Raw genomic sequence first — 55,223 nt, forward strand, 5'->3', positions numbered from 1 at the left:
ACCATGATCAGCGGGCCGGGCGTGGTCTCGCCCAGCGCCAGGCCGTCGATCATCTGCGTCGGCGTCAGCCAGCCGTAGTGGCCGACCGCGCCCTGGTAGACGTAGGGCAGCACCGCGTAGGCGCCGCCGAAGGTGAGCAGGGCGGCCTTGGTGAAGAACCAGCCCATCTGCGTCAGGTGGCCGTGCCAGCCGAACAGCGCGGTGAGCAGGGCCATCGGCAGCAGCCAGAGCAGCGCGCCGACCAGCGCGGTGCGCAGCAGGCGCGAGCCGTGAAAGCGCGCATGGGCGGGCGTCGGCGTGTGATCGTCGATCAGCGCCGGGCCGTAGGCATGTTTCGCCGCAGCGTGGCCGCCGCCGGCCTGGAAGCGCTGCGGCGCCAGCCGCCCGCCGAGGTAGCCGAGCAGCGCGGCGCCCAGCACGATCAGCGGAAAAGGCACCTGCAGGGCGAAGATCGCCACGAATGCCGCGGCGGCGATGCCCCACAGCCAGGCGTTCTTCAGGGTGCGCGCGCCGATGCGGTGGGCGGCGTGCACGACGATGGCGGTGACCGCCGGCTTGATGCCGTAGAACAGTCCGGCGACCAGCGGCACATCGCCGAAGGCCAGGTAGATCCACGACAGGGCGATCAGGATGAACAGCGAGGGCAGCACGAACAGCGCCCCGGCGATCACCCCGCCGCGTGCGCCGTGCAGCAGCCAGCCCAGGTAGGTGGCCAGCTGCTGGGCCTCCGGGCCGGGCAGCAGCATGCAGAAGTTCAGCGCGTGCAGGAAGCGCTTCTCGGAGATCCAGCGGCGGCGCTCGACCAGCTCCTGGTGCATGATCGCGATCTGCCCGGCCGGGCCGCCGAAGCTGATGAAGCCGAGTCTGAGCCAGAACCGCAGGGCTTCGCGCAGGGCAGGCGCGGCGGGGGGCGTGTCCGCTGCGGACGGGGTACGGGGTTCGGTCATGGGGCGGTGTCCCTGGTGGCGGTCGCCCCCTCCCGGGCGACGGTGGCGAATGGCGAGGACTGATCCGTGGCGGGGGTACAGACTCGGCGATGGCCCGGCAGTTTACTCCGCGGCGTGTTGCAGGACAGCGTGCGCGTCCAGCCATTCGCCGATGCGGGCGGCCACCCAGGCGCCGTCGTCCAGCGGCAGGTCGTGGCCGGCGCCGGGATGCTCGGCGTAGGCCAGCTGCCAGTGCGCGGCCAGTGCCCGCGAGCAGTGCGGATCGACCAGTGCGTCGCGGCGGCCGCCGAGCACCAGCATGGGCAGCGGCGGGCGCCGCGCCGGCAGGCGGAAGCGCGCGGCGGCGGCCAGCTGGCGCAGGGCGTTGGCGGTGCTGACCGGATGGCGGCGGCGCAGGGCGATCCAGGCCTCCAGCACCGCCGGATCGGCGCGCGCGCTGGTCAGGCGCAGGATAGCCGCCTCGCGCTCGCGCGCATCGCGGCTGGTCAGCACGCCGAGCAGGGCCGGGTAGCCGGCCGGGCGCAGGCGGCGGTGGAACGGGCTGAGGCCGGCGAAGCTGGTGTTGATCAGCACCGCGCCGGCCACCTCGGCCGGATGCGCCGCGGCCCAGGCCACCGCCACCATCGCCCCCAGCGACATCGCCAGGATATGCAGCGGGCCGCGGATGCCCTGCGCCTGCAGCTGTGCGCGGCAGGCCGCGACCATAGCGTCGACCGTCGGCGGGCTGGCCTCGTGGTGCCGCGCGCCGTTGCCGGGCAGGTCGAGGGCGAGGATGCGCGCGCCCGGCAGGCGCGCCGCCAGCACGGCGGGGAACTCGCCCCAGTGACCGCTCTCGCGGGTCAGGCCGCGCAGCAGGAGCCAGGTCGCCATGCTAGTGCCACGGATACCAGCGGCGCAGGGCCTGCTGGCGATGCTGCTCGCGCGCCTCGCCGACCGGGCACCAGCCGCGCCAGCCGCAGGCGGCGCGGCCGACGAAGTCCAGCCACTCCACCTGGCGGCGCAGCACGCGCGCCTCGCGGTGGCCGAGCAACGGGTTGAACAGGCCCTGCAGCGACAGCAGCTGGCGCGGATTCTTCTTCACCCACAGCCAGGAGCCCATCTCCAGGGTCAGCGGCAGGTGCACCCGCGCCGGGTCGCGGCAGGCGCGCCGGTACAGGTGGTCCCACAGGTCGCCGTGGGTCAGGTACTGGCAGCTCTGCGGCTCGAACACGTAGGGGTGGTAGTGGTGGGTCTGGTCGAGCACCTCACTGAGCGCGTGCATCTCCGCCAGGTGCGGGATCGGCTTGCGGGTGCCGGCGTAGGGGAACCAGATGCGGTCGCGCAGGCCGAAGCCGGAGTGGCAGTCGACGGCGATGCTGAAGTGGTGGCTGAGCAGCTCCGCCTCCACCAGGTCGCACAGCGCCTGGCTCTCGGCCTGCATCGGGGCGCTGCGCGGGCCGCGATACCAGGGCAGGCGCGAACTCAGGCGCTGGCCGCCGACCAGGAAGGCGGCGCGCTGCTCGGCCTCCAGCGGCGCGTTGCGCATCAGGTCGACGCCCTGCGGGTTGGCGCGGGTGCCGCGCCACAGGCCGCCGGGGTTGACCACCGGCATGAACACCATGCGCATGCGCTCGAGCTGTTGCTGCAGCAGGCTGTCCCAGGCCAGGCGCGCCGCCACGCTGCGCAGGAACGACAGCACCACGCTGGCGCCGATGCGCTCCAGGCCGTGCACGCCGCCGAAGTAGCCCACCGCCGGCGCCTCCGCGGCCGGGTTGCCCAGGCTGATGGCGTACACCGGCAGGTCGTGCTCGCCCACCGCCACCCGGCACAGCACGCGCGCGTCCAGCAGGTGGCCGAGCCGGTCGAGCAGATGCTCCAGTTCGACGAGTTCGCTGGGCGCGCTGGCGGACATGGGATCTCCTTGGCGGAACAGAGCGGTGGCAGTCGCAAATTCGGCGCGGGCTGATACGCTTTCACTTGCCGGCCATGATGGGCCGGTGGCCGGGCCATCACCTGGGTCGGCGGTCGTGCCGCGTGTCGGTCGTACCCCGGATGCACCCCTTCGCTAGCCAGTTTAGGCGCCCGTGTGGCGCCCGCTTGGCAAAGCGGTGGCCGGAATCCAGCGATTTTTCATTCAGGGGACGAAGAAAACGCGATGGATACCCTCAGCAGTTTCAGCGAGTTCGAAGCCTCGGCGCGGGCGGTGATCGACTTCCTGCGCCGGCGGCTGGGTTTCGACCTGTGGATGGTCACCCGCCTGGAAGGGGAAGAGGGCCTGGTGCTCCTCTGCGAGGACCACGGTTACGGCGTCGCGCCCGGCACCCAGTTCCGCTGGGCCGACTCCTGCTGCGCGCAGATGGTGCAGGGCAACGGCCCGCACATCGCCCCGGACACCGCGCAGGTGCCGGCCTATGCCGCGGCGCCCCTGGGGCGCAGCCTGCCGATCGGCGCCTACATCGGCATGCCGCTGCTGCGCGCCGACGGCAGCCTGTTCGGCAGCCTGTGCGCCATCGACCCGCGGGCGCAACCGGCGGCGATCGTCGGCGAACTGCCGCTGCTCGAGCAGCTGGCGGACATGCTCAGCACCACCCTGCAGCTGGAGCTGCGCATCGCCGAGGAGGCGCGCCGCGCCGAGCGCTTCCAGGCCGAGGCGCTGACCGACGCCATGACCCACCTGTACAACCGCGGCGGCTGGGAGCAGCTGCTCGACGCCGAGGAGGCGCGCTGTCGGCGTTACGGGCATTCGGCGGTGGTGCTGATGATCGACCTCGACGAACTGAAGCGGGTCAACGACAGCCAGGGACATGCCGCCGGCGACGCGCTGATCGTGCGCACCGCCCATGCGCTGCGCCGCGCGGTGCGCGAGATCGACATAGTCGCGCGCCTGGGCGGCGACGAGTTCGGCGTGATCGGTGTCGGCTGCGGCGTCGCCGGCGGCGACGTCCTGCGCGCGCGGGTGGAGGCCGAGCTGGCGAGCGACGGCATCCGCGCCTCCATCGGCCTGGCCCTGCGCGAGGCGCGCGACGGTCTGCGCGAAGCCTGGGTGCGTGCCGACCAGCGCATGTATCAGCGCAAGCACGTGCGTTTCGACCGGGCGCACTGACTTCGCCCGTCGCCTGCCATACTTCGAACCATGGTCAGCGCGACTTTCCGCTTCTACGAGGAGCTCAACGACTTCCTGCCCGCCGAGCGCCGCCGCCAGGCGTTCACCTGCGAGTGCGCGCGGGCGGCCACGGTCAAGCACATGATCGAGGCGCTCGGCGTGCCGCACACCGAAGTCGAACTGGTGCTGGTCAACGGCGAGTCGGCGGGCTTCGAACGGGCCATCCTCGATGGCGACCGCATCGCCGTCTACCCGCGCTTCGAGGCGCTGGACATCAGCCCGCTGCTCAAGGTGCGCAGCCGGCCGCTGCGCGCGCTGCGCTTCATCGCCGACGCCCACCTCGGCGGGCTGGCGCGCCTGCTGCGCATGAGCGGCTTCGATACCCTCTACGACAACCGCTTCGAGGACGCCCAGATCGCCGAGATCGCGGCCCACGAGGGGCGCATCGTGCTGACCCGCGACCGCGAACTGCTCAAGCGGCGCATCGTCAGCCACGGCTGCTACGTGCATGCGCTCAAGCCCGCGCTGCAACTGCGCGAGCTGTTCGAGCGCCTCGACCTGGCGCGCAGCGCGCGGCCGTTCAGCCTGTGCGTGCACTGCAACCTGCCGCTGCACGAGGTCGCTACCGAGCTGGCCCGCGCCCGCGTGCCGCCGCGCGCGGCCCTGCTCTACTCGCGCTTTCTCGGCTGCGACGCCTGCCAGCGCCTGTACTGGGAGGGCTCGCACTGGCGCAACATGTGTGCGCTGCTCGGCCCGCTGCTGGCGCCGCCGGGCGACGATTAGGGCCTGTACGAAAAGCCAGCCGAGCGAAGGTCAGGCAAGGCGAAAAGTGGCGAGGAAGCGGGGTTTACTCGTCGTAAATGAACATTCCGCGCTGCTTTTCAACGCAGCCTGACCGAGCGCAGGCACTTTTCGTACAGAGCCTAGTCGATCTCGCCGCAGAACAGGTCGTAGCCGCCGTCCGCCGGGCTGGCGCGCACCACCAGGCTGTAGCCGCCGCTGCGCAGCTGCGCCAGCGGCACCTCCAGCCACTTGTTCAGCCGCCAGCCGGCCTGGGCGAAGCCGACGCGGCTGGCCAGCACGATCCGGTTCAGCTCCCAGGCCGGTGCCGGGCCGAGCCGCTCGCAGCGGCCGGGGTAGAGGTAGGTGTACAGGTGCACCGGACGACTGGTGCCGTCCGGCACGCCGCCGACGAAGATGACGATGCCGGTGCGGCCGTCCTCGCCGGTCAGGCTGGCGCGGGCGATCTCGCCGGCGTTGTGCTGCGTCGCCCGCAGCGGCACGTCGAGGATCTGCCGCGGCTCGCCGCCGCGGCCGGCGCAGCCCGGCAGCGCCACGGCGGTGGCGACGAGCAGCAGGCAGGTCTGGGGGATCTTCATCGCGTGCCTCCTCGGCCGGGTCGCCCCTGCAGCCTAGCCCAGCTTCACAGCGCCCGGCGCAGCGGCCGCATCGGCGAGGGCGCGAAGCCGTGGCGCCGGTAGAAGCGCTGCGCCGCCTGGTTGTCGCCGTCGGTGAGCAGGGTGATCCGCCGGCAGCCCTCTGCCTGGGCATGGGCGATGGCCGCCTGCAGCAGTGTCGAGCCGATGCCCGCGCCGCGTGCGCCGGCGTCGACCACCATGTCCTCGAGCAGCGCCACCCGCGCGCCGAGCGCGGTGGACACCGTGTAGAGCAGACTGACCATGGCCCGCACGCGGTCGTCCTCGACCGCCACGAGGATGGCGCCGAGCGCCGGATCGGCGAGGATCGCCGCCAGGCCGCGCTGCTGCGCCGCATGGTCGGGGGTGAATTCGGCTTCCTGGGCGAACAGCTGGGCGAGCAGCTGGCACAGTGCCGGCAGGTCGGCGGCGGTGGCGAGGCGGACGGACACGGCGAGGCTCCATGAGCAGGGAGAGGTGGCGCAGCGATGCAGAAAGCGCGCCAGCAGCGCTCAGACCGCCTGACGAGCCTCGGCGCCGGGCCGATACACGCTGCATTGCCAGTAGCCGCTGAACGGTCGCTTCGGTCCCTGCCAGCCGAGGGCCAGCAGCTCGCGGGCGATCAGCATGGTCATCAGGCCGTGGCCGACCAGCAGCACCGAGTCGTTCTCGCGGGCCAGCTCGATCAGGCGCAGCGCCGCCTGGCGGGCCCGCCAGCGGCTCTGCGGCAGGGGCGCGGCATGCAGGGACACGCCGTAGAACCAGGCCAGGCGGAACATCGCGCTCCACGCCAGCGGCGGCAGCTTCGCGCAGGACCAGTGCGGGCAGGGCAGCTCGGCCTCGCAGAACAGCGCGTCGCACAGCACCTCGCGCCCCGCCGCCAGCCGCTGCGCCGACTGCAGGCTGCGCGGCAGGGGGCTGCTGGCCAGCAGCCGGGCGGCGGCGGCCTGGGCGCGGATGGCCGCCGGCACCGCGGCGGGCGCGATGCCGGCGCGGTCGTAGTGGCGCAGCCAGTCGCTCATCGCCATCGGCGCGACCCAGGAGTCGAGCTGCAGGTCCGGTTTGCCATGGCGGGCGAGGGTGATGTGCATGGGTTGTTCCGAGCGGAGTCGCCTTAGCCACTATAGGCCGTGCGCGCGAGCGGCATGGCGCCGGGGTTCACTGTTCTGCGCTGGGCGGCGGGGGCGATCGATGGCTGGCCTTCAGGTTCCCGTCAGCCAGTCGATAACAAGGCGACGAGAGTCGCTGCCGCCGCGGTTGCCGAGGCTCCTGTGGCGATGACGGTCGCCGGCCACTGTGGCTCAGGTTGCCAGGCGGTCGAATGGCGCTCCTCGTCAGCCAACAACAACAAGATATGGGCGGGGTGACGATATGCCGAGATACGGTGCAGGCTTGCGGGCTCGATTGGCGCCAGGGCGCCGCGCGTTTTGGCGCGCACTGGCAGGGCTGTGCGGCGGTCTGGCGTGCAGCCTGCCGGCCGTCGCCCTGGATCTGGACGCCGGCGAATACGTGCCGGCTCCGGCCGGTACGACCCTCGGCCTGCTCTACCTGCAACAGGCCGAGCGCGACCACCTGTACCGCGACGGCCACCGCCTGGCCGGCTCGCCGGGCCTGGATTCGCAGATCGGTATCCTGCGCGTGGCGCACTACGCCGACCTTGGCGGCTATCGGATCGCGCCGCAGATCATCCTGCCCTTCGGCCGTGTCGATGGGCGCCACGATGCGCATCTGCTCGGCGACAGCAGCGGCGTGGCTGATCCGAGCCTGGCCATGCCGGTATGGTTGCTGAACCAGCCGGAGCAGCAGCGCTTCTTCGCCATCAGTCCCAACCTGTCCATTCCGGTCGGCAGCTACGACAACGAGCGGCGCCTGAATCTCGGCGAGAACCGCTGGAAGCTCAACCTGCAGGCCGCCTACGTCACCGCTATCGGTGCGCGGCTGGCGCTGGATCTGGCGGCGGATGTGACCTTCTACGGTCGCAACGACAGCTACGGGCCGCTGCAGTGGAGCCATCGGCAGAAACCCAGCTACCAGTACCAGGGCTTCCTGCGCTACCCGCTGAGCCACACCCTGGACCTGCGCGGGGGGCTGTCCTGGCAGTCCGGTGGCGAGAATTGCGTGGAAGATTCCTGGCAAAACGACAGTCAACGCACCGGCAAGTGGTCAGCGGGGTTTGCCTGGTTCTTCCTCGCGGATACCCAGCTGGTGGCCACCGTGGGCCGCGATCTGGTGGTGGATAACGGCTTCTTCGAGGAGCGGCGGCTCAATATCCGCCTGCTGCACGTCTTCTGACGGCGCCTGGCGCGCCGCTCAGCCGCCCAGCTCGGCGGAAATCCGCACCGCCGTCTGCAGCAGCGCCTCGCGAAAGCGCGCCTGGGATTCCGCGCTGTCCATCACCGCGTCCGGGCCGGACAGGTTGATGGCGGCAACCACCTCGCCGAGGTGGTTGCGGATGCCGGTGGCGATGGCGGTGGAGTAGTCGGAGCGGTGCAGCACCCAGCCGCGCGCGCGGTCGCCGGCGATCAGCTCCTGCAGCTCGGGCAGGGTCCTGGGCGCCGGCGGCGCGTAGCCGTCGAGACGCACATGGGAGTAGAGCGCGTCGAGCACCGGCGGGGTCAGGCCGCTGAGCAGGATGCGGCCCATGGCGGTGCAGTGGCAGGGGATGCGCGTGCCGATCGGGATGTTCACCGACAGGCGCTGGGCGGCGAAGGCGCGGCACAGGTACAGGCTGTCGGTCTGCTCGCGGATGCTCAGGTGGCAGGACAGCGAGGTGCGGTCGCGCAGGGCGTTGAGGTGCGGCAGGGCGAGGTCGACCAGGTCGCGGCTGGCCAGGTAGCTGAAGCCGTCGGAGACCACCTGCGGGCCGAGTTCCCAGGTGTTCTTGGCCAGCTTGCGCAGGTAGCCCATCTCCTCGAGGGTATAGAGGATGCGGTAGAGCGCCGAGACGCTGACGCCCAGGCGCTCGGCGATCTCGTTGCTGGCCAGGCTGCGCTGGCGGGCGTTGAACATCTGCAGGATGGACAGGCCGCGCTGCAGGGCGGGGACCCTGTAGTCGGTGTCGCGGCCGTTGTCGAGGTCTTCGTCGAGGGACATGGAAAACTCCGCAGGTGAGTGAGGCGTAGGGTGGGTTAGGCCGCAGGCCGTAACCCACCGACCGGCCGCAAGGCCGGCCATGGCGATGCCTGGCGGCATCGATGGTGGGTTACGCCGCTGCGCGGCTAACCCACCCTACGATTGGCGGCGCCTCACAGCAGCGCATCGATCCCCGCCGGTGCGCCGCCGAACTCGGCCATGGCATCCAGCAGCGCGCCCCAGAAGTAGTCCGCCGAGGCGCGGTCGCAGAGGATGTGGAAACACGGCAGCTCGCCTTCCGGCAGGTTGACCACGATGACGTTGATCCGCGCCGCCGAGGTCTGCGCCACAGCGCCGACCGGGAAGGCCTCGGGTCGCAGGTCGACGCCGCACAGCTTGGCCATCACTTCGCTGATGTGCTCGCCGGTGAGCAGCAGCCAGGCGTGGCTGTCCTGGCGCGGCAGCAGGTAGTTGCCGCCGGCGCCGAGCTGCCAGTCCCGTTCCTCGCCGGCCAAGCGCGAACCGGCGTCGCGCAGGCTGCCGAGCAGCAGGTACTCGGTCTGCGACAGGCGCGCCACGTGGCCGCCGTCGGCCTGGGTCAGCGCCCGGTTGGGCGCCTCGGGCAGCGCGTAGCCGCGCCCGCTCAGGTAGTCGGCGGCCTGCGCGCCGCGAAAGCCGACGCGCGCCAGGTTGCTCAGGTCGATGAGCGCGCAGCGTTGCAGCTGCGGGCTTTCGTCGTGCTCGCCGTAGTGGGCGACCACCACGCTGTCGCCCAGTTGGCCGAGGGTGGCGCCGGCGTGGCGGCGGTACAGCGGGCTGCGTTCGGTGAATTGCTGGGCTTGCAGAGCGGCCATGATCACAGCTCCTGACGTTGGGTTTCGGGATCGAAGAACGGCAGCTTGACCACCGTCGCCTGCACCACCTGGCCGCCTTCGACGCGGATCGGGATCTGGCTGCCCGGCGCGCTCTGTTCGAACGCGCAGTAGGCCAGGCCGATGATCTGGCCGAGGGTGGCGCTGTACTCGCAGGAGGTGACGTTGCCGCTGATGTCCGGGCCGTTGAGTACCAGGTGGCCTTCCAGCGGCTTGGCCGAGGTGGCCGGCAGGGTGAAGCCGACCAGCTTGCGCTTGAGCGGCTGCGCCTCGAGGATCTCCACCGAGCGCTTGCCGACGAAGAACGGCTTGCTGCGCGCGATCGCCCAGCCCATGTCGATCTCCGCCGGATGGGTCATGCCGTCGGTGTCCTGGCTGATGATCACGTGGCCCTTCTCCAGGCGCAGCAGGCGCTGGGTCTCGACGCCGAACGGACGGATCTCGTCCTTGGCGCCGGCCTGCATCAGCGCGTCCCACAGGTACTCGCCGTAGCGTGCCGGCACGTGGATCTCGTAGCCCAGCTCGCCGACGAAGCCGACCCGCAAGAGGCGCGCCGGGATGCCGGCCACCGTGCCCAGGCGCACGCCCAGGTAGGGGAAGGCCTCGGCGCTGAGGTCGACGTCCTGGCACAGCTTGCGCAGCACGTTGCGCGCGCGCGGCCCGGCGACGTTGACCGCGGCCAGCGCGGCGGTGACGTTGGTGATGTCGACGTCCAGGCGCCACTGCGCGTTCCACTTGAGCATCTGCTGGTAGATGCGGTCGACGCCGCTGGTGGTGGCGGTGACGTAGAAGTGGTTTTCCGCGAAGCGCGCGCAGACGCCGTCGTCGATCACCACGCCGTGCTCGTTGGTCATCAGCGCGTAGCGCGAACGGCCGACCGGCTGCTTGGCGAAGGCGAAGGTGTACAGGCGGTTGAGCAGCTCGGCGGCGTCCGGGCCGCGCACGTCGAGGCCGCCGAGGGTGGAGACGTCGATGATGCCGACCTTCTCGCGCACGTGGCGGGCCTCGGCCTGCATGCACGTCTCGCGCTCCTCGGGCTTGCCGTAGTAGGCCGGGCGCTGCCAGACGCCGGCCGGCATCATCTTCGCGCCCAGCTCGACGTGGCGCTGGTGCATGGCGGTCTGCCGGTACGGGTCGAAGCCGCGGCCGGCGACGTGGGCCAGTTTCTCGGCGACGAACGGCGGGCGCGCGGTGGTCACCCCGGTCTCGCTGACGCTGCGGTTGGTGGCCTGGGCCACCAGCCGCGCGGTGGGTAGCGCCGAGTGGCGGCCCTGCGAGGGGCCCATGCCGACGGTGGAGAAGCGCTTGACCAGCTGCACGTCGCGGTAGCCGTGGCGGGTGGCGTTGACGATGTCGCGCACCTGCAGGTCCTCGTCGAAGTCGACGAAGTCCTTGCCGTCCGGGTGCGGGAAGATCGGCCAGTCGAAGTTGACCCGCGGCTCGGCGGCGAACGCCTTGCCTGCGATCGGCGCACTCAGGCCGAGCCGGTCGGCGGCGGCGCCACCGGCCAGGCCGCCGTCGAGCAGCACGTTGTCCAGCGCGTGGCGGCCGTTGACCGAGCCGGCCACGCTGAGGTGCTTGGGCAGGCCGCTGAGGGTGAAGGCGGCCTGGGCGTCGTCGTAGCTCAGCTTGCCGCCGGCCTGGCAGAGCAGCTGGTAGACCGGCATGTAGCCGGCGGACATGCACAGCAGGTCGCAGGCGATGGTTTCGCCGGCGCCGGCCACCTGGCCCTTGCCGGTGATGCGGCGCACGTCGACGCCGGTGACGTGGCGCATGCCCTTGGCGTGCAGCGCCTCGTACACGGTGCTGCCGCTGCGCACGGCGATGCCGTGTTGCTTCAGCGCCTCGGCCAGCCGCGCGTCGGCCGGTGCGTTACGCATGTCGATCACGGCGGCGACCGTCACCCCGGCATCCAGCAGGTCGAGGGCGGCGAGATAACCGTCGTCGTTGCCGGTCAGCACCACCGCGCGCTGGCCGGGCTTGACCGCGTAGAGCTTGATCAGGCGCTGGGCGGCGCTGGTCAGCATCACCCCCGGCAGGTCGTTGTTGCGGAACACCACCGGCTGGTCGAAGGCGCCGGCGGCGACGATGCACTGCCTGGCGCGCACCTTGTACAGGCGGTTGGCGTGGATCACCGGCAGGAAGTTGTCGGCGAACCAGGCGTTGCAGGTGGCGTCCTTGAGGATGCGGATGTTCGGGTGGTTCTCCACCGCGCCGACCAGTTGCGCACGCAGCTCGCCGGCGCGCTTGCCCTCGATGTCGAAGCGCGCCCAGGCCAGGGCGCCGCCGAGGTAGGACTGCTGCTCGATCAGCAGCACCTTGGCCCCGGCGTTGGCGGCCTGCAGCGCGGCGTTGAGGCCGGCGGGGCCGGCGCCGACCACGGCGACGTCGACGAACAGGAAGGCCTTGTCGTGGTACTCGGGCTGGAACTTGAGGTCCAGCACGCCGAGGCCGGCCTTCTTGCGGATGATCGGCTCCCAGACCTTCCAGATGCCCTTGGGCTTGTAGAAGGAGCGGTAGTAGAAGCCGACCGGCATGAACCTGGAGAACTTGCCGAGGAAGGCGTCGCGGTCGCCGTCCAGGGAGCCGGCGAAGTTCTGCCCGGTGACGGTCAGGCCCTCGGCCAGCGGCTGCAGGTCGGCCAGCACGTTGGGCTCGCTGGGCAGCTGCACCAGGGTGTTGGCGTCCTGGCCAGCCATGGTCAGCGGGCCGCGCGGGCGGTGGTACTTGAACGAGCGCGACAGCAGCCAGCGGCCGTTGGCGGCCAGGGCGCTGGCGATGCTGTCGCCGGCGTAGCCCTGATAGCTGCTGCCGTCGAAGGTGAAGCTGAGCGGCCGGCTGCGGTCGATCAGCAGGCCCATGGGCGCGGGCAGGCGGCTGAAGGCGGTCATACGGTGGCCTCCCGGGCAGGCGCCTTGGCGACGAAGTCGACGCGGCGGGTGAAGACTTCCTTCGCATCGAAGGTGCGGATGATCTCGTCGGTGACGGTGTGGCGCTCGGCGAGGAACCAGTAGCTGGAGGCGTTGTGCATCCACCACTCGGTGACCACGCCGGCGTGGTTGTCGCTGTTGAACACGTAGTCGGCCCACTCGGCGTCGCTGCAGCTGGCCGGGTCGGGCATCGGCTTGAACTCGCCGCCGTAGGTGAATTCGCTGATGTTGCGCGGACCGTTCAGGGGGCAGGGCATGATCTTCATCGCGGGTTCCTCAGTGGCTGGCGGCGGTGGCGCCCATTTCGTTGACCTGCTGGAAGGTCGAGAAGCGCTCCAGGGCGAAGGGCTTGATCAGCTCCGGCGTCCGGCCGCCGCTGGCCACCAGTTCGGCCATGGTCTGGCCGCAGATCGGCGTCGACTTGAAGCCCCAGGTGCCCCAGCCGGCGTCGAGGTAGTAGTTGTCGATGGGCGAGCGGCCCATGATCGGGCTGTAGTCCGGAGTCATGTCGGTGATCCCCGCCCACTGGCGCATCAGCCTGGCGTTGGCCAGGAACGGGAACATCTCGATGGCGTGGGCCAGCAGGCCTTCCTTGAGGTCCAGGGTCGAGCGGGTGTTGTACAGCGGGTAGGGGTCGGAGCCGCCGCCGATCACCACCTCGCCGCGGCCGGTCTGCTGCACGTAGCAGTGCAGCGCCGAGGAGCTGACCAGCGGGTCGAGGAACGGCTTGAACGGCTGGGTGACCATCGCCTGCAGCGGGTAGCTGTGGATCGGCGCGCGGATGCCCAGCTTGTTCAGCAGCAGCGAGCTGTGCCCGGCGATGGCCTGCACCGCGCAGCCGCACTTCACCGTGCCGCGGTTGGTCTTCACCGCCACCACCCGGTTGCCCTCGACCACGAAGTCCTGCACCTCGGTGAGCTGGTGGATCTCCACGCCGCGCTTGGCCGCCTGCTTGGCGTAGCCCCAGGCCACCGCATCGTGGCGCGCGGTGGCGCCGTCGATGTGCCAGAGGCCGGCGAGCACCGGCAGGTGGCCGGGGTCGAGGTTGAGGGTCGGCACCAGCTCGCGGATCTGCTGGCGGTCGATCATCTCGGTACGCCCGCCGAAGTGCTTGTTGACCTCGGCGCGCTGGCGGAAGGCGCGCACCGTGGCGTCGGTGTGCGCCAGGGTCAGCTGGCCGCGCTCGGAATACATGATGTTGAAGTCGAACTCGTTGGAGAGTCCCTGGAACAGCTTCACCGACTCGGCGTAGAACTTCACGCCCTCGCTGGTCAGGTAGTTGGAGCGGATCACCGCGGTGTTGCGCGCGGTGTTGCCGCCGCCCAGGTAACCCTTGTCCAGCACCGCGACGTTGGTCACGCCGTGGTACCTGGCCAGGTAGTAGGCGGTGGCCAGGCCGTGGCCGCCACCGCCGATGATCACCACGTCGTAGGCCGGCTTGAGTTCCTTGGGCGCCGGCAGATCGACCTCCGCCGGGTACTCGGAGCTCAGGCCGTATTTAAGAAGACTGAAAGGCATGCTGCCTCCTCGTTGGGCCGTGCCGGCCGTTGAACGACTACTGCGCGACCGCCTGCTGGGGCGAGTTGGGCGCGGACTGCCGGGCATGCTGCTGGCGCGCGGCGGTCACGGTGTTTTGCATCAGGAGGGCGATGGTCATCGGCCCGACGCCGCCCGGCACCGGAGTGATGGCGCGGGTCAGCGGCTGCACGTCGGCGAAGTCGACGTCGCCGACCAGCCGCGAACGGCCGTCCTCCTCGATGCGGTTGATGCCGACGTCGATGACCACCGCGCCGGGCTTGATCCACTCGGCCTTGATCATCCGCGGCCGACCGACCGCGGCGACCACGATGTCGGCCTTGCTGCACAGCGCCTGCGGGTTCCTGCTGCGCGAGTGCAGCACGGTCACCGTGCAGTCGGCGGCCAGCAGCAGGGCGGCCATCGGCTTGCCGACGATGTTCGAGCGACCGATCACCACCGCGTGCTTGCCGGCGAGATCGCCGAGGGTGTCGCGCAGCAGACGCATGCAGCCGGCCGGGGTGCAGGGCACCAGCACGTCGCGGCCCTGGCTGAGGCCGCCGACGTTCTCGCTGTGGAAGCCGTCGACGTCCTTGGCAGGGTCGATGGCCTGCAGCACCGCGGTCTCGTCGATGTGCCTGGGCAGCGGCAGCTGCACCAGGATGCCGTGCACCGAAGCGTCGGCATTCAGCGCGGCGACCAGCGCCAGCACCTGTTCGGCGGATGCGTCGGCCGGCAGGCGATGCTCCAGCGAGCGGATGCCCACCTCGCCGGCGCGCAGCACCTTGTTGCGCACGTAGACGTGGCTGGCCGGGTCGTCGCCGACCAGCACCACGGCCAGTGCCGGCTCGATGCCTTCGGCCTTCAGGGCGATGACCTCGGCGGTCACCTCGGCGAGGACCCGCGCGGAGGCGGCCTTGCCGTCGATCAGTTGGCCGGGCGCGCTCATCGGAAGATCACCGTCTTGTCGTGGTTGAGGAACACGCGGTGCTCCAGGTGGTACTTGACCGCCTTGGACAGGGCCACGGTCTCGGTGTCGCGGCCGACGGCGACCAGGTCGTCCGGTGCGTAGTTGTGGTCCACGCGCTGGACTTCCTGCTCGATGATCGGGCCTTCGTCGAGGTCGGCGGTGACGTAGTGGGCGGTGGCGCCGATCAGCTTCACGCCGCGCTCGTAGGCCTGGTGGTAGGGCTTGGCGCCCTTGAAGCCGGGCAGGAACGAGTGGTGGATGTTGATGGCGCGGCCCGAAAGTTGCTTGCACAGATCGTCGGAGAGGATCTGCATGTAGCGCGCCAGCACCACCAGTTCGGTCCTGGTCTCGTCGACGATCTTCATCAGCTCGGCTTCCTGCTGGGCCTTGGTCTCCTTGGTCACCGGCAGGTAGATGAAGCGGATGCCCTCGCGCTCGGCCATCGGCCGCAGATCGAGGTGGTTGGAGACGATGGCGGTGATCTGCATGTGCAGCTCGCCCTTCTGGTGGCGGTAGAGCAGGTCGGCCAGGCAATGGTCGAACTTGCTGACCATCAGCAGCACGCGCATCGGCTTGCTGGCGTCGTGCAGCTCCCAGTCCATGTCGAACTTGCCGGCGACATCGACGAAGCCCTGCTCGATCGCTGCAATGTCACCGGCGAAACCGGTGTTGAAGCGGAACACCGCGCGCATGAAGAAGGTGCCGCTGACCTCGTCGTCGAACTGCGCCATCTCGCTGATGTAGCAGCCATGGTCGGCGAGGAAGGAAGTCACCGCGGCGACGATGCCCGAGGTTGCCGGGCAGCTGATCTTGATCACGTACTGGTTCGGAGCGTGTTGCATGTCGAGTCCTCTGGAGGTGGAGGCAGCGGTTGCAAGGCGAAAAATTCGTCGGTGAAGCCCGATTTCATCCCTGAATAATTTTGACTGATGGGAATATATTTTTCGTGCTGGTGTTTTTATAAGCGAAGGAAAGCGGTGTGTCTATGCCTGTTGTGAATTTTTTTATCGTGTGGAGAATTTTTTGAGGCGCGGGCGCGGGCGCGGGCGCGGCAGCCGGGGGCAGACGCTGGGCGGGCAGGAGGGCGAGGACGGCGACGCAGCTGGGGAAGCAGAAAGGAGCGGCACGGCCGGCCGCTGGGTCTGGAGTGAAGGGGTAGGGTGGAAGCCTCCTGCGTAGATCGTCGAAGTGCGGCTACGAAAGAGGGAGGCTTGCGCCGGAGCGTGCCGGCGCGCGGAATGAAACAGTCAGTCTTCGCTGATGCAGTGTTCGTACTGCTCGGCGTACTGCTTGTCGAAGATTAGGGGGTGGGGCTCGTCCAGCTCCGCGGAAGTGTTGAGCAGTTCGTGGCTCTGGATGTCGTATTTCACCCAGCCGATGGTACCCGAGCCGTCGGTGTCAAAAACCACTTGGGCGGAGACGGTCTCGCCCTGGTTGTCGTCGATCAGCAGGTTGGCTTTGTCCTTCTTCACGTAGGTGAAGGGGAAGTTGCTGCTGCGCACCAGTTCGGTGAGGTAGCCGTAGCACTGGCTGCGATCACTCTTGAGGTCCCCAGCGCTGGCTTGGGCAGCGCCCAGCAGCAGGGCGGCGAGGGCGAGTGGAGCGAGGGTGTAGCGTGCGATCACGTTAGTTTTCTTCGAACTCGTTGACGAGCCGGGCACGGATCTGATCTAGGTGGGTACGGTACACAGTCTGCACGTTGAGGGCGGTAGAGTGCCACCGCTCATTCGGGCGATGGCGCGCTGACTCATGCCGCGCAGCAGACAGACCTGGATGTTGGAGAGTTCTTCGACGCTGAGTGCGTGATATGACATGGCAACACCGTACCGGAAAGCTCATGTGTTGCACTCAATTTTTGTGGTCGCCCATTCTCGAAACGACTCGATGCGGAGTTTTGGATTGCTTTTGGGCTGCGACCATTCTTTCATAGTACTGGTTATAGGCTTTCTGAGCCTGTTCTCGCTTGCCCAGTGCCCAGTACGCATCCGCAAGGTTCAGGTAGGCAACGACTCTGTCTGGGTGTTTCAGGGTAATGTGTTTCAGGAGTTCAGCGGCCTCAGGATAATAGCCCGCCTGCTCGAATAGAAAGCCGAGGTCGTTAGACCAGCCGACCTTTTGCGGGAAGTAGTATTTTTCGACGATGTATTTCTCAGGATCGCATGCGCCATCGTCATCTCCTGCAATGAAGTAGCTGACGAAGGTCTTCAGTTCTTCATCGTTACCAGCCTTGTAGGCCTTCAGGGCGGCGTTGAAATTGCTGGATGCCGTCTCCGGCATCAGTTTTTCCGCTGCGGCTCCTGATGTCTGATGCGCAAGGCGCCAGTCCCTCAGCGCGCCGAAGGCGCGGGTGCCGTCGAAGTCGGCGATCGACTTGAAGGCGAGGGCTTTCCTGTCGGTTGCGTAGGTGCTCAGCAGGGACTGGTCACATTCGGTGTTGTTTTCATTCAACAGAACCTGGGTCAGGTCGAAAGACTTCGCGGCGACGTCATATTTGAATTTCAGGTTGAAGTTGTAGGAGCTATTCCCTTCTTCTCGGGTGATGAGAACCAGGTAATCCCCCGCCTGGGCCGCGGGCGAAAGCAGGGTGTAGCGTTCACCTTGCAGATCGGTCACCGATACTTTTCCCTGACCTTCGGCGATCAGGTCTGCCATGTAGCCATCGTAGCTATGGGGCGAGTAATCGTTCTCGATGCGAGGTAGGGCCTTGTCTGTATCGACCACCGTCGCGCCCGTACGGTCGGTGATCAGCAGGCGCTGCGCGCGCGTGTCGTTACTGTCCGTAAGGCGCATCTCCTGGATTGAGGACATGTCTTCAAGTCTTATCGTTTCTGTGTTCGCAATAGCGTTGGTTAGTGCGAGAGTCGAGGCGACTGCAAAATATCGCATGCTGATTTTGCTTGTGTGAAATATCAGCATCTGTGTCCCCAGTGCGTTATTCACGGCCTGTTTGTGTTGTAACAAAAAACAGAGTCTGCGATTTCCATGGGGTGGTGGTGTTCATATTTCAGGGGCGATGCTATTCAAATATATCGCCCTATCTTCGCTTATCCTTGATACGCAATTATTGATCGTGGTCTGATATGCCTCTGTGGTTTCTTCTATTTCAAAGGCTTCGAGCTTGCAGTCGGCGTCTCGCAGCTTGATCCACTCCCGTTGCGCCTCTCTCAAAAGGGAGATATATTGATCCGCCAACGATGGCGTGTTCTTGTACTGGTTTTTTATTCGAGCCAGAGTTGCCTTGTATGATGAATTTAGAAGACTATCTGAGTGATGTCTTCTGTATTCTGCGCATTGAGCTACCTGTTGAGATGATTCAATTCTTTCGCACGGATTTTTAGCGATATCACCGAGTGTGGGATGGGCAATAATTAATAGTGAAAGTGAATATATTTTTTTCATATCGAGAGCTCTAGTTATTCCTGATGTAGCGGGCTCTATTGCGGCCGGGCTCGTATTGCCTGATGGTTGGCGTATTCTCTATGTAGCGTATTAATTCTTTCTTGTCATTTTTCATGCCTGCTTTCATTGGGTTTGGCCCCTTGGTGAAACCTTGGTACACAAAGTCCACCAGTACATCCCTGATGACCTGATCAAGGGCTCTCCATTCGGTTCTACCAAGCTCGCTTGCAGTCCAGTGATTGTAGTTTTTAACGGTGCGCTCTACGTAGTCTGGATAGATTATATTAAAGAGAATTATTTCCTGCTCGGTGGTGATTTCCCCAATGCTTGTTTTGTAGTCTTTTACAAATTTCTGCGCAACAGTGCCTTTCTTTCCATGCGCCTGAGCAATCTTGGCTGCCTGGTCGTGCTTGAGTCCAGCACTTTTCATATGATTGTAAATTTCTGAATCACTCCGGAAGCCCATATCGTAACCGCGGCCGAGCGTAACCCCTGATAGTTCGTTTCCTGGCCAGTGAATGACCCGGCTGAAGAACGGGGATGAGGGTATGTTATTTCCTTCGGCGTCAAATGTTATTTGACCTTCCTTAATGATGGGAGCAACCTTAGTCGCTGTACTGAAGGCACCGATAAGAGCGAGTGGTTGCAGTTGCCATGCTTTTCCATCCGCGCTAATTCCATACTTTACAGCCACATCGTTCCACCAGCTCAGGGTCTTGATGCGGTTTTTCTCTTCGATCCAATCCTGATTGGGATCATCGGGACTGTGGCCCATCAGATCATCGAGTTCGTCCCAGCGCGACGCATCCCAGAACCACTCGCTTTCATGCCGCGTGACGAGCTGCGAGATGGATTGGGCATGCCATGGCTTTTCCAGCGCTGCTCGAATCTCTTCCGAGGTCATCTTGCCGTTGCGGTTGGTGTCGATGATGTCGTAGAGACGGCTGCGCACAGGGCCTTTGTCGGACTGGTCGATCGCGCCCTGGTAGCTGACCTTCTCATCGTCGGACAATCGGCGAGTCGCGTTGAGATAGTAGGCCAGCCCCGAACTAGGGGTATCGGTATCCTCGAGAAAATCGAAGCCTTCCCATTCCCACGGACTGTGGCGGGTGGTGATAAGCTCCTGCTCCGATAGCCAGCCGTTGATGGGCTGGCCGTCCTTGTCGGCCAGCAGCTCATCGAGTCGCCACCAGTTGGTCTCGGGCGAACAGCCGGTTGCCGTGTTATTGGCCGGGACCTTGATCTTGGCCTCGGCGGGCAGCGCATCCAGCAGGTTCTGCGGCAGGATCAGGTCGACGCCGATCTCGGCTCCTTCGTCACTCAGCTTCGGTGGGTTTTCGCTCTTGATGTCATCCCGGTGAGGGATCAGCTTGCTGGCCCCAGCATGGATCTTCAGCAGAGTTTTTTCCCCGGCCGGCAGGTTCTGCGCCCAGGTACGGCTTCTGCTGATGAACGCTGGTACATCTTCACAACTGAAGACTTCCAGATGCAGCAGCTCCTGAGGTGAACCGTCGCTCTGATTCTGGTACTTGCCTACATGGCCGATCAGGTCGCCCGCCTTGATCGGCACGGGTGGATCAAGGAGCACCACGGAGCCCATGGCCTTGGGTTGCGATTGAGCCGTCAGGAAGGAAGAAGAAACATAGCCAGGCAGGGTGCCGTCTTCCCCAGGCGTCAGTGCCGGCTCGTTGTTGCCACTGATCACCTGCTCGAGCTTGAGGAACGCACCTTCACCCGAAGCGCGGATCTGGGCGCCTTTGCTGAGCTTACCTACAACTGGTGCATTCCCTCGGGCTTCAGCTCTTACATTGAGTTCGCCGCTGTGGGTGTTAACGGTATACACGCCAGATCGCCAGAAGACCGGTCGCTCCAGCTTCTCGTCCTGGCGATAGTCTTTCCAGCACCTGAGGTGCATGTACAGGCTGTAAATGGTCAGCGCCGGCGGCTTGGGTTTCGACTCATCATTGGTGGAGGGTGCCTTGGCCTGAAGCGTATGTTTGACCAGAACGAAGCCGGTGGAGAACGGGGCTCTTATCTGAAGCGGCGGTCTACCGGCGTAGGTGCTGACGGGGTATTCCTCATCAATACGATAAGCGACCACTTCGCCATGGGTCATGCAGTTGATGCGGCTCTGGTCGAAGGCTTCGGACGTGCCCATGTCCAGGTGAATGCCGCCATGCCACAGACCGTTTCCACCGATGGGGTAGAACCCTGCCCTGGCCTTGCTAAATGCGGTCAGGTGTTGAAGCGAATGCCCTGCAGACGGCGTGCAGGGGTAGCACCAGTCACCCTTGGCACTGCTTTCATTGCCATTGGCAACTTCTGGCTTTTCCTCGTCCGGGTTCAGAGTGCCGCTGATCATGTCCGCGATGTAGCGTTTGAAATCACCTTCCTCAAGCTCGGCATGAACGTGGATGGCGTAGCTCTGTGCCCCCGCCCTGTCCGTTCCGGCCTGGAGGCCAATGTGCTGGCCGTAGGTGATGGCGTCGCCATCGTTAACCTTGAAAGTGGGGTGAAGGTGCAGGATCTGCCCGATCAGTTGACCGTTGGTGGGGGCGTCATAAATCTTCAGCGTGCCGTAAGCACGACTGGTCTTGGCATAGCCGGCCAGCGGGCTGGGAACGGGGATGGATCGGTTGCTGCCATCAACGAGCAGCACGAAATCCTTCTTGATAAGCGTGCGGCCACCGACGTGGCGCACCTCTTCGAGCTGACCGTTGATGGTCTCGTAGTTCCGGTTTGGCTCACGCCCTGCGGAGGGGTGGTGTTTGGCGAGATCTTCGTAGCGGTTTACGTCCTCGATGCGGCTTCCAACACTTTCAACGATTTTGTAGCGACGCCTTGTCATGTCTTGTCCTGGGTTTTAATCGTGTTGAACGGTCAGAGGCCGCAGGCCGCTCCGAAGGTCTTGTAGCTCTCTGTCTTGCCGCCCGATTCAAAGTCAAGGTCAACGTGCCGGTCATCCGATTCGCCGTACTCCGACTGATTGAACTGCCTGACCGTAGTGAGCGTGGCACTCATATCGGCGTAGGCGTAGGCCGTACGGGTCTTGGTGATATCGGTCTGTTGCAGCTCCTGGACGGTGCCGGCAATTTTGACGAATAGCACTTCATCTATTTCGACGGCGATCGGCTGGGCGTCACGCAGGGCCCGATACTGCTCATCGGCCGGAACCAACGCGCAGCGGTAATTCTCGATACCGCCTCCTTCCTGGTATCGGGAGACGGCTTCCTGGTAGGTGATGGGCTCGAGTTCGAGGGCGGTACAGCCAGCCAGATACCCGCAGGACAGGATGAACAGCAGCATCTGGCCTGCAGGGTGTTGAAGGGGGCGTTTCTTGATCCTGGTATTCATCGTTTGGTTCAGCCGGAAAAATTCATGGTTCTTTTTACTTTCTTTTTAGGTTTGAGCAGACCAGCAGGTGCCTGCTCCAACAAGCTCCCTGCCTTGTCCCCATCCGCCGCCCCCGGCCGCACCGGCGCCTTGATGCCAATCCCCGACCCCGTCCCTGGCGAGCCCCCCGCATTGACCCTGATCTGCGGCCCCACCACGGTGACCCCGCTCGGGTCGAGCTTGATGAAGCTCCCTCCCGCCTTGAGGGTGAGCTCCATACCAGCCTCGATGACCATCTTCTGCCCAGCCTTGAGGTGGATTTCCTGGCCGGCTTCGATCAGTTGGGCGACGCCGAGTTTGATGTGCTGGCTCTGACCGACGGTGAGGTGGTCGTCGGGCTTGACTTCCACCTTGCGGTCGCCGTGTACGGTCAGGTGTTCCTCGGCCTTGAACTCGCTGTAGCTGTTGGCCTCCACGGTGTCGTGGCGCTCGTGGCCGACGCGGATCTTCTGGTCGTGCTCGATGTTCTGGTCCCAGTCGCGCTGGGCGTGGAGATAGATCTGCTCGGCGCCCTGGCGGTCCTCGATGCGCAGTTCGTTGTAGCCGCCCCCGCCGGGGGAGCTGAGGGTCTTGAATACCGTGCGGGTCTTGTAGGCCGGCAGCTCGTAGGGCACCACGTGCTCCTTGTGGTACAGGCAGCCGGTGACCAGCGGCTGATCGGGGTCGCCCTCCAGAAAGCCGACCAGCACCTCCATGCCCACCCGCGGGATGGCGATGCCGCCGTAGCGGTCGCCGGCCCAGCTGCTGGAGACGCGCAGCCAGCAGCTGGTGATGTCGTCGTCCTGGCCCTCGCGGTCCCAGTGGAACTGCACCTTGACCCGGCCGTACGCGTCGCAGTGGATCTCCTCGCCGGCAGGGCCGGTGACCACGGCGCTCTGGCTGCCCAGCACCCGGGGCTTGGGATGCTTCAGCGACGGGCGGTGCAGGGTGTCCCAGGGCGTGGCGACGAAGCGGTTGCGGTAGCCCTGCTGGAAACCATCGCTGGTGGTCGTATCGCTGGTCACCGCCTCTTCGAGCACCTGCGGCTGGCGGCCCTCATGGTGCACGGCGCGGATCAGCCACAGATCGTTCCACTCGCGGCGCGGATGCTCGGTGAGCTCCAGGAAGTGGCCGCTGCGCAGGTTCGGCTGGTCGCCGTCGCCCTCGGCCAGCCGGTAGTCGCTGCGATGACGCTCCAAGGCACGACGGGCCAGCTGCTTGCCGCGCGTGCGCTCGGTGAAGCGGCCGGGGTAGTCGTAGTCCTCCAGATCCGGTTCGAACGCGCTGGTGGCGGCGCTTTCCAGCTGCAGGCGCGGCTGCTCGAAGTCGTAGTCGCGGCGGCTCACCCGGCTGGTGCGGGTTTCCAGGCGTACGGCGAAGTGCTTGATCACCGGATCAATGGCGACCAGGCCGCTGTCGGGCAGATAGGCGGTGGGACGGCCCAGCTTGGGGAATGCGGTCTGGTCGTCGCCCAACACCAGCAGATGGCCGTCCGGGCCGTGGCGGAAGTGGTAGTGGATGCCTTCCTCCTCGCACAGGCGCTGCACGAAGTGCAGGTCGGACTCGTCGTACTGCACGCAGTAGTCGCGCGCGGGGTAGTCGGCGCCGAGCTGGAAGCGGTGGCCGTCGCCTTCGAGGATGCCGTGCTCCTCCAGTACCCGGCCGACGATCTGCGGCACGGTGAGGTGCTGGAAGATGCGCTGGTTGACCCGGTGGGCGAGGTAGGCCAGGCGCGGCACCAGGCTCAGGCGGTAGCGGGTCAGGCGCTGGCCGGAGTCGCCCTGGGCGATGCGGTAGACCAGACCGTGCACGCCGCTGCCGTCCGCGGCGAAGGCGAGGAAGGCCGGGCGGTTGAGCAGGGTTTCGAGGTCGAGGTCGGGTCGCTCGCCGACCAGTTCGAGCTCGAAGTGATAGGGGGTGTCGAGGGCTTCGTGGCCGTCGAAGGCGAGCACCTGCAGGTCGGTGTCGACGCCGTCGATGGCCAGCACAATATGCGCCTGATTGGCATCCAGCATGCCTTGGCCTCCATCCATGGATTGGCGAAAGCGGCAAGGTGCCGGAGCGCGCGGCAGCGTTCAATGCTGGCATTTTAATAATCCTGCGCCGGGTCAACAAACCGCAGGAGGAGGATTTCCGGGCTGTGACCTGGGCCAAAAAACGCTGGCGCCGCTGCCGACGACGCGCGGCGTTCGGCGCTACAGCCGTTCGAAGCGAAACGGCCGCGGATCGACCAGCGGCTTTTCCCCCGTGATCAGATCGGCCAGCAGATGCCCCGCCCCCGGGGCGATGCCGAAGCCGTGCCCGGAGTAGCCGGTGGAGAGGTACAGCCCCGGCAGTTGCGCCACCGGGCCGATCACCGGGATGGCGTCGGGGGTGACGTCCATCGCTCCGGCCCAGCTCTGCGCGACGCGCAGGTCGCGAAAGAACGGGAACACCTCGGCCAGCGCGGTGCGCGCTTCGGCGAGGATCGCCGGCGAGGGCTGTGGATCGAGCACCCGGCAGCGCTCGAACGGGCTGAGGCCATCCAGATCCCAGCGGCTCGGCAGCCGCCATTCGTCGAGGAACTCGCGGCCGAGGCGCACGCGCACTTCGCGGTACTGCCTGCCGAGCGCCGGCAGGAAGTCGCCCAGGTAGCGGAAGCTGTCCGGGGTGATCGGCGCGAGATTGGCGCTGCGCTGGGCGATGGTGTAGCCGCCGTCGGCGCGCTTGCGGAAGGCGTAGCGGCTGGCGCCCAGGGCCTGCTCCGGGCCGCCGGGCATCGGCGGGGTGCGTAGCACCGAGGCGAGCACCTTGAGTTGCGGCAGGCGGATGCCGAGGCTCTTGCACAGCAACGACGACCAGGCGCCGCCGGCGAGCACCACGCTGGAGCAGGCAGCTCGCCGCGCTCGGTGACCAGCGCGGCCACCCGCCCGCCGGCAGTGGTTACCCCGCGCACCGCGCAGCGGGTGAAGATGCGCGCGCCGAGCCGGCGCGCGGCGCGGGCGATGGCGGCGCTGGCCAGCTGCGGTTCGGCGCGGCCGTCGTGCGCGGCGAACAGCGCGCCGCTCCAGCCGGCGCGCGCCCCCTCGGGCTGCAGACGGCGCAGCTCGGCGCCCTCGACCAGCCGCGCCGTGGCGCCAAAGGCGCTCGCGCCGCGTAGCCAGGCGGCCTGCTCGGCCTGCTGGCGCGGGTTCTCGCAGGCGTACCAGATGCCGGTGCGCGTGAAGCCGGTGTCCTCGCCCAGCGTCGTCCGCCAGTCGTCCCACAGGCGCAGGCTGGCCAGCGCCAGCGGAATCTCCGCCAGGTCGCGGCCCATGCTGCGCACCCAGCCCCAGTTGCGCGACGACTGTTCGGCGGCGATCTCGCCCTTCTCCAGCAGGGTCACCGCGACGCCGCGAGCGGCGAGCCAGTACGCGGTGCACACGCCGATGATGCCGCCACCGATGACCGCCACCTCGGTGCGGGCGGGGAGCTGGGCGTCGCTGGGAAGGCTGGGGATCTGCGGATACATGGCGCACCTCGATGAGTCGGGAATGGCCCGATCCTGCCGGACGAGGCGCGGCGCGCAACTTGCATCGCTTTCCAGCGAGCGACTTTCTCAGCATGTGGGAATCAGCCAACGGAGGTTCGCCGCCATGCCTACCGCCAGTCTCGCCAGCCCGGCCCGGGTGCCGGGCACCCAGACCCTCGAACGCTCCTTCGCCCTGTTGCGTGCCATCGCCGCGGCGGGGGAGGAGGGCGCCAGCCTCGACGAACTCTGCGCCCTGCTCGGCGGCACGCCGAGCACCACCTACCGCCTGCTGCAGGCCCTGCGCCAGCAGGGCTTCGTCCGCTCCGGCGAAGCGCGCGGCCGGTACGTGCTGGGTTACGAGCTGTTCGCCCTCGGCGCCCGCGCCGGCAATCCCGGCGGCCTGCGCGACCATGCCCGCCCGGCGCTGCTGCGCCTGGCCGAACGCTTCGGCGACAGCTTCTTCCTGCTGGTGCCGGATGGCCACGCGGTGCTCTGCCTGGAGCGCCAGGATGGCCGCCAGCCGGTACGCAGCTACAGCGAGGCGGTGGGCGGGCGCATTCCCATGGGCGTCGGCCAGGGCTCGCAGGTGCTGCTGGCGCACATGAGCCGCCGCGACTGCCGCGACATTCTGCGCCACAACGCCGCCAGCCTGCGCCTCGACTACGGGCTGGACAGCGAGGTGATCGCCGCCAGCCTGCCCAGCGTGCGTCGCCTCGGCTATGCTTGCGGCCTGCCCGACCGCCGTCTGCCCGGCTACACCGGCCTCGCGGTGCCCATCGTCGACGGCGCCGGCCAGGTTGCAGGCGCGCTCAGTTGCGCGCTGTCGCGGCCGCAGATGACCGCCGCGCGCCGCCAGGCGCTGGCCGAGGCGATGATGGGCGAGGTGGCGCGGATCGTCGGCGCCATGCCGGCCGCCGGGCAGCGGCAGCCCGCCTGAGCGACGTCAGCCGCGCCCGCGCGACTCCCGTTGCCCCGCCACCTGCTGGATCTGCTGGCGCGGCTGCGGCAGCAGGGTCTGCTCGATGAAGGCGGTGGTGCAGAGGTGGATGCGCTCGGCGCGGGCGAGGAAGTCGCGGCCCTCGCCGTGGTCGTAGAACGCCTCCAGCTCGCCGACCAGGCGCTGCACCGCCGGCGCCACCTCAATACACCACGGTCCGCATGAAGTGGAGGACATCGCTGCCGATGTTCTCGTAGGCGTAGGGCTGGGACGTGTCGATGACGAGGAAGTCGCCTTTGCGCAGCGTGTGCGGCGTTGCGCTCAGGGTGATCCGCAGGGTGCCGTCGACCACGTAGATCATCTCGCGCCAGTCCTTGGGGTCCGGCTCGGCCACGTACTTCTCGCCGACATCCATGACCCAGTCCCAGAGTTCGGCCTCGTGCCTGGCCGGGGCCGAACCGAGCAGGATCGACCGGCTGATCTGCGACTGGCCTTTCCAGGTCAGCGCGTGGATGGGCTGGGTCGGATCCGCGCCGTGCTCGCGCACGATCTCGGAGAAGCTGACGCCAAGCGCCGTGGCGATCCGGTGCAGTCCGGTCAGGCTGACGTTGGCATCGCCGGCCTCGACGCCGATCAGGGTCCGTCTGCTGACGCCTGCGGCCTCGGCCAGGGCGACCTGGCTCAGGCCGCGCTGCAGCCGCAGCCGGCGCACGTTCGCGCCGACATGGGCCAACACTTCCTCTTCGGGTTGACTGTGCAATATTCTGCACCTCATGATGTGCAACATTCTGCACATTGATACACGTGGCGTCATGGGAATCAAGCATCTGGGTTTCGCGCCCAGCCGTCAGGAAGCCGCGCTGATCCTGGTCACCATGGTCTGGGGGGTACCTTTCTGGCGGTGCAGCATGCCCTGACCGTGAGCGGCCCGCTGTTCTTCGTGGGGCTGCGATTCGCCGTGGCGGCGCTGTGCACGCTGCTGCTGGCGCTGAAGACCTGCAGCGGCCTGACGCTCCGTGAACTGCTCGCAGGGACGACCATCGGTACGGCGATCTTCCTCGGTTACGAGCTGCAGACGATGGGGCTGCAAACCATCTCCAGCAGCAAGTCCGCCTTCATCACCGCCCTGTACGTGCCCATGGTGCCCCTGCTGCAGTGGGCCATCCTCCGGCAGCCTCCCCGGCTGATGGCCTGGGTCGGCATCGCCCTGGCCTTCAGCGGACTGGTTCTGCTGGCAGGCCCGGAGGCGGGCGGCATCGGCGTGGGCACGGGTGAGCTGCTGACGCTGGTGAGCGCCCTGGCGATTGCCGGCGAGATCATCCTCATCGGGCGCTTCGCCGGCAGCGTGGACATCCGCAGGGTGACCGTCATCCAGCTGCTGGTGGCTTCCGTGCTGGCATTCGCCTGCATGCCGCTGGCCGGTGAGCCGATCCCGCCGTTCAGCTGGACGCTGATCGCGCTGGCCGGCGGGCTGGGGCTGGCCAGCGCCCTGATCCAGCTCACCATGAACTGGGCGCAGAAATCCGTCTCGCCGACCAAGGCCACGCTGATCTACGCCGGCGAGCCGGTCTGGGCGGGCATCGTGGGGCGACTGGCGGGCGAGCGGTTGCCCATCCTCGCCGTTGCCGGTGGGGGCCTGATCGTGGCGGGGGTGATCGTCAGCGAATTGAAGCTGGCCCGCAGGCGCACGGCCGGGAAGGCGGGCAGCGAGCTGCGCGAGGGCAAGTCGAGCGGGGCGGACAGGCCGTGGTCGGCCCCGTTGTGAGACGCCGGGCGCTTTCCTCAAAATGTATAGCAGTTGGTCCCAAGAGCCCCTTTGTAGCAGGTGGTATGCTTAGTGAATCCACCTGACTCTCTTGAGTTTCTGTCGTACTCATCCCGCCACCCTGCAAATCGGGTAGCCAGCTGATTGCAGTCTGCCGCACTGACCGGTGAGGTCTCCATCCCGACCAGGCTTCTCTGCAGCAGGTTAGGAGAGTAGGTATAGCCTGCAAGGTCTTGTTGAATACGGGTGTTACCGTAGGCCAACAGCGAGGGATCTATCGCCCCGCGTTGTTCACATACCTGGGCTCGATGCAGCATCTGGGCATACTGAAAGTATTCCGGCATGGGCATCTGAGGAGGTGGGGTACTGGCACATCCGGCCAGCAAACCAAGGACAACAAGCATACTCCGGCGCATGAAAACGACCTCTCTGGGCTAGGGCCCCGAGTATAAAAGCAGGCTTCCTTGCCCGCCTAGAGATCACACCCAGCCGTTGCGCTGCAGCCGGTAGTTCTGCGCGACCTCCGTCCTGGTTCTCCAGCAGCAGGTATGCCTGCTCGAACAGCTGCAGGTTGTTGTTCCCCTCGTGGTAGGCCGTGGCCCACTTCAGGCCCATGGGCTGAACAGGCGACTGGGCACGAAGTAGACCAGAGCTTCCTCATGACTGAGCGGCAACTCGATGTCCACGGCAGCCGGATCGAAAGCCCCCTCCACCATGACCAGGCGCAGATGATCTGCCCGGTACACCACGGTCAGGTACAGCACAGACAGCAGGGCCGTCAGCCCCGCTCGATCTTAAGCCGTTCAATGATGAAGGGATCGGCCGGCTAAACCAGCAGGCACTGGCTGACGCCCTCGCGCATGATCAGGACCACCCGCACCTCCCGCTGTGAGAAGCGCTTGTGTCGCTCGGTCAGCTCCGGCTCACCGCGGTCAACACTCGGTTCTAGGTGTTCTCATTGATAACGGCATCAACGGAGCCGCCCAGGCTGAGTGGCGGCAGTCCGCCCTGTCGTGCGCGTAGCTGAGCGGCACGCGCGTCTCGGTCGCGTGGCTGGTAGAGCGCAGGCAGGGCCGGCAGCAGGTCGAGGTGCCGGCTGGCGGTATCAATAACGTGAATACCTGAAATAAGAGCTTTCGAATTATCGAAGCGCAGCGGGCGGCCTAAGATGTCTGGCACACCGATTTAGCGGCCACACGGCCCGCACTGGAGACCTCGATGAAGATCCTGATGGTGCTCACCTCCCACGACCAACTGGGCGACACCGGCCACAAGACCGGCTTCTGGCTGGAGGAGTTCGCCGCGCCCTACTACGTGTTCAAGGACGCCGGCGCCGAAATCACCCTGGCCTCGCCCAAGGGCGGCCAGCCGCCGCTCGACCCGAAGAGCAGCGACCCCGGCGCACAGACCGCCGCCACCCGCCGCTTCGAGGCCGATGCCGAGGCGCGCGCCGCGCTGGCCAGCACCCTGACGCTGGATGAAGTGCGTGCCGAGGACTTCGACGCGCTGTTCTATCCCGGCGGCCATGGCCCGCTGTGGGATCTTGCCGAGGACGCCCGTTCGGTGGCGCTGATCGAGCGCTTCCAGGCCCTCGGCAAGCCGGTCGGCGCGGTCTGCCACGCCCCGGCGGTGCTGCGCCACGCCAGGGGCGCCGACGGCCAGCCGCTGGTCAGGGGCCGCCAGGTCACCGGCTTCAGCAACAGCGAGGAAGACGCCGTGCAGCTGACCGACGTGGTGCCCTTCCTGGTCGAGGACATGCTCAAGGCCAACGGCGGCCATTACAGCAAGGCCGCCGACTGGCAGAGCCACGTCGCCGTCGACGGCCTCCTGGTCACCGGGCAGAACCCGGCCTCCTCCGACGCCAGCGCCGAGGCGCTGCTCAAGCTGCTCGGCCACTGACGCTCTCGCGCCGGCCCCGCCCCGGGGCCGGCGCTTCGCTCCCCCTTGAATCCCGAATTCCGAGACGACTCCGCATGTCCGCACTGTTTTCCCCGTTCCAGCTCAAAGACGTCGCCCTGCGCAACCGCATCGCCGTGCCGCCGATGTGCCAGTACAGCGCCACCGACGGCCTGATCAACGACTGGCACCTGCACCACTACGCCAGCATCGCCCGCGGCGGCGCCGGCCTGGTGATCGTCGAGGCCACCGCCGTCGCTCCGGAAGGGCGCATCACCCCGGCCTGTGCCGGCCTGTGGAGCGACGAGCAGGCGGCAGCCTTCGCTCCGGTCGCCCGCGCCATCAAGGCCGCCGGCGCGGTGCCGGGCATCCAGATCGCCCACGCCGGGCGCAAGGCCAGTGCCAACCGCCCGTGGGAGGGCGACGACCACATCGCCGCAGGTGACGAACGCGGCTGGCAGACCATCGCCCCCTCGGCGATCCCCTTCGGTGCCCACCTGTCCAACGCGCCCAAGGCGATGACCCTCGACGACATCGCCCGCGTGCAGGCCGACTTCGTCGCCGCCGCGCGCCGCGCCCTGGCGGCCGGCTTCGAGTGGCTGGAGCTGCACTTCGCCCACGGCTACCTGGCGCAGAGCTTCTTCTCGCCGCACTCCAACCAGCGCGACGACCAGTACGGCGGCAGCCTGGCCAACCGCAGCCGCTTCCTGCTGGAAACCCTCGCCGCGGTGCGCGAGGTGTGGCCGGAGCACCTGCCGCTGACCGCGCGCTTCGGCGTGATCGAGTACGATGGCCGCGACGAAGAAACCCTCGAGGAGTCCATCGAACTGGCCAAGGGTTTCCGTCGCGGCGGGCTGGACCTGCTCAGCGTCAGCGTCGGCTTCACCATCCCCGACACCAATATCCCGTGGGGCCCGGCCTTCCTCGCGCCGATCGCCGAGCGCGTGCGCCGCGAGGCCGAGCTGCCGGTGGCCTCGTCCTGGGGCATCGACAGCCCGGCCAACGCCGAGCGGGTGGTCGCCGACGGGCAGATGGACCTGGTGATGGTCGGCCGCGCCCACCTGGCCAACCCGCACTGGCCGCTCAAGGCCGCCCAGCAGCTCGGCGTCGAGCGGCCGACCTGGGTGCTGCCGGCGCCCTACGCGCACTGGCTGGAGCGCTACCGGGTGGCCGAGTGAGGGGAGGGCAAGCGATGACCGTCTACGTGATCGCCCGTGTGCAGGCCAGGGCCGAGCACCGTGCCGAGGTGGAAGCAGAACTGCGCCGCATGGTGGCGGCGAGCCGCGCCGAGCCGGGCTGTCTGCGCTACGACCTGTTCGCCGACCAGGACGGCGGCGCCGGTTTCTCGCTGGTCGAGGCCTACCACGATGCCGCCGCGCTGGAAGCCCACCGTGCCAGCGCCCACTATCAGGCCTACCGCAGTCGCACCGGCGGCTGGCTGGCGGCGCCGACCACGGTGCAGGTGCTGGACGGGCTCGACGTCGCGCCGTTCTGAACCCCGCGTGCCGGCGGCGGAGCAATTCCGCGCGCCGGCCTGCGTCTCAGAACACCAGCGCGCTGTGGATCGGGTGCTCCTCCGCGTACTTCACCTGCAGCCAGTCGAGCAGGCCGTGGGTGAAGGTCTTGCTGCTCTCGCGCAGCGCCATGTACAGCTCCGAAGCCTCGCGGCGGTCCTCGCCCACGGCGGCCAGCTCGTGGCGGTTGGCCGGTTCGGCGAGCTGGCGCAAGAAGCCCTCGTAGAGGGCGAACAGCTCCCGCGTGCGGCGCTCCACCTCCACGCACGACTGCTGCTGCGGCCCGCTGGCGCCGGCGACGCGGTGCAGCCGCTCCAGGGCGGGCAGCTCCAGCAGGGCGAGCATGCGCTCGATGCGTGCCTCGCGGGCCTGCTCGCGCGCGGTGTCGGCGATGGCGATGATCGCCGCGAAGTACAGCAGCTTGCGCGAGAACTTCAGCTTGATGCTGCGCAGCCCCCAGGATTTGCGGTCGACGCAGGCCTTGTGCTGCACGTCGATGGTGATGGTCCGGTAGTAGCGGATCACGTCGTTGAGCAGGAAGCGCGAGATCGACTTGTCCGGGCTGCCCTTGCCGATGTAGGCCTCCAGCAGGCGCCGGCGCAGGCGGGCGAACTGCGTGGCGCCGAACAGGCAGCGCCCCTCCAGCAACAGCAGCATGCGTCGGGTCAGCGACTGGTTGCTGTCCTGGCTGCCGCCGATGTGTTCGATCAACTGGGCGAAATCCTGGGTCGCCTCGCCGCCGAAGATCCCCGAGTCGCCGGTCGGCCGGGCGACGTGGCGGGCGATCACCGCGCCGATGGCGGCCTTCTCCGCGGCGACCTGCGCGGCATCGCAGCCATCGAGCAGGATGAACCAGTCGAGGTCGGACTCCGCACAGGCCTCGTCGCGCCCGTAGGAGCCGCTGACCACCACGCACAGATGCTCGCGCTGCGGGCTGTCGCGCAGCGCCTCCAGCAGGTCGCTGCGCAGCGCCTGCAGCACGCCCCGGCTGTGCCGCCGCGCCTGGGCGATGTGCGGATAGTCGCGCAGGAAGGCGCGGTATTCGGCGTCGCCGGTCAGGTGCAGCGGCGCGTCCGGCGCGAGGCGGGCGAGCAGCGCGCTGGCCTGCGTCTGCTGGCTGCCGCGCACCAGCCGGTAGCGTTCGGCGAAGTCGCGCTCGCGGTCGACGAAATAGCCGCGGAACTCCACCTCGAATGGCGCGTCGTCCAGCCACGCCGGCAGATAGTGGCGCTTCAGCTCGGCGAAGGCGGCGAACAGCTCGGGGTACTTGCGTCGCCACAGGCTTTCCCCGGCGAGGAAGTCCTCCTCGTCCGGCGGCGCCACGCCCGCCGCGCCATCGAGGAAGCGCCGGCACGCCAGGTCGGCGAGCTGGCCCAGCGGCTGGCCGATGAACTGGGTGTACAGCAGGTTCTTGCGCTCCCAGAAGCTGTCGAGGATCGCCAGGGTGGCCGCGTCGCGGCGCGTGTCGAGCAGCGAGGCGCGCGCGCTGGCCAGCCGGCACAGCGGCGGCAGCTCCGGCGCCAGGCAGGCGAGGGCACGGGCGATGCCGTCGAGGGTGTCGATGTTCATCGCGCTGGCGAACAGATCGCCGCCCGAGGCGCTGCCCACCTTGCCGTCGAGCAGGTCGAGGATGAAGCCCACGTCGGCCACCCGGCGCAGCAGCGCGTGCAGCTCCGCGCCGATGGCCAGCTCGCCGCGGATGATCCGCGCCCCCACCTCGTGGTGGTCGTGGCCGCTACGCGCGCGCGGCGCCGCGTCGACGCTGTGCGACAGCGGCGGGTGGCCGATGTCGTGCAGCAGCGCGGCGAGCAGCAGATGGCGGCGCAGCTCGGGCGGATAGCCGCGGCCGTTGGCGACGAAGTTGGCCAGCGCGGCGACCTCCAGCGAGTGGCTGGCGCGGCTGCGCTGGGCGGTCGGCAGGTGCAGGCGCTGGGTGTAGTCGAGGGCGCCGAGAAAGGCCACGTCGTGCAGGCGGCGAAAGGCGGCGGTGTCCATGACCGCACCGACCAGCGGATCGCCGGCGGTGGCTTCGAGCCATGGGATGGGATCGGCTTCCTGCGCGGTGTTGCTCTCACTCCAGGGCAGACTGGCAACAGTGGTCATGGGCGGCGCCGTTGAGAATTTTTTCAGGTGCGATCAGAACGCTAGCACAGCCATGCGAACTTGATCGGAGCCGCCGCGACCGTCCGGCGCCGCGCCGCGGGGGCGACCACCCGCGCCGCTCACACCACATACAGCTGCACCGCGGTGAAGTGCAGGCTGCTGCCGCCGATCACGAACAGGTGCCAGATGCCGTGCCAGTGGCGGAAGCGCTCGTCGAACACGAAGAAGATCACCCCGACCGTGTAGCAGATGCCGCCGGCGAGCAGCCAGATCACCCCGTCGTTGCCGAGCGCCTCGGCCAGCGGGCCGACCGCCAGCAGCGCGCTCCAGCCCATCAGCGCGTAGATCACCAGCGACAGCACCCGCGCCTCGGAGCGCGGCTTGAGCTCCTGCAGCATGCCCACCAGCGCCATGCCCCACACCACGCCGAGCAGCACCCAGCCCAGCGGCCCGCCGAGGCTGACCAGGCAGAACGGCGTGTAGCTGCCGGCGATCAACAGGTAGATCGACAGGTGATCGAGCTTGCGCAGCACCGCCTTCGCTCGGCCGCGCACGCTGTGATAGACGGTGGAGACGACGTAGAGCAGCACCAGCGTGCCGCCGTAGACCGCGACGCTGCCGATCTTCAGCGGCTCGCCCTCCCAGAGCGCCTGCACCAGCAGGCAGAGCGCGCCGATGCTGGCGAGCACCGCGCCGACCAGATGAGTCCAGGCGTTGAAGCGTTCACCGTGGTACATGTCCCACCCCCGGCTTTCCAACTCTCCAGGGGCCCCGCCAGCCGTAACCCTCACGGCTGCCTGTGACAGGGCCGTAGCCACAATTTCAGCACAAGCTGCGCGTTCTTACCGCGCCAGCCGCTGGCTGGCGAGGCACTGGCCGACGAAAGTCACCGGCAGCACGGCAAGCCCGCCTGCCGAGGGCGGAGACTGCGTGCGTGACGCCGTGCGCGCTTGCTGGTCGTGCCGCCGTCGCAGACTGGCCTGGCGCGGGTGTCGGACGACCACGCGATTCGGTCAATTCGAAGAGATCAGCAAGTTGTGATTTTAAATTGAATTAAATCAACGGCTTGCGCCTTGATTGCGGAATGATAATCTCGCAGATAGGTGTTGTTTTTCTTCTGGCAGGTATTTCGTGAAAATAAAACTATACATTCTCGGAAATTAGCGTATATTCGTCTCACTGCTTTGCGATTGCCACTTCGATACTCAGTTTGATGCTGTAACGCCTCATCTCCCTGGTTCGTTTTGCTATTAGCTTCTCAGTCTCGGCCTGAATGTTTCAGCGTCGCAGTCTTAATTTATCCTGGAGATACAGCATGTCTACTCGTCAAACTGGCACCGTCAAGTGGTTCAACGATGAAAAAGGTTTCGGCTTCATCACCCCGACCGACGGCGGCGCCGACCTCTTCGTTCACTATCGCTCGATCGAAAGCACCGGCTTCAAGAGCCTGAGCGAAGGCCAATCCGTCTCTTTCGTGCCGACCAAAGGCCAGAAAGGGATGCAGGCTGATCAGGTTCAAGTCATCTAAGACGCCTGATTCAAAAAAGCCCCGCAATGCGGGGCTTTTTTTCGTCTGGAATAATCTGACTTCTGCCCCGAAGAGCAGTGCTGGACCGCACGCGCCGGAGCACTGCCGATTCCCGACCTGCGTTTTACGGGCAGTCAGTCCGACAGTCGGATTATTGCCAGCGGAGGCAAGCCAGCGACATCAGCGCAGCCCGGCGACGATCTCGAAACTGCGCAGGCGATGCTCGGGCTGGTAGAGGTCGCCGGTGAAGATCAGCTCGTCGGCGCCGGTCTGTTCCAGTAGCACCTCCAGGTGGGCGCGCACCTTCTGCGGCCCGCCGATCACCGCGAGGCCGAGGAAGTCGCCCACCGCCGCCTGCTCGCGCGGCTGCCAGCGCCCGGCCATGCTCTGCACCGGCGGGCGCAGCACCAGGCTCTCGCCGCGCAGCAGCGCCAGCACGCGCTGGTAGGCGGTGGTGGCGAGGAACTCGGCTTCCTCGTCGCTGGGCGCGGCGATCAGCGGCACGCCGATCATGGCGTAGGGCTTGTCGAGCACCGCCGAGGGCTGGAAGTTGTCGCGGTAGATGCGCAGCGCCTGGTGCAGGTAGCGCGGCGCGAAGTGCGAGGCGAAGGCGTAGGGCAGGCCCATCTGCGCCGCCAGCTGGGCGCTGAACAGGCTGGAGCCGAGCAGCCAGAGCGGGATGTTGCTGTCCACTCCGGGCATGGCGATCACCGTCTGTCCCGGCTGGCGCGGGCCGAGCAGGGCCTGCAGTTCCGCGACATCCTGCGGGAAGTCGTCGGCGCTGCCCGAGCGCTCGCGGCGCAGGGCGCGGGCGGTCTGTGGATCGGCCCCCGGCGCGCGGCCGAGGCCCAGCTCGATGCGCCCCGGATAGAGTGCGGCGAGGGTGCCGAACTGCTCGGCGATCACCAGCGGCGCATGGTTGGGCAGCATGATCCCGCCCGAGCCCAGTTTCAGGGTCGAGGTGCCGGCGGCCAGATAGCCGAGCAGCACGGCGGTGGCCGAACTGGCGATGCCCTCCATGTTGTGATGCTCGGCCACCCAGAAGCGCGAGAAGCCCAGCCGCTCGGCGTGCTGCGCCAGCGCCAGCGAACGCTTAAGCGCCGGTCCCGGCCCGGCGTCGTCGTCGCGCAGCGGCGCCAGGTCGAGGATGGAAAACGGGGTGGTGGATAGCCTGCTCATACAGCCTCCAGAAGTCGTCCTGGCTTTATGGGGGGCGGATGGGGGAAAGGCAAGTCCGAAGGAATCGGGGGACAGAGCAATGCTGCGTCAGTCGCAGGGTGTGCAAGTGCCGTAGGCATTGCACTCCGTGGAGTACAGCGTCCGGCGCGCAGGTAGAAAATCGCTGTGCGAGTTTTCTACCCTACGGATTTCGCGTCCAGCCGCGGGAGAGGCAGGGTTGAGTGCCCACGCGGGAGCGTGGGCACGATCATTACAACGGGCGAGCAGACCTACTTCAGCATGAACCCATCGAAGAACTGGCTCAGCTCGGCATGGGCATCGAGCGGCAGGATGGTGGCGATGTGCTGGTCCGGGCGTACCACCACCATGCAGCCCCGCGCCCGGTCGATGCCGCGCTGGGCGAAGATGTCGTGCGCCGCGCTGGTCTGGAAGACCTTTTCGTAATCGCGCAGGCCGTACTTGCCCTTGGCCGGCCAGAGGAAGTCCGGCAGTGCTTCGATGGTCAGATCCTGCTGCTGGAACACCGCGTAGACATCGATCACCGAGTCGATATCCGCCCCGGCCGGGGTGTACTGCTTCACCGGCGAGCTATCCGCGTTGGCCAGGAACTCGACCAGCCGGGCCGCCTCGGAGGCCGTATCCAGCGGGCTGGGCGCATCGGCGAAGATGAAGAGGCGCCAGCGGCCGTCGGCCTTGTTCAGGTGTCCCAGATGCACCGGGCAACCATCCGCCACGCGCACGGCCTGGGCGGAGTGGAAGCGCTGGCCGATCGGGAAGCCGCTCGCCAGCGCCTGGTGCTCATGCCCCGTGCACAGCCAGGACTCGTCGTAGCCGATCGAGGTGCCGGCGATGAAGCCGTTCTGCCGGGCGATGAATTTCTCGATATCGGCGGTGCTGGTCTTCGCCGCGGTGGCGTCCTTGTTGGCGCGGGTGGCGACCAGCGCCGACATTTCGCGGTCGGCGTTGATCAGCATGAAGGCCACCTTGCGGCGCTCGGTGGCGTAGGTCTGCAGCAGCTTCGGCTGCGCCTTGCCCTGCAGCACCGCCGCCAGCTTCCAGCCCAGGTTGAAGGTATCCGGCAGCGAGGTGTTCAGGCCCCAGCCGCCTTTCGGGCTGTGGGTATGGCAGGCATCGCCGGCGACGAAGGCGCGCGGAATCAGGTTGTCCGGATTGCCCACCGGGGTGTCGTCGAAGCGCTCGGCAACGCGCTGGCCGACTTCGTAGATGGACCACCAGGCGACTTCCTTAACGTCCACCTGATACGGACTCATGATCAGCCTGGCCTTGGCGATGATGTCATCGGCGCTCAGGTTCAGCTGTGAAGCGCGCTGATCCTTGCCGAGCAGGTCGAGCTCGACATACAGGCGTACCAGATAGCCGCCCTCGCGCGGCACCACCATCACCGCGCCGTGATCCTTGGACTGGATGAAGCTCTTCACCCGGATATCCGGGAAGTCCGTCGCCAGTAGCACATCCATCACGCCCCAGGCCTTGTTGGCCGAGTCGCCCTGCAGCTCGATCCCCAGGTTCTTGCGCACCGCGCTGCGGGCGCCATCGCAACCCACCACATAGCGGGCCTTGATGGTTTCGACCTGGCCCGACTGACCGGCATCGTTGCGCTCGAAGGTCGCGGTGATCGGATAGGCGTGCAGATCCTGGGTCAGGCTCCGATCCACCACCAGCTCCACCAGGCGGCGGCTGTAATGCGGCACCAGATGGGTGACCGAATGCGCCATGCCGTCGAGCAGGATGTCGTGCAGGCGCGCCTGGTTCACCACGCAGTGGGTGAATTCGGACAGCCCCAGCCGCGCATCCGCCACCTTGTGGGTGCGCTTGATGTGCTGCGGATTCTGCGCATCCGGCTCCCAGAAGGCGTTCTGGTGCAGCTGGTAGGCTTCCTTCGCCAGCAGCTCGCTGCTGTTGAAGGCCTCCATGATTTCCATGGTGCGACAGGAAATACCATCCGCCTGGCCGAACAGCATGGGCCCGGCCTTCTGCTCGACGATGCAGGTCCTGATATCGGCAAAATCCGCCAGCTGCCGCGCCAGCGCCAGGCCCGCCGGGCCACAACCGACGATCAGCACATCGACCTCTTTCGGCAGGTCGACCAGCGGCGGCGGCGCTGCCGGCTCGCGTGCCGCATCGGGAATCTGGTAGTTGCCGGGCTTGAAGCCGTTCAGATGGTATTGCATGGGCAGAATCCTCTTGTCGTTGTTGTCGGCAGAGCGCACGCCAGGAGGCCGTTACGCTGTTTTGACACTGAGCAACAGCTTAGGTCGATAAGAGGCACTGTCCTGTCCCCTGAAAATGGGGACACGGAGGTGGAGTGGGTTGTCGGTAGCGAATCACTGGCCCAGTCCGGAACGGTGACCCACAAGGGCATAGACCGGATCACCCTTGCCGGGCCAGCGGTGCATAGCTGGGTAGGGTAGGTAACTCGCGCAGCGATTACCTACCAGTCGGGCTGCGGCGTGGAGAGCGGTAGAAGATCGCTGCTCGAGTCTTCTACCCTACGACTTCAAGCGCCCGCATCCTTCAACAGCAACACCTTGCTGTAATCCAGAAACTCGTCCAGATGCTTCTCGATGATGGCCACGGTGATCGGCAGTTGCAGTGCCTGGTAGTCGTGCACAGCGATGTTGCGAAAGCCGACCATGCGCTTGAGGCTGTCGGCCAGCGCGGGGGCGATCCAGCCGCCCTGGGCGAGCAGGGTGAACACGTCGCGTGCGCTTTGCGGCACGCCGAGGCGTTCGCGGCGGATCAGGTGCTGGCCCATGTCCAGCGCCGCCTCGCAGGCGCGCTGGATGTTGAGGATGGCGGCGTCCTGGCGGGTGTAGTCGGTGGCGAAGGTGTCTGGGCCGCGCTGGTATTCCTCGCGGGCGCGTTTGACACAACGTTCGATGGTCGCCGCCTTGTTGATCAGTACGTCATCGGCCATACACGGTTCCCTCCTTGCCAATGTCGGCCAGCAGTCCGGAGCGGGCGCTGTCCAGTGCGGTTTTTTCGCTGAGCACGGCTGCTTCGTAGATTGCCGCCTGAGCATCCTTTGCCCACCAGCGCTGGCCAGTGGTGACGATCTGGTACTGCATCACGGTGGATGCGGCGCGCAGGTCGAGCAGGTCCACCGGGCAGCCGGCGAGGTCGGCCAGGTCGCCGGATAGGTTCCACAGCTCCAGCGGATCGGCATAGCCGGCCACCAGCACGGCCAGGTCCAGGTCGCTGTCGGGGCGCGCGGTGCCCTGGATGCGGCTGCCGAAGGCGTATACCGCCAGCAGCTTCGGCACCCGGGCTTGCAGGGCGTGCAGGATGGCCGTGCGGTTCATGCCTCACTCCTTCCCATAATTCACCACCGACAGCAGCTTGATCGGCACCTTCACCAGCTTCTCCGGCCCGTGCGGCACTTCGCCGTCGAAGGTCAGGCTGTCGCCGGGCTCCATGTGGTAGAGCTGGTTGCCGTGGCGGTAGACCAGTTCGCCTTCCAGCAGATGGAGGAACTCGGTGCCGGGGTGGGAGAAGGTCGGGAATTCCTCACTGGCGTCGCCCATGTCGACCATGTAGGCCTCGAAGTTCTTCTTCGGGCCGCGCACGTGGTTGAGCAGGTGGTAGGTGTGGCCCTTGTCGGTGCCGCGGCGGACCACCTCCATGCCTTCGCCGGCCTTGACCAGCAGCGCGCCGCTGCCTTGCTGGTCGTACTGGCTGAACAGCTTGGACATCGGCATGCCGAGCACGTCGCACAGGCGGCTGAGGGTGTCGAGGCTGGTGGAGACCTGGGCGTTCTCGATCTTGCTGAGCATGCCCTGGCTGATGCCGGCAATGCGCGCGACGTCGGCGATCTTCAGTTCCTGGGCCAGGCGCTGGCGCTTGAGCTGCATGCCGAGGTACTGCTCCAGCTTGAGACGGGGCTGTTCGTCGTCGGTATTTTTCATGGGCGGCCTGCACTCTTTCAGTTCAAGAATATAAAATTCGCACCATGAATGATCAGGGCCGACTGCCCGTGCGCCGCTTCCGGTGCGCTGCTTTCCCGCTATGAAAGCATCTTTCCCATATAGATAGAAGGATTCCGGGCCCTGGCGGCCCTCGCGGGCGATTCGGCCCAGGTTGGCAAGCTGTTTGCATTTCCTTTGGTGAAAGTAAATTTCCCTTGCGGAATACACAGCCTGCAGCCGAGGAGCCAACCGCCCATGTTGCCCAGCGAAACCCAGAAAATCATCGACCAGCACGGCATCAAGTACGTGCTGGCGCAGTTTGTCGACATCCATGGCGCCGCCAAGACCAAGTCGGTGCCGGTCTGCGGTCTGGAGGCGGTGGCCGAGGACGGCGCCGGTTTCGCCGGTTTCGCCATCTGCGGCATGGGCATGGAGCCCCACGGCCCGGACTTCATGGCCAAGGGCGACCTCTCCACCCTGACCCCGGTGCCCTGGCAGCCGGGCTACGGCCGGGTGGTGTGCATCGGCCACGTCGACGGCCAGCCGTGGCCCTACGACAGCCGCTACGTGCTGCAGCAGCAGGTGCAGCGCCTGAGCGACAAGGGCTGGACCCTCAACACCGGCCTGGAGCCGGAGTTCAGCCTGTTCCGCCGCGACGAGGCCGGCACCCTGCAACTGGTCGACGCCTCAGACAACCTCGACAAGCCCTGCTACGACTACAAGGGCCTGTCGCGCTCCCGCGAATTCCTGGAAAGGCTGACCGAGGCGCTGCAGCCGGTGGGCTTCGAGATCTATCAGATCGACCACGAGGACGCCAACGGCCAGTTCGAGATCAACTACACCTACAGCGACGCCATGACCTCGGCGGACCGCTTCACCTTCTTCCGCATGGCCGCCGGCGAGATCGCCAACGAGCTGGGGATGATCTGCTCGTTCATGCCCAAGCCGGACCCCAAGCGCGCCGGCAACGGCATGCACTTCCACCTGTCGATCAGCAGCGCGACCAACAAGAACCTGTTCCATGACGCCAGCGACCCGAGCGGCATGGGCCTGTCGAAGCTGGCCTACCACTTCATGGCCGGCCTCCTGGCCCACGGTCCGGCGCTGTGCGCCTTCGCCGCGCCGACGGTGAACTCCTACAAGCGCCTGGTGGTGGGCCGCTCGCTGTCCGGCGCGACCTGGGCGCCGGCCTTCATCACCTACGGCGCCAACAACCGCTCGGCGATGGTGCGCATCCCCTACGGGCGCATCGAGTTCCGCCTGCCTGACGCCGGCTGCAACCCCTATCTGGTGACCGCCGCGATCATCGCCGCCGGCCTCGACGGCATCGACCGCCAGCTCGAGCCGGGCCAGGTGTGCAACGAGAACCTCTACAAGCTGAGCCTGGAGGAGATCGCCGCGCGCGGCATCAAGACCCTGCCGCAGAGCCTCAAGGAAGCCTGCGACGCGCTGGAGGCCGACCCGCTGTTCGCCGAGGTGCTCGGCGAGGAGATCGTCGGCGAGTTCATCAAGCTCAAGCGCATGGAGTGGGTGGAGTACAGCCGCCACGTCTCCGACTGGGAAATCCAGCGTTACACCGAATTCTTCTAACCCGCTTCGGGCCGTCGCCCGCAGGCGGCGGCCACCTGCCTCCGAAGGAGAGAAAACATGTGTGGAATCGTAGGTCTTTACCTGAAGAACCCGGCGCTGGAGTCCCAGCTCGGCAAGCTGTTCGAGCCGATGCTGCTGGCGATGACCGACCGCGGTCCGGACAGCGCCGGCTTCGCCATCTACGGTGACGAAGTGGCCGACGGCTGGGTCAAGCTGACCCTGCAGAGCGTCGACGCCAGCTACGACTGGAAGGCGCTGATGGGCGCGCTGGAAGGCCGCCTGGGCTGCTCGCTGGACTGGTTCCAGAACGCCAGCGCCGCGGTGCTCAAGGTCGCCGCCGCGGAGGCCGCGGTGCGTGCCGCGCTCGCCGAGCTGGCCCCGGAGGTGCGCATCATGAGCGCCGGGCAGAGCATCGAGATCCTCAAGGGCATGGGCCTGCCGAAGGAGATCGCCGAGCGCTTCAAGCTGGCCAACATGAAGGGCAGCCACATCATCGGCCACACCCGCATGGCCACCGAGAGCGCGGTGACCATGGAGGGCAGCCACCCGTTCTCCACCGGCGCCGACCTGTGCCTGGTGCACAACGGCTCGCTGTCCAACCACTCGCGCCTGCGCCAGGAGCTCAAGCGCAAGGGCATCACCTTCGAGACCCTCAACGACACCGAGGTGGCCGCCGGCTACCTGACCTGGCGCCTGCGCGAGGGCGACTCGCTGAAGGAGGCGCTGGACCACTCGCTGGAAGACCTCGACGGCTTCTTCACCTTCGCCATCGGCACCCGCAACGGCTTCGCGGTGATCCGCGACCCGATCGCCTGCAAGCCGGCGATCCTCGCCGAGACCGACGACTACGTGGCCATGGCCTCCGAGTACCAGGCGCTGGCCAGCCTGCCGGGGATCGACAAGGCCAAGGTCTGGGAGCCGGAGCCGGCGACCATGTACATCTGGGAAAAGACTGCCTGAGGAGCGCACCCATGAAGACCATCGACCTTTCCAAAGCTGAAGTGCGCGATCTGAACCAGGCCCTGCACGACCAGGCGAAGACCCTCGACGAGCGCGAGTGGGTCGTCACCCACCCGGACGGCAAGCACAACCTCGCCGTCGGCGTGAACGAGGCGCTGTCCATCGATATCCAGGGCCACGCCGGCTACTACTGCGCCGGCATGAACCAGAAGGCCACCATCACCGTGCACGGCAACGTCGGCGTCGGCGTGGCCGAGAACATGATGTCCGGCTCGGTGCGCGTGAAGGGCAGCGCCTCCCAGGCCGCCGGCGCCACCGCCCACGGCGGCCTGCTGGTGATCGAAGGCGACGCCGGCGCGCGCTGCGGCATCTCGATGAAGGGCGTCGACATCGTGGTCGGCGGCAGCATCGGCCACATGAGCTGCTTTATGGGCCAGGCCGGTCGCCTGGTGGTGTGTGGCGATGCCGGCGATGCGCTGGGCGATTCGCTGTACGAGACGCGGATCTACGTGAAGGGCACGGTCAAGTCGCTGGGTTCGGACTGCATCGAGAAGGAGATGCGCGCCGAGCACCTGGAGGAGCTCGCCGAGCTGCTCAACCGCGCCGGCTTCGCCGAGGACCCCAAGGCGTTCAAGCGCTACGGCTCGGCCCGCCAGCTGTACAACTTCAAGGTCGACAACGCGTCCGCCTACTGATCGAGCCCGGCCTGGTGCGCGCGGCGCACCCTACGGCTGGCGCCAGCTCCACGTAGGGTGCGCCATGCGCACCGAAGCCCGCCGAGCCGGCGGGATGACAGAACAACCCAGGGCGGGCGGCCCGCCACAGCGGCGGGCGCCACCTGACGAGGAATTCGAAATGAGCGAGAAGATCACCCCGGTACTGCGCGAGTCCGCCACCTTCGACCGCCTGACCATCCAGGAAATCCAGCGCGCCGCCGAGACCGGCATCTACGACATCCGCGGCGGCGGCACCAAGCGCAAGCTGCCGCACTTCGACGACCTGCTGCTGCTCGGCGCCAGCATGTCGCGCTACCCGCTGGAGGGCTACCGCGAGAAGTGCGGCACCGACGTGGTGCTCGGCACCCGCTTCGCCAAGAAGCCGATCCACCTGAAGATCCCGGTGACCATCGCCGGCATGAGCTTCGGCGCGCTGTCGGCCAACGCCAAGGAAGCTCTCGGCCGCGGCGCCAGCATCGCCGGCACCAGCACCACCACCGGCGATGGCGGCATGACCCCGGAAGAGCGCGGCCAGTCGCAGCACCTGGTCTACCAGTACCTGCCCTCGCGCTACGGCATGAACCCGGACGACCTGCGCAAGGCCGACGCCATCGAGATCGTCCTCGGTCAGGGCGCCAAGCCGGGCGGCGGCGGCATGCTGCTGGGCATGAAGGTCACCGAGCGCGTCGCCGGCATGCGTACCCTGCCGATCGGCGTCGACCAGCGCTCCGCCTGCCGTCACCCGGACTGGACCGGCCCGGACGACCTGGCGATCAAGATCGCCGAGATCCGCGAGATCACCGACTGGGAAAAACCGATCTACGTGAAGATCGGCGCCAGCCGCCCGTACTACGACGTCAAGCTGGCGGTGAAGGCCGGCGCCGACGTGATCGTCCTCGACGGCATGCAGGGCGGCACCGCGGCCACCCAGGAAGTGTTCATCGAACACGTCGGCATCCCGATCCTCGCCGCCATCCCGCCGGCCGTGCAGGCCCTGCAGGAGATGGGCATGCACCGCGAGGTGCAGCTGATCGTCTCCGGCGGCATTCGTACCGGCGCCGACGTGGCCAAGGCCATGGCCCTGGGCGCCGACGCGGTGGCCATCGGCACCGCTGCGCTGATCGCCCTCGGCGACAACCACCCGCGCCTGGACGACGAGCTGAAGAAGATCGGTTCGGCCGCCGGCTACTACGACGACTGGCAGAACGGCCGCGACCCGGCCGGCATCACCACCCAGGACCCGGAGCTGTCCAAGCGCCTCGATCCGGTGGAGGGCGGTCGCCGCCTGGCCAACTACCTGCGCGTGCTGGTGCTGGAGGCGCAGACCATGGCCCGCGCCTGCGGCAAGTCGCACCTGCACAACCTCGACCCCGAGGACCTGGTGGCGCTGACCGTGGAAGCCGCGGCCATGGCCCGCGTGCCGCTGGCCGGCACCGGCTGGATTCCCGGCCAGCAGTTCTGACCTGCCGGGCGGGTGTCGGCAGCGTACCGGCGCCCGCCCGTTGGCCTGGATCTTGTGGGGGCGAATGAATTCGCCAGGCAGGCCACCGGCCTGCGCTGGGTGGTTCGGGGGGCGCTTCGCGCCCCTTGGCGAATGAATTCGCCCCTGCAGGTCGGCTCCCGGCCAGAAACTTGCTTCGCACACCACGACTGCCAGGAATCCTTCATGACCATTTGAGGAGCTTCACCATGTCGATCACTCCACTAGGTTCCACACCGCTACGGCGCGCGCTGAACCGCGTCCTGCCGCTGTTGCTGCTGGCCTTCGCCCCGCTGGCGCTGGCCGACGATGCCACCCTCGATACCGGCGTCACCGCCTGGATGATGACCGCCACCGTGCTGGTGCTGTGCATGTGCGTGCCCGGCCTCGCGCTGTTCTACGGCGGCCTGGTGCGCGCCAAGAACATGCTCTCGCTGTTTTCCCAGTGCTTCGCCGTCGCCGGGGTGATCGGCGTGCTCTGGGTGCTCTATGGCTACAGCATGGTGATCGACACCACCGGCATGGTCGAGGGCGAGTACAGCTTCAACAGCTTCGTCGGCGGCCTGGAGCGGGCGATGCTCGCCGGCCTCAAGGGCGACAGCCTGGTGCTGGGCATGCCGGAAGGGGTGTTCATCACCTTCCAGATGACCTTCGCCATCATCACTCCGGCGTTGATCGCCGGCGCCTTCGCCGAACGCATGAAGTTCGTCGCCGCCGTGCTGTTCATGGCGCTGTGGTTCACCTTCGTCTACGCGCCGATGGCGCATATGGTGTGGGGCGGTCCGGGTGCGCTGATGCACAACTGGGGGGCACTGGACTTCGCCGGCGGCACCGCCGTGCACATCAACTCCGGCGTCGCCGCGCTGGCCGCCTGCCTGCTGCTGGGCAAGCGCAAGGGCTACCCGCACGTCGAGATCCGTCCGCACAACCTGCCGCTGGCGATGACCGGCGCGGCGCTGCTGTGGGTCGGCTGGTTCGGCTTCAACGTCGGCTCGGCCGCCGGGGTCGGCACCGTGTCGGGCATCGTCATGCTCAACACCCAGCTGGGTGCCTGCGCCGGCATCGTCGGCTGGATGTTCACCGAGCTGCTCAAGGCCGGTCGGCCGAGCGCCATGGGTCTGGCTTCCGGCGCCATCGCCGGTCTGGTCGGCATTACCCCGGCCTGCGCCTACGTCGGTGTCGGCGGCGCGCTGGCCATCGGCCTGCTCAGCGGCGTGCTGTGCTACCTGGCGGTCACCTCGCTGAAGCAGCGTCTGGGCTACGACGACAGCCTCGACGTGTTCGGCCTGCACGGTGTCGGCGGCATCGTCGGCGCCATCCTCACCGGTGTGTTCTGCGTGCCGGCGCTGGGCGGCTACGTCGAGGGCAGCGAGATCGCCACCCAGGTGTGGGCGCAGGTGAAGAGCGTGGCGTTCACCTTCGTCTACTGCTTCGCGATCAGCTGGGTGCTGCTCAAGCTGGTCGACAAGCTGGTCGGCCTGCGCGTGGACGAGGAGGTCGAGGACATCGGCCTCGATCTGGCCGAGCACAACGAGACCGCCTACAACCACTGATCCCTGGCGTGCGGATCAGGCGAGCGCCGGGCATTGGCCCGGCGTTCTGCTGTCTGCCGCAGATTCATGGGTGTTGAGTAATTTGCACGGCCAACTTTACGTGTCTATGTTGCAGGCTCGTGTTCACGAGGAGTCGGGCGATGGTGATGCGTGGGTGTGAGGGAGACGTGGCGCTGGTCAGCGGTGCGGGCAGCGAGCAGGGGATCGGCATGGCCATCGCGCGGCGGCTCGGCCAGGCCGGGGCGAAGTTGATCGTCACGGCGAGCAGCGCGCGCATCGAGCAGCGGGTGGCGGAGCTGCGCGCCGAGGGCTTCGCGGTGGAGGGCCGCGCGGCCGACCTCACCGACGAGCAGCAGGTGGCCGAACTGGCGGCCTGGGCGCAGGGCGTCTGGGGTCGCGTCGACATCCTGGTCAACAACGCCGGCATGGCCATGCAGGGCAGCCCCGAGCCGTTCGCGCCGGTCGCCAGCATGGACCTGCACACCTGGGAGCTGTCGCTGGCGCGCAACCTGACCAGCGCCTTCCTGCTCACCCGTGCGCTGTTGCCCGGCATGCAGGCGCGCGGCTACGGGCGCATCGTGCAGATCAGCTCGACCACCGGCACGCGCGGCGGCAACCGCGGCGAGGCGGCCTACAGCGCGGCCAAGGCCGGCATGGTCGGCCTGAACATGGGGCTGGCGTTGGAGGTGGCCGGGCAGGGCATCACGGTCAACAGCGTGGCGCCGGGCTGGATCGCCACCGCCTCGGTGACGCCCGAGGAGATCGAGGCCGGGCGCCATACCCCCATCGGCCGCGCCGGCCGGCCGGAGGAGGTGGCCGCCGCGGTGGCCTTCCTCGCCTCCCGCGAGGCCAGCTACATCACCGGCGAGGTACTGGTGGTCGACGGCGGCAACTGCCTGGTGGAGAACAAGGCGCCCTGAACGCCGCGCCTGGCGCAGCCCGCCGGGCGGGCCTAGAGTTTCTGGCAGATTGCTGGAACGGACCGCGCACCGGGTATGTCCCGATGTTTTGTCCCTCTGCCAGCTCTCCTGTCCGTGGCCCTTGCCGCGGAAGTGCCTGTGCGTGCTTCAGCCTGCGAGAGGACAAGGCCATGCCGGCATCCAACACCTATCTGGTCTGCACCCGGGCGATCGGCGAGACCGGCGACTTCATCGCCGAGCCGGGGGAAACCACGTTCCTGCGGGTTCCGGCCGGCAAGCGCAGCTATAGCCCCGCGGAGCGGATCCCCCGGGAGCGCTGGAGGAAGTCGGTGATCGCCGCCGCCGATGGACAGGAGGATGAGGTCACCGGATCGACCGGGGATATCCTGTTTTTCGTGCATGGCTACAACAATGACGCCCGCTCGGTTCTCTGGCGCACCCGCATGCTGCAAGGCACGCTCGCGGCGCAGGGCTGGCGGGGCTTGGTGGTGGGGTTCGACTGGCCCTGTGAAAATGCCACCCTGAATTATCTCGAGGATCGCCATGATGCGTCGCAGGTGGCGCTGCGCCTGATCGATGACTCCCTGCAACTGGTCGTCGATGCGCAGTTTCCCGAGGGCGCCGGCGCCAGGTCATGCACCCTGAATATCCACATGCTCGGCCACTCGACGGGCGCCTACGTGATCATGGAGGCCTTCGCCGCGGCGGCGAAACGGGGTGATCTGTTCAGGAGGCCCTGGCGTATCGGTCAGGTGGCCTTCATTGGCGGCGACGTTTCCAGCGACTCGCTCGCGACCAGCTCCGACTGGGCCGGTCCGATGTACGACCGGATCATCCGGCTGACCAACTACTCCAGTGGCTACGACAAGGTGCTGGGCGTGTCGAACATGAAGCGCTTCGGCACCTCGCCGCGCGCCGGACGGATCGGCCTTCCCCGCGAGGTTCCGCGCAAGGCGGTAAACGTCGACTGCTCGCGTTATTTCACCTCCAAGAATCCGGCGGCGTCGGTTTTCAGCGGAACGTTCAACCATTCGTGGCATATCGGTGACGAAACCTTTGCCCTCGATCTTGCCCTCACCCTGGAGGGGGCAATTGACCGCGAGAAGATTCCCACCCGGAGAATCGAGGATGGTCGCTTGGTGCTGATCGCGGGAGCCGGGCGCCCCGAGTTTCAGGCGCAATGGGACGAGGAGCGTCCGGTTTGAGTGCGAGGACGCTGCCAGGGCGGGATGGCCGGGCGTTACCGATTCCGGAGGTGCCGATCATGCGTCGGTTCGCAGTGCTGCTGCTTCTCGCCCTTGGCGCGTCGGCCGACGCCGGGATGTACGGTGCCGAATACGAGGCCTGCAGCCAGGAATCGCCCGCCGAGATCATCGAGTGCGTCAACGCCAGCGCCAGGACCTGGGAGCGGCGCATGAACGGCGCCTACAAGGCGCTGGTGGCGCGCAGCGATCCCGGGCAGCAGGCGCCGCTGAAGACGGCGCAGCGCCAGTGGGTACAGTACCGCGACGCCAACTGCGCCTTCTATGCCGCCGGCGACGGCTCGCTCAGCCGGGTCGCCGCCGCCGAGTGCTGGCGCGCCATGGCCCGGCAGCGCGCCTGCGAACTGGAGGCCGCCAACATGCAGGAGGGGGCGGCGGGGCAGGGCTGCGAGTGAGCTTTCAGCGCATCAGCGCAACTGGCTGTCCTTGCTGCCCCGGCGGTTGTAGCCGCTGAACGCTGCCTGCTGCTTGTCCTGCTCGGCCTGGCAGGCCAGGCACAGGCGCACGCCGGGCACCGCCTGGCGGCGCGCCTCGGGGATGGGCGCGTCGCACTCCTCGCAGTGGCTGAGGCTGTCGCCGCGCGGCAGCTGGCTGCGCGCGCGGGCGATGGCGTCCTCGATGGTGCTGTCGATCTGTTCCTGTACCGCTCCGTCGCTGGTCCAGCCGCCGGCCATGTCGCGTCCTCCCGCTGCTGTGGCGCCTGAGGTCAGGCGTGTTTTTGCGTGCCCGTGGCTCGACCTTTGCGGGCCATGGATTAAGGTGAAATTAGCGCCGTCGCCAATCTGCTGCATCCTCATCTTGCCGCAGTCGCGGCGCCGCTGCTTCCCGCCGTCCGTCATCCAGCATGCAAGGAGCGCCCCGTGATCATTCCCCAGTACTGGGCCGAGGCCCGCGCGCAGCGGCGCAGCCAGGGCCGACAGATGACCGTGCGCCGCTTCGGCTGGTCGGACGTCAGCCAGGCCGAGGCGCAGGCGCACGCCGAGCGGCGCGCGCAGGAGGCGCTCGAGCGCCGCTGGGACGGCGAGCGGTTGCTGCAGCATGAGCCGAAGGTGCCCTACAACGGTGCCGATGGGGTGCCGATCCGCGAGGAGATCGTCGCCCGCCACGACCAGGTGGTGATCACCCGTAACGCCTATGGTGCGCGCTGCCTGAATACGCCGAACGTGCTGTTCGCCGACGTCGACTTCGCCTGGAGGCCGTCTTTCCGCCTGATCATCCTCACCATGGCCTGCCTGCTGGCGCTGGCCCTGCTGGTGGGCTGGCAGAGCGAGTCCAACCTGCTGATCGCGCTCCTCCTGCTGCTCGCGGTGTTCGCCGCCAGCACGCTGGCCGGCTGGTTCTATCGCCTGCTGCTGTGGGCCAATGGCGGCGTGGAGGCGCTGGCGCGCAAGCGGGTGCGGCGCTTCCTCGCCGCCCACCCGGACTGGGGCGTGCGCCTGTATCGCACCCCTGCCGGACTGCGCGTGCTGGCCACCCACTGCACCTTCGCGCCGGACGATCCCTCGGTGATGCGCTTCTTCACCGCCTTGGGCGCCGACCCTTGCTACGTGCACATGTGCCTGCGCCAGCAGTGCTTCCGCGCGCGGGTCAGCGCCAAGCCCTGGCGCATCGGCATCGCCCGCCACCTGCGGCCGCGTCCGGGCGTCTGGCCGGTGGCGCCGGAGCGTCTGGAGGAGCGCTGCGACTGGGTGGCGCGCTACGAGGCCAGGGCCAGTGGCTTCGCCGCCTGCAGCTTCCTCGAGACGCTCGGCAGCGGCGTGGTGGCGCCAGAGGTGGCCGAGGTGCAGCGCCTGCACGACGAGCTGTCCGGCGCGCAGAGCCGCTTGCCGCTGGCCTGAGCCTGGCGCGGCCTGCCGGTGCATCCGGCTCCGCGCGGCCGGGGCTGGCCTGTCGACGCAACGCGGGGATGGCGCCTTATCCAGCCCCCGGTGAGCTCACTCCTTGACGTTCATGTACTCGCTGGCCCAGGCGATGTAGTCGTCGGGGTGGGTGTACTTGGTCACCAGTTCCGAGGCGCTCAGGCCGTTGTCGCTGGTGATGCCGCGCTGTTCGCGCAGGCTGTCGTAGGTGGCCTTGATCGCGGCGAAGTAGGCGCCGTGGCCGTCGACCACGATGCGCACGCCGAGGTCGGCCAGGCGGCTGTCGTCGCGCAGCTCGGGGTTGCCGTAGGTGACCAGCATCAGCGGCACGTGCAGGCCCTCGGCGATGGTTTCCAGGTGGGCGAAGTCCTTCACCCCGACCAGGCAGATGCCGTCGGCGCCGGCGGCCTGGTAGGCCTGGGTGCGGTGGATCACGTCTTCCACCGACTGCACGCCGGCGTGGGTGCGAGCGATGATCGCCAGCGACTTGTCGTCGCGCACTTCCTGGGCGGCGCGCAGCTTGCCGATGCCTTCCTCGACGCTGATCAGGTCGTAGGACTTGCGGCCGAACTGCGCCGGCAGCAGGGTGTCCTCGAGGGTCAGCGCGGCGACGCCGGCGCGCTCCAGCTCGATGACGGTGCGCATGGCGTTGAGCGCGTTGCCGTAGCCGTGGTCGGCGTCGGCGATCACCGGCAGGCGGGCGACCCGACCGATGCGGGTGGCCTGCTCGGCGAATTCGCTGAGGGTGATCAGCGCCACGTCGGGGGCGGCGAGCACCTGCAGCGAGGCGACCGAGCCGCCGAGGATGCCCACCTCGAAGCCGAGATCGGCGGCGATGCGCGCGGACAGCGGGTCGAACACCGAGGCAGTGTGATAGCAGGCGTTGCTGGCCAGCAGGGCACGGAAGGCTTTGCGCAGCGCGTGGTGACAGGATTTCTGCATGATTTCTGATCCCTTGTGTCTTTGTCTTGTCTTGTACCTTTCCAGTATTGCAAATCCTGTACCCGAAGGTCGTATTGCTTCGATTTCCTCGCTTTGCTGGCTGGCTGGCGCGCCGGAGTGGCGAACGGGCGCCACTACCGGCTCGGGAGTGGCGAGAATCCGCCGCTACCCGCGGCATGCGCGGGGTGATGCTAGGACGCCAGGCTTTCAGCCAGCTTTCGCCTGAGCACGGCGCCATCCCGCGCGAGGCGAGCCGCGGCGGTGCGTGCCGCCTGCCTGGCGTGCGTCGCTCGCGCGGAGCGGCAACAGCTTCTATGGTTTTGGGGTCGCTGCCTTTTGAGGATACCCCCATGAAGCTCTACTACACGCCGGGCGCCTGCTCGCTGGCGCCGCACATCGTGCTGTGCGAACTGGGCCTGGACCACGAGCTGGTCAAGGTCGACCTGAGAACGCATACCGTCGCCGGGGGCGGGGATTTCTACGCCATCAACCCCAAGGGCTACGTGCCGGCCCTGGAGCTGGAGTACGACCAGGTGCTCACCGAGGACGCGGTGATCCTGCAGTATCTGGCCGAGCTCAGGCCGGGCGCCGGCCTGCTGCCGCCGGCCGGCAGCATGGAGCGCTGGCGCGTGCTGGAGTGGCTCAACTTCATCAGCAGCGAGCTGCACAAGGGGCTGGGCACGCTGTTCAACCCGGCGGTCACCCCGGAATGGCGACAGGCGGTGCTGGAGCGGGTGAACCGGCGGCTGGACATGGTCAACCAGACCCTCAAGGGCAACGCCTTCCTCTGCGGTCGGCACTTCACCGTTGCCGACGCCTACCTGTTCACCATCGTCAGCTGGACCGGGTTCATGAAGATCGACCTGGCGCCCTGGCCGGAGCTGGCGGACTACCAGGCGCGGATGGCGGAGCGCCCGGCGGTGCAGCAGGCGATGCGCGAGGAGGGGCTGCTGCAGTAGCGGCCCGCTTGAATGCAGAAGGGGCGCCGGATGGCGCCCCTTCTGCTGTCGGCCGCGAAGGGCGGCTTACAGGGTCTTGGAGACCGACAGCACGAAGTTGGCGTCGCAGAAGTCGTCCTTGCCGATGAAGCCCGCGCAGTCGCTGTCGCTGAGGTCGGTGTCGGTGTAGGTCAGGCCGAAGTCCAGGCCGGCCAGGGTCTTGGTCAGACCGATCGACCAGTCGTTGTAGGAGTCCTCGCCGCTGGCGAAGGTGGCCTGCTTGAAGTCGTAGTTGCCGTACTGCAGCGCCAGGCCGATCTCGTAGGGCAGGGTGTACTCGTAGCCGACGTAGCTGTACAGGGTCGTGTCGTCGCCGCCGAAGTCGTCGGAGTAGGCGGCGCCGACCTTGAAGCCGTAGGCGCTGAAGCTGCCGTAGTACTCGCTGAAGTTGAGGGAGCTGTTGCCCGGGTAGTCGTACTTGATCCAGCCCAGGTCGTAGGACAGGTTTTCGCCGATGTCGTTGGCGAAGCCCAGGTAGTAGTCGAACTCGACGTTGCCGTCGACCGAATCGCCGAAGTCGACGTTGGAAGCCCAGGTGCCGATGTACAGGCCGCTCTCGTGGGCGACGTCCAGGCCGCCCTGAATGGCGGCGTCGCCCTGGGTCTGGGAGATGCCGCGGAAGATGTAGTCCGAGGTCAGGCCGACGTTCATGCTGACGTCGAAGTCGCCGACCGGGCTCGCGACCGTTTCGGCTACGGCGAAGTTGGTGGCGGTCACGGCGCTGGCGGCGGCGATGGCGAGAGTCAGTTTCTTGAGCATGCTTCTTGTCCCTGATGGTCTTTGAGGGCCGGGGTTCACGACGCCCCGGTTTATAAGTTCGAGTTATGTACAGCTCGCTTTGAAAGCAATCGGTTCTTAGCGGGAAGCGTGCCAGCTCGAAAAAATCCCTTTTAAAACAATCATATAGATTGATTTGTCGGGCTTTTTGGCGGGCTGTGCCGGCGAGGGTGGGGGCGGGTGCTGCACTGCTCTGGTGCAGCGGCGGCGCGCCGGGCGTTGTCGCGGGGCCGCGCTCCGGGATGGGCGAGCCAGTGCTGCGCCTGCGGGCGCGGCGCGGCAGAGCTCCCCGACGCTGGTCTGGTCGCCGAGCAGTATGAGGCGGGGGAGGGCGAGCGCTTCGAGTCACGGCCCGTCCCGTGCTTACCCCTCCTGGCGCGGCGCGCCAGGCTTGTCGCAAAGCCGACACTCCGACAGCTTTGCGACAACGCCGCTCTACATAAAACCCTTTTAAATCAATGGCTTGTCCTCTGGTACAGGCCTTGCACACCCTCTCGCAAGCGCTCCACCGACGCATCCAGAGGGGTAAGCGATGAAAGCCAAGGACATTGCCGAGCTGCTCGACGAGCCCGCCTGCGAGCACAACAAGAAGGAGAAGTCCGGCTGCGCCAAGCCCAAGCCGGGCGCCACCGACGGTGGCTGCGCCTTCGACGGCGCGCAGATCGCCCTGTTGCCGATCGCCGACGTGGCGCACATCGTCCACGGGCCGATCGCCTGTGCCGGCAGTTCCTGGGACAACCGCGGCACCCGCTCCAGCGGCCCGGACCTCTATCGCATCGGCATGACCACCGACCTCAGCGAGCAGGACGTGATCATGGGCCGCGCCGAGAAGCGCCTGTTCCATGCCATCCGCCAGGCGGTGGAGAGCTACGCGCCGCCGGCGGTGTTCGTCTACAACACCTGCGTGCCGGCGCTGATCGGCGACGACATCGACGCCATCTGCAAGGCTGCCAGCGAGCACTTCAATACCCCGGTGGTACCAGTCGACTCGGCCGGCTTCTACGGCACCAAGAACCTCGGCAATCGCATTGCCGGCGACGCCATGGTCAAGCACGTGATCGGCACCCGCCAGCCCGATCCGCTGCCGCCGGAAAGCGTGCGCCCCGGCATCCGTGTGCATGACGTCAACCTGATCGGCGAATACAACATCGCCGGCGAGTTCTGGCACGTGCTGCCGCTGCTCGACGAGCTGGGCATCCGCGTGTTGTGCACGCTGTCCGGGGATGCGCGCTTTCGCGAGGTGCAGACCATGCACGCCGCCGAGGTGAACATGATGGTCTGCTCCAAGGCCATGCTCAACGTCGCCCGCAAGCTGCAGGAGCGCTTCGGCACGCCGTGGTTCGAGGGCAGCTTCTACGGCATCACCGACACCTCGCAGGCGCTGCGCGACTTTGCCCGGTTGATCGGCGACGCTGATCTGTCCGCTCGCACCGAGGCGCTGATCGAGCGCGAGGAGACGCGCATCCGCGCCGCGCTGGAGCCGTGGCGCGCGCGCCTGGAGGGCAAGCGCGTGCTGCTCTACACCGGCGGGGTGAAGTCGTGGTCGGTGATCTCCTGCCTGCAGGACCTGGGCATGAAGGTGGTCGCCACCGGCACCAAGAAGTCCACCGAGGAGGACAAGGCGCGGATCCGCGAGCTGATGGGCGACGAGGTGAAGATGCTCGACGAGGGCAACCCGCGCGCGCTGCTGAAGACGGTGGAGGAGTACCAGGCCGACATCCTGATCGCCGGCGGCCGCAACATGTACACCGCGCTCAAGGCGCGCATCCCGTTCCTCGACATCAACCAGGAGCGCGAATTCGGCTACGCCGGCTACCAGGGCATGCTCGAGCTGGTGCGCCAGCTGTGCCTGACCCTGGAGAGCCCGGTGTGGGAGGCGGTGCGCCGCCCCGCGCCGTGGGGCAACGCCGCCGGCGCCCAGCTGTCCGCCCCGCTGTCCACACCGGCCCTGGCCGCCAGCGCCTGAGGAGACCGTCATGGCCGAGATCGTCAATCGCAACAAGGCCCTGGCGGTCAGCCCGCTGAAGGCCAGCCAGACCATGGGCGGCGCCCTGGCCATCCTCGGCCTGGCGCGCAGCATGCCGCTGCTGCACGGATCGCAAGGCTGCACGGCGTTCGCCAAGGTGTTCTTCGTCCGCCACTTCCGCGAGCCGGTGCCGCTGCAGACCACCGCCATGGATCAGGTCAGCTCGGTGATGGGCGCCGACGACAACGTGGTCGAGGCGCTGAAGACCATCTGCGAGAAGCAGAACCC

Annotated in this window: 53 protein-coding genes and 2 pseudogenes (2 of these 55 only partly in view); 21 read left to right on the top strand and 34 right to left on the bottom strand. The window is 67.3% G+C overall.

Annotated features, from left to right (window positions below):
* From chrA to BLT78_RS01105, 3 genes are all read right to left on the bottom strand, one after another.
* Positions 1-947: the 5' portion of a chromate efflux transporter gene (gene chrA / locus BLT78_RS01095; protein WP_090347217.1), read on the bottom strand. 412 nt of this gene lie to the left of the window's left edge; the window shows 947 of its 1,359 coding nt (coding positions 1-947); its start codon is at positions 945-947; its stop codon lies beyond the left edge, outside the window.
* 102 nt (positions 948-1,049) lie between these two features.
* Positions 1,050-1,817, bottom strand: coding sequence for an alpha/beta fold hydrolase (locus BLT78_RS01100; RefSeq protein WP_090347218.1), 768 nt, complete (start codon positions 1,815-1,817; stop codon positions 1,050-1,052).
* A gap of 1 nt (position 1,818) precedes the next feature.
* Positions 1,819-2,838 carry a M14 family zinc carboxypeptidase gene (locus BLT78_RS01105; RefSeq protein WP_090347219.1) on the bottom strand — a complete coding sequence of 340 codons (1,020 nt, stop codon included), beginning with the start codon at positions 2,836-2,838 and terminating at the stop codon, positions 1,819-1,821.
* 243 nt (positions 2,839-3,081) lie between these two features.
* Here BLT78_RS01105 and BLT78_RS01110 point away from each other — a divergent pair, with 243 nt between their 5' ends.
* Both BLT78_RS01110 and BLT78_RS01115 read left to right on the top strand, forming a co-directional pair.
* The gene (locus BLT78_RS01110; protein WP_090347220.1) at positions 3,082-4,029 is read left to right on the top strand and encodes a GGDEF domain-containing protein; all 948 of its coding nucleotides are present in this window, start codon (positions 3,082-3,084) and stop codon (positions 4,027-4,029) included.
* 30 nt (positions 4,030-4,059) lie between these two features.
* The gene (locus BLT78_RS01115) at positions 4,060-4,812 is read left to right on the top strand and encodes a Mut7-C RNAse domain-containing protein (protein ID WP_090347221.1); all 753 of its coding nucleotides are present in this window, start codon (positions 4,060-4,062) and stop codon (positions 4,810-4,812) included.
* 140 nt (positions 4,813-4,952) lie between these two features.
* Here the strand turns inward: BLT78_RS01115 and BLT78_RS01120 are convergent, their stop codons facing one another.
* The 3 genes from BLT78_RS01120 to BLT78_RS01130 are packed head-to-tail and all read right to left on the bottom strand — an operon-like array spanning position 4,953 to position 6,535.
* A complete protein-coding gene (locus BLT78_RS01120; protein ID WP_090347222.1) occupies positions 4,953-5,408 on the bottom strand; it encodes a hypothetical protein in 456 nt (151 codons plus the stop codon).
* A gap of 44 nt (positions 5,409-5,452) precedes the next feature.
* On the bottom strand, positions 5,453-5,896 hold the full coding sequence (locus BLT78_RS01125) for a GNAT family N-acetyltransferase (RefSeq protein ID WP_090347223.1): 444 nt from the start codon (positions 5,894-5,896) through the stop codon (positions 5,453-5,455).
* Between the two features lie 60 nt (positions 5,897-5,956).
* The gene (locus tag BLT78_RS01130; RefSeq protein ID WP_090347224.1) at positions 5,957-6,535 is read right to left on the bottom strand and encodes a histidine phosphatase family protein; all 579 of its coding nucleotides are present in this window, start codon (positions 6,533-6,535) and stop codon (positions 5,957-5,959) included.
* Positions 6,536-6,836: 301 nt separating this feature from the next.
* On the opposite strand from BLT78_RS01130, the gene BLT78_RS01135 reads away from it, so the two are divergent.
* Positions 6,837-7,736, top strand: coding sequence for a transporter (locus BLT78_RS01135; protein ID WP_231975665.1), 900 nt, complete (start codon positions 6,837-6,839; stop codon positions 7,734-7,736).
* A gap of 18 nt (positions 7,737-7,754) precedes the next feature.
* On the opposite strand, the gene BLT78_RS01140 is transcribed toward BLT78_RS01135, so the two are convergent.
* The 15 genes and pseudogenes from BLT78_RS01140 to BLT78_RS21905 form a co-directional block, all read right to left on the bottom strand.
* Positions 7,755-8,537 carry an IclR family transcriptional regulator gene (locus BLT78_RS01140; RefSeq protein ID WP_090347226.1) on the bottom strand — a complete coding sequence of 261 codons (783 nt, stop codon included), beginning with the start codon at positions 8,535-8,537 and terminating at the stop codon, positions 7,755-7,757.
* 152 nt (positions 8,538-8,689) lie between these two features.
* Entirely contained in the window at positions 8,690-9,370 is a 681-nt protein-coding gene (locus tag BLT78_RS01145) for a sarcosine oxidase subunit gamma (protein ID WP_090347227.1), read from the bottom strand.
* A 2-nt stretch (positions 9,371-9,372) separates the two neighbouring features.
* Positions 9,373-12,279, bottom strand: coding sequence for a 2Fe-2S iron-sulfur cluster-binding protein (locus tag BLT78_RS01150; protein ID WP_090347228.1), 2,907 nt, complete (start codon positions 12,277-12,279; stop codon positions 9,373-9,375).
* A complete protein-coding gene (locus tag BLT78_RS01155) occupies positions 12,276-12,584 on the bottom strand; it encodes a sarcosine oxidase subunit delta (protein WP_090347229.1) in 309 nt (102 codons plus the stop codon). The genes BLT78_RS01150 and BLT78_RS01155 overlap by 4 nt, the downstream gene beginning before the upstream one ends.
* A gap of 10 nt (positions 12,585-12,594) precedes the next feature.
* Positions 12,595-13,836 (bottom strand): FAD-dependent oxidoreductase, encoded by a 1,242-nt coding sequence (locus BLT78_RS01160; RefSeq protein WP_090347230.1) that lies wholly within the window; start codon positions 13,834-13,836, stop codon positions 12,595-12,597.
* Between the two features lie 37 nt (positions 13,837-13,873).
* Positions 13,874-14,782, bottom strand: coding sequence for a bifunctional methylenetetrahydrofolate dehydrogenase/methenyltetrahydrofolate cyclohydrolase FolD (folD, locus tag BLT78_RS01165; protein WP_090347231.1), 909 nt, complete (start codon positions 14,780-14,782; stop codon positions 13,874-13,876).
* Positions 14,779-15,645, bottom strand: coding sequence for a formyltetrahydrofolate deformylase (gene purU / locus BLT78_RS01170; protein WP_090347232.1), 867 nt, complete (start codon positions 15,643-15,645; stop codon positions 14,779-14,781). The genes folD and purU overlap by 4 nt, the downstream gene beginning before the upstream one ends.
* A 405-nt stretch (positions 15,646-16,050) precedes the next feature.
* Positions 16,051-16,428 carry a hypothetical protein gene (locus BLT78_RS01175; RefSeq protein WP_231975666.1) on the bottom strand — a complete coding sequence of 126 codons (378 nt, stop codon included), beginning with the start codon at positions 16,426-16,428 and terminating at the stop codon, positions 16,051-16,053.
* A gap of 223 nt (positions 16,429-16,651) precedes the next feature.
* The gene (locus BLT78_RS01180; RefSeq protein WP_172830755.1) at positions 16,652-17,611 is read right to left on the bottom strand and encodes a tetratricopeptide repeat protein; all 960 of its coding nucleotides are present in this window, start codon (positions 17,609-17,611) and stop codon (positions 16,652-16,654) included.
* A gap of 189 nt (positions 17,612-17,800) precedes the next feature.
* Positions 17,801-18,202 carry a lysozyme inhibitor LprI family protein gene (locus tag BLT78_RS01185; RefSeq protein ID WP_090347234.1) on the bottom strand — a complete coding sequence of 134 codons (402 nt, stop codon included), beginning with the start codon at positions 18,200-18,202 and terminating at the stop codon, positions 17,801-17,803.
* 10 nt (positions 18,203-18,212) lie between these two features.
* A complete protein-coding gene (locus BLT78_RS01190) occupies positions 18,213-21,050 on the bottom strand; it encodes a hypothetical protein (RefSeq protein WP_090347235.1) in 2,838 nt (945 codons plus the stop codon).
* Positions 21,051-21,082: 32 nt separating this feature from the next.
* Positions 21,083-21,508 carry a hypothetical protein gene (locus BLT78_RS01195; RefSeq protein ID WP_231975667.1) on the bottom strand — a complete coding sequence of 142 codons (426 nt, stop codon included), beginning with the start codon at positions 21,506-21,508 and terminating at the stop codon, positions 21,083-21,085.
* A gap of 56 nt (positions 21,509-21,564) precedes the next feature.
* Entirely contained in the window at positions 21,565-23,589 is a 2,025-nt protein-coding gene (gene tssI, locus BLT78_RS01200; RefSeq protein ID WP_090347237.1) for a type VI secretion system Vgr family protein, read from the bottom strand.
* Positions 23,590-23,769: 180 nt separating this feature from the next.
* Entirely contained in the window at positions 23,770-24,435 is a 666-nt protein-coding gene (locus BLT78_RS21900) for an NAD(P)/FAD-dependent oxidoreductase (RefSeq protein WP_231975668.1), read from the bottom strand.
* 26 nt (positions 24,436-24,461) lie between these two features.
* Positions 24,462-25,064 (bottom strand): annotated as a pseudogene (locus tag BLT78_RS21905) (NAD(P)/FAD-dependent oxidoreductase); the annotation flags it as partial.
* 124 nt (positions 25,065-25,188) lie between these two features.
* On the opposite strand from BLT78_RS21905, the gene BLT78_RS01210 reads away from it, so the two are divergent.
* A complete protein-coding gene (locus BLT78_RS01210) occupies positions 25,189-26,001 on the top strand; it encodes an IclR family transcriptional regulator (RefSeq protein ID WP_172830756.1) in 813 nt (270 codons plus the stop codon).
* Between the two features lie 6 nt (positions 26,002-26,007).
* On the opposite strand, the gene BLT78_RS01215 is transcribed toward BLT78_RS01210, so the two are convergent.
* Positions 26,008-26,238 (bottom strand): hypothetical protein, encoded by a 231-nt coding sequence (locus tag BLT78_RS01215; RefSeq protein WP_157719452.1) that lies wholly within the window; start codon positions 26,236-26,238, stop codon positions 26,008-26,010.
* Positions 26,204-26,761, bottom strand: coding sequence for a helix-turn-helix domain-containing protein (locus tag BLT78_RS01220; RefSeq protein ID WP_231975669.1), 558 nt, complete (start codon positions 26,759-26,761; stop codon positions 26,204-26,206). The genes BLT78_RS01215 and BLT78_RS01220 overlap by 35 nt, the downstream gene beginning before the upstream one ends.
* Positions 26,762-26,813: 52 nt before the next feature.
* Between BLT78_RS01220 and BLT78_RS01225 the strand changes: the two are divergent.
* A pseudogene (locus BLT78_RS01225) lies at positions 26,814-27,766 on the top strand (DMT family transporter).
* A gap of 605 nt (positions 27,767-28,371) precedes the next feature.
* Here BLT78_RS01225 and BLT78_RS21220 read toward each other — a convergent pair.
* The gene (locus tag BLT78_RS21220; RefSeq protein WP_157719453.1) at positions 28,372-28,530 is read right to left on the bottom strand and encodes a hypothetical protein; all 159 of its coding nucleotides are present in this window, start codon (positions 28,528-28,530) and stop codon (positions 28,372-28,374) included.
* Positions 28,531-28,984: 454 nt separating this feature from the next.
* On the opposite strand from BLT78_RS21220, the gene BLT78_RS01230 reads away from it, so the two are divergent.
* The 3 genes from BLT78_RS01230 (at position 28,985) to BLT78_RS01240 (ending at position 31,157) form a co-directional block, all read left to right on the top strand.
* Complete coding sequence (locus tag BLT78_RS01230) at positions 28,985-29,665, top strand: type 1 glutamine amidotransferase domain-containing protein (protein WP_090347240.1); 681 nt, start codon at positions 28,985-28,987, stop codon at positions 29,663-29,665.
* A gap of 74 nt (positions 29,666-29,739) precedes the next feature.
* Positions 29,740-30,840, top strand: coding sequence for an NADH:flavin oxidoreductase/NADH oxidase (locus BLT78_RS01235; RefSeq protein ID WP_090347241.1), 1,101 nt, complete (start codon positions 29,740-29,742; stop codon positions 30,838-30,840).
* Positions 30,841-30,854: 14 nt separating this feature from the next.
* Positions 30,855-31,157, top strand: a complete 303-nt coding sequence (locus BLT78_RS01240; RefSeq protein WP_090347242.1) for a putative quinol monooxygenase — start codon at positions 30,855-30,857, stop codon at positions 31,155-31,157.
* A gap of 46 nt (positions 31,158-31,203) precedes the next feature.
* Here BLT78_RS01240 and BLT78_RS01245 read toward each other — a convergent pair whose 3' ends face one another.
* Positions 31,204-33,279 (bottom strand): HD domain-containing protein, encoded by a 2,076-nt coding sequence (locus BLT78_RS01245; protein WP_090347243.1) that lies wholly within the window; start codon positions 33,277-33,279, stop codon positions 31,204-31,206.
* Positions 33,280-33,398: 119 nt separating this feature from the next.
* A complete protein-coding gene (gene trhA / locus BLT78_RS01250) occupies positions 33,399-34,016 on the bottom strand; it encodes a PAQR family membrane homeostasis protein TrhA (protein ID WP_090347244.1) in 618 nt (205 codons plus the stop codon).
* Between the two features lie 578 nt (positions 34,017-34,594).
* Here trhA and BLT78_RS01255 point away from each other — a divergent pair.
* Positions 34,595-34,807: a cold-shock protein gene (locus BLT78_RS01255; protein WP_090347245.1), complete on the top strand. Its 213-nt coding sequence runs from the start codon at positions 34,595-34,597 to the stop codon at positions 34,805-34,807.
* A 180-nt stretch (positions 34,808-34,987) separates the two neighbouring features.
* On the opposite strand, the gene BLT78_RS01260 is transcribed toward BLT78_RS01255, so the two are convergent.
* The 5 genes from BLT78_RS01260 to BLT78_RS01280 form a co-directional block, all read right to left on the bottom strand.
* Positions 34,988-35,986: an LLM class flavin-dependent oxidoreductase gene (locus BLT78_RS01260; RefSeq protein WP_090347246.1), complete on the bottom strand. Its 999-nt coding sequence runs from the start codon at positions 35,984-35,986 to the stop codon at positions 34,988-34,990.
* 269 nt (positions 35,987-36,255) lie between these two features.
* Positions 36,256-38,178, bottom strand: coding sequence for an FAD-dependent monooxygenase (locus tag BLT78_RS01265; RefSeq protein WP_090347247.1), 1,923 nt, complete (start codon positions 38,176-38,178; stop codon positions 36,256-36,258).
* A 326-nt stretch (positions 38,179-38,504) separates the two neighbouring features.
* Positions 38,505-38,924 (bottom strand): type VII toxin-antitoxin system HepT family RNase toxin, encoded by a 420-nt coding sequence (gene hepT / locus BLT78_RS01270; protein WP_090347248.1) that lies wholly within the window; start codon positions 38,922-38,924, stop codon positions 38,505-38,507.
* Positions 38,914-39,309 (bottom strand): type VII toxin-antitoxin system MntA family adenylyltransferase antitoxin, encoded by a 396-nt coding sequence (gene mntA, locus BLT78_RS01275; RefSeq protein ID WP_090347249.1) that lies wholly within the window; start codon positions 39,307-39,309, stop codon positions 38,914-38,916. The genes hepT and mntA overlap by 11 nt, the downstream gene beginning before the upstream one ends.
* Positions 39,310-39,312: 3 nt before the next feature.
* Positions 39,313-39,912, bottom strand: a complete 600-nt coding sequence (locus tag BLT78_RS01280; protein WP_090347250.1) for a helix-turn-helix domain-containing protein — start codon at positions 39,910-39,912, stop codon at positions 39,313-39,315.
* A gap of 255 nt (positions 39,913-40,167) precedes the next feature.
* Between BLT78_RS01280 and glnT the strand changes: the two genes are divergently transcribed.
* The 8 genes from glnT to BLT78_RS01320 all read left to right on the top strand — a co-directional run bounded on the left by glnT (position 40,168) and on the right by BLT78_RS01320 (position 48,788).
* Positions 40,168-41,502 (top strand): type III glutamate--ammonia ligase, encoded by a 1,335-nt coding sequence (gene glnT / locus BLT78_RS01285; RefSeq protein ID WP_090347251.1) that lies wholly within the window; start codon positions 40,168-40,170, stop codon positions 41,500-41,502.
* Positions 41,503-41,559: 57 nt separating this feature from the next.
* On the top strand, positions 41,560-42,462 hold the full coding sequence (locus BLT78_RS01290) for a class II glutamine amidotransferase (protein WP_090347252.1): 903 nt from the start codon (positions 41,560-41,562) through the stop codon (positions 42,460-42,462).
* Positions 42,463-42,473: 11 nt separating this feature from the next.
* Positions 42,474-43,157 carry a GltB/FmdC/FwdC-like GXGXG domain-containing protein gene (locus BLT78_RS01295; protein WP_090347253.1) on the top strand — a complete coding sequence of 228 codons (684 nt, stop codon included), beginning with the start codon at positions 42,474-42,476 and terminating at the stop codon, positions 43,155-43,157.
* A 160-nt stretch (positions 43,158-43,317) separates the two neighbouring features.
* Positions 43,318-44,640 (top strand): FMN-binding glutamate synthase family protein, encoded by a 1,323-nt coding sequence (locus tag BLT78_RS01300; protein WP_090347254.1) that lies wholly within the window; start codon positions 43,318-43,320, stop codon positions 44,638-44,640.
* A gap of 227 nt (positions 44,641-44,867) precedes the next feature.
* Positions 44,868-46,211 carry an ammonium transporter gene (locus tag BLT78_RS01305; RefSeq protein ID WP_090347255.1) on the top strand — a complete coding sequence of 448 codons (1,344 nt, stop codon included), beginning with the start codon at positions 44,868-44,870 and terminating at the stop codon, positions 46,209-46,211.
* A gap of 146 nt (positions 46,212-46,357) precedes the next feature.
* Positions 46,358-47,131: an SDR family NAD(P)-dependent oxidoreductase gene (locus BLT78_RS01310; RefSeq protein ID WP_090352076.1), complete on the top strand. Its 774-nt coding sequence runs from the start codon at positions 46,358-46,360 to the stop codon at positions 47,129-47,131.
* Positions 47,132-47,301: 170 nt separating this feature from the next.
* Positions 47,302-48,336, top strand: a complete 1,035-nt coding sequence (locus tag BLT78_RS01315) for an alpha/beta hydrolase (RefSeq protein ID WP_157719454.1) — start codon at positions 47,302-47,304, stop codon at positions 48,334-48,336.
* A 59-nt stretch (positions 48,337-48,395) separates the two neighbouring features.
* On the top strand, positions 48,396-48,788 hold the full coding sequence (locus BLT78_RS01320) for a lysozyme inhibitor LprI family protein (RefSeq protein WP_157719455.1): 393 nt from the start codon (positions 48,396-48,398) through the stop codon (positions 48,786-48,788).
* 12 nt (positions 48,789-48,800) lie between these two features.
* On the opposite strand, the gene BLT78_RS01325 is transcribed toward BLT78_RS01320, so the two are convergent.
* The gene (locus BLT78_RS01325) at positions 48,801-49,067 is read right to left on the bottom strand and encodes a DksA/TraR family C4-type zinc finger protein (RefSeq protein ID WP_090347258.1); all 267 of its coding nucleotides are present in this window, start codon (positions 49,065-49,067) and stop codon (positions 48,801-48,803) included.
* Between the two features lie 186 nt (positions 49,068-49,253).
* On the opposite strand from BLT78_RS01325, the gene BLT78_RS01330 reads away from it, so the two are divergent.
* Positions 49,254-50,231: a hypothetical protein gene (locus tag BLT78_RS01330; RefSeq protein WP_090347259.1), complete on the top strand. Its 978-nt coding sequence runs from the start codon at positions 49,254-49,256 to the stop codon at positions 50,229-50,231.
* 96 nt (positions 50,232-50,327) lie between these two features.
* On the opposite strand, the gene BLT78_RS01335 is transcribed toward BLT78_RS01330, so the two are convergent.
* On the bottom strand, positions 50,328-51,194 hold the full coding sequence (locus tag BLT78_RS01335) for an isocitrate lyase/PEP mutase family protein (RefSeq protein WP_090347260.1): 867 nt from the start codon (positions 51,192-51,194) through the stop codon (positions 50,328-50,330).
* 350 nt (positions 51,195-51,544) lie between these two features.
* Here BLT78_RS01335 and gstA point away from each other — a divergent pair, with 350 nt between their 5' ends.
* Positions 51,545-52,153, top strand: a complete 609-nt coding sequence (gene gstA, locus BLT78_RS01340) for a glutathione transferase GstA (protein WP_090347261.1) — start codon at positions 51,545-51,547, stop codon at positions 52,151-52,153.
* Positions 52,154-52,219: 66 nt separating this feature from the next.
* Here gstA and BLT78_RS01345 read toward each other — a convergent pair whose 3' ends face one another.
* Positions 52,220-52,951: a TorF family putative porin gene (locus BLT78_RS01345; RefSeq protein ID WP_090347262.1), complete on the bottom strand. Its 732-nt coding sequence runs from the start codon at positions 52,949-52,951 to the stop codon at positions 52,220-52,222.
* A 550-nt stretch (positions 52,952-53,501) separates the two neighbouring features.
* Between BLT78_RS01345 and nifE the strand changes: the two genes are divergently transcribed.
* Positions 53,502-54,935: a nitrogenase iron-molybdenum cofactor biosynthesis protein NifE gene (nifE, locus tag BLT78_RS01350; protein WP_090347263.1), complete on the top strand. Its 1,434-nt coding sequence runs from the start codon at positions 53,502-53,504 to the stop codon at positions 54,933-54,935.
* 10 nt (positions 54,936-54,945) lie between these two features.
* Positions 54,946-55,223, top strand: the start of a protein-coding gene (gene nifN / locus BLT78_RS01355; RefSeq protein ID WP_090347264.1) for a nitrogenase iron-molybdenum cofactor biosynthesis protein NifN. 1,099 nt of this gene lie beyond the right edge of the window; only the first 278 of its 1,377 coding nucleotides appear in the window; its start codon is at positions 54,946-54,948; the stop codon falls past the right edge of the window.

Origin of the sequence: Pseudomonas oryzae (genome assembly GCF_900104805.1) — a bacterium.
GTDB lineage: Bacteria > Pseudomonadota > Gammaproteobacteria > Pseudomonadales > Pseudomonadaceae > Geopseudomonas > Geopseudomonas oryzae.

Excerpts from the sequence above, each read along its gene's own strand:
- nifE (WP_090347263.1), top strand. The coding sequence starts at position 53,502 with ATGAAAGCCAAGGACATTGCCGAGCTGCTCGACGAGCCCGCCTGCGAG.
- BLT78_RS01130 (WP_090347224.1), bottom strand. The coding sequence starts at position 6,535 with ATGCACATCACCCTCGCCCGCCATGGCAAACCGGACCTGCAGCTCGAC.
- BLT78_RS01255 (WP_090347245.1), top strand. The coding sequence starts at position 34,595 with ATGTCTACTCGTCAAACTGGCACCGTCAAGTGGTTCAACGATGAAAAA.
- BLT78_RS01100 (WP_090347218.1), bottom strand. The coding sequence starts at position 1,817 with ATGGCGACCTGGCTCCTGCTGCGCGGCCTGACCCGCGAGAGCGGTCAC.
- BLT78_RS01145 (WP_090347227.1), bottom strand. The coding sequence starts at position 9,370 with ATGGCCGCTCTGCAAGCCCAGCAATTCACCGAACGCAGCCCGCTGTAC.
- folD (WP_090347231.1), bottom strand. The coding sequence starts at position 14,782 with ATGAGCGCGCCCGGCCAACTGATCGACGGCAAGGCCGCCTCCGCGCGG.
- trhA (WP_090347244.1), bottom strand. The coding sequence starts at position 34,016 with ATGTACCACGGTGAACGCTTCAACGCCTGGACTCATCTGGTCGGCGCG.
- hepT (WP_090347248.1), bottom strand. The coding sequence starts at position 38,924 with ATGGCCGATGACGTACTGATCAACAAGGCGGCGACCATCGAACGTTGT.
- BLT78_RS01160 (WP_090347230.1), bottom strand. The coding sequence starts at position 13,836 with ATGCCTTTCAGTCTTCTTAAATACGGCCTGAGCTCCGAGTACCCGGCG.
- BLT78_RS01195 (WP_231975667.1), bottom strand. The coding sequence starts at position 21,508 with ATGCTGCTGTTCATCCTGTCCTGCGGGTATCTGGCTGGCTGTACCGCC.
- BLT78_RS01265 (WP_090347247.1), bottom strand. The coding sequence starts at position 38,178 with ATGCAATACCATCTGAACGGCTTCAAGCCCGGCAACTACCAGATTCCC.
- BLT78_RS01300 (WP_090347254.1), top strand. The coding sequence starts at position 43,318 with ATGAGCGAGAAGATCACCCCGGTACTGCGCGAGTCCGCCACCTTCGAC.
- BLT78_RS01295 (WP_090347253.1), top strand. The coding sequence starts at position 42,474 with ATGAAGACCATCGACCTTTCCAAAGCTGAAGTGCGCGATCTGAACCAG.
- BLT78_RS01180 (WP_172830755.1), bottom strand. The coding sequence starts at position 17,611 with ATGTCCTCAATCCAGGAGATGCGCCTTACGGACAGTAACGACACGCGC.
- BLT78_RS01260 (WP_090347246.1), bottom strand. The coding sequence starts at position 35,986 with ATGAGCAGGCTATCCACCACCCCGTTTTCCATCCTCGACCTGGCGCCG.
- BLT78_RS01325 (WP_090347258.1), bottom strand. The coding sequence starts at position 49,067 with ATGGCCGGCGGCTGGACCAGCGACGGAGCGGTACAGGAACAGATCGAC.
- BLT78_RS01305 (WP_090347255.1), top strand. The coding sequence starts at position 44,868 with ATGTCGATCACTCCACTAGGTTCCACACCGCTACGGCGCGCGCTGAAC.
- BLT78_RS01280 (WP_090347250.1), bottom strand. The coding sequence starts at position 39,912 with ATGAAAAATACCGACGACGAACAGCCCCGTCTCAAGCTGGAGCAGTAC.
- BLT78_RS01315 (WP_157719454.1), top strand. The coding sequence starts at position 47,302 with ATGCCGGCATCCAACACCTATCTGGTCTGCACCCGGGCGATCGGCGAG.
- BLT78_RS01335 (WP_090347260.1), bottom strand. The coding sequence starts at position 51,194 with ATGCAGAAATCCTGTCACCACGCGCTGCGCAAAGCCTTCCGTGCCCTG.
- gstA (WP_090347261.1), top strand. The coding sequence starts at position 51,545 with ATGAAGCTCTACTACACGCCGGGCGCCTGCTCGCTGGCGCCGCACATC.
- BLT78_RS01245 (WP_090347243.1), bottom strand. The coding sequence starts at position 33,279 with ATGACCACTGTTGCCAGTCTGCCCTGGAGTGAGAGCAACACCGCGCAG.
- BLT78_RS01310 (WP_090352076.1), top strand. The coding sequence starts at position 46,358 with ATGCGTGGGTGTGAGGGAGACGTGGCGCTGGTCAGCGGTGCGGGCAGC.
- BLT78_RS01110 (WP_090347220.1), top strand. The coding sequence starts at position 3,082 with ATGGATACCCTCAGCAGTTTCAGCGAGTTCGAAGCCTCGGCGCGGGCG.
- mntA (WP_090347249.1), bottom strand. The coding sequence starts at position 39,309 with ATGAACCGCACGGCCATCCTGCACGCCCTGCAAGCCCGGGTGCCGAAG.
- BLT78_RS01215 (WP_157719452.1), bottom strand. The coding sequence starts at position 26,238 with ATGTCCTCCACTTCATGCGGACCGTGGTGTATTGAGGTGGCGCCGGCG.
- BLT78_RS01140 (WP_090347226.1), bottom strand. The coding sequence starts at position 8,537 with ATGTCCCTCGACGAAGACCTCGACAACGGCCGCGACACCGACTACAGG.
- BLT78_RS01120 (WP_090347222.1), bottom strand. The coding sequence starts at position 5,408 with ATGAAGATCCCCCAGACCTGCCTGCTGCTCGTCGCCACCGCCGTGGCG.
- BLT78_RS01155 (WP_090347229.1), bottom strand. The coding sequence starts at position 12,584 with ATGAAGATCATGCCCTGCCCCCTGAACGGTCCGCGCAACATCAGCGAA.
- glnT (WP_090347251.1), top strand. The coding sequence starts at position 40,168 with ATGTTGCCCAGCGAAACCCAGAAAATCATCGACCAGCACGGCATCAAG.
- BLT78_RS01235 (WP_090347241.1), top strand. The coding sequence starts at position 29,740 with ATGTCCGCACTGTTTTCCCCGTTCCAGCTCAAAGACGTCGCCCTGCGC.
- BLT78_RS01230 (WP_090347240.1), top strand. The coding sequence starts at position 28,985 with ATGAAGATCCTGATGGTGCTCACCTCCCACGACCAACTGGGCGACACC.
- BLT78_RS01185 (WP_090347234.1), bottom strand. The coding sequence starts at position 18,202 with ATGAAAAAAATATATTCACTTTCACTATTAATTATTGCCCATCCCACA.
- BLT78_RS01240 (WP_090347242.1), top strand. The coding sequence starts at position 30,855 with ATGACCGTCTACGTGATCGCCCGTGTGCAGGCCAGGGCCGAGCACCGT.
- BLT78_RS01115 (WP_090347221.1), top strand. The coding sequence starts at position 4,060 with ATGGTCAGCGCGACTTTCCGCTTCTACGAGGAGCTCAACGACTTCCTG.
- BLT78_RS01190 (WP_090347235.1), bottom strand. The coding sequence starts at position 21,050 with ATGACAAGGCGTCGCTACAAAATCGTTGAAAGTGTTGGAAGCCGCATC.
- BLT78_RS01150 (WP_090347228.1), bottom strand. The coding sequence starts at position 12,279 with ATGACCGCCTTCAGCCGCCTGCCCGCGCCCATGGGCCTGCTGATCGAC.
- BLT78_RS01345 (WP_090347262.1), bottom strand. The coding sequence starts at position 52,951 with ATGCTCAAGAAACTGACTCTCGCCATCGCCGCCGCCAGCGCCGTGACC.
- tssI (WP_090347237.1), bottom strand. The coding sequence starts at position 23,589 with ATGCTGGATGCCAATCAGGCGCATATTGTGCTGGCCATCGACGGCGTC.
- BLT78_RS01105 (WP_090347219.1), bottom strand. The coding sequence starts at position 2,838 with ATGTCCGCCAGCGCGCCCAGCGAACTCGTCGAACTGGAGCATCTGCTC.
- BLT78_RS01210 (WP_172830756.1), top strand. The coding sequence starts at position 25,189 with ATGCCTACCGCCAGTCTCGCCAGCCCGGCCCGGGTGCCGGGCACCCAG.
- BLT78_RS01320 (WP_157719455.1), top strand. The coding sequence starts at position 48,396 with ATGCGTCGGTTCGCAGTGCTGCTGCTTCTCGCCCTTGGCGCGTCGGCC.
- BLT78_RS01290 (WP_090347252.1), top strand. The coding sequence starts at position 41,560 with ATGTGTGGAATCGTAGGTCTTTACCTGAAGAACCCGGCGCTGGAGTCC.
- purU (WP_090347232.1), bottom strand. The coding sequence starts at position 15,645 with ATGCAACACGCTCCGAACCAGTACGTGATCAAGATCAGCTGCCCGGCA.